Origin of the sequence: Chitinibacter fontanus, assembly GCF_013423785.1 — a bacterium.
GTDB classification, from domain to species: domain Bacteria; phylum Pseudomonadota; class Gammaproteobacteria; order Burkholderiales; family Chitinibacteraceae; genus Chitinibacter; species Chitinibacter fontanus.
This window is the reverse complement of record NZ_CP058952.1, coordinates 1,844,043-1,900,414: the sequence shown is the minus strand read 5'-3', so window position 1 is coordinate 1,900,414 and position 56,372 is coordinate 1,844,043. Positions and strand designations below refer to the sequence as shown.

Genomic DNA, 56,372 nt, shown 5'->3' with positions numbered 1-56,372 from the left:
AGGCGGTAACGACAAAGCTGCTAAACCTGTTAAAGGCGAAGGCGGTAACGACAAAGCTGCTAAACCTGTTAAAGGCGAAGGCGGTAACGACAAAGCTGCTAAACCTGTTAAAGGCGAAGGCGGCAACGACAAAGCGGCTAAACCTGTTAAAGGCGAAGGCGGTAACGACAAAGCTGCTAAACCTGTTAAAGGCGAAGGCGGCAACGACAAAGCGGCTAAACCTGTTAAAGGCGAAGGCGGCAACGACAAAGCTGCTAAACCTGTTAAAGGCGAAGGCGGTAACGACAAAGCGGTTAAACCACTAAAAGGTGAAGGTGGTAACGATAAAGCTGTTGCCCCTAGCAAATAATCTAGGCAGCTCATTGCTGAACTAAACCATCAAGGGTGACGATTAGTCACCCTTTTCTTTTGGAGTTTGACCATGAAAATGACTGCCTTCTTGACCTCGATACTCAGCATCTTGTGTGGTATAGGCTCCGCACTTGCTGCACCAACGGTCTCGGTCCGCTACACACCAACCGACAATGAAGCTCTGAAACCATATTATGAGTTCATCAAAGAGCATGACTCACTAGCACCTGCAGCTGCTACGGCCAATCTATTCAAATGGCCACACAATTTGCTGCTAGAAACCAAGGAGTGCAATGAAGTCAACGCCATGTACTTCCCAGGGCAAAATAAGATTGTGATGTGTTATGAGATTTTTAAGGACATTGCAGAAAAAGTAGAGGCGCAGCTTGGGCACCATGATCAAAAATATCGCAATGAAATCAAACATAACTCATTGGTATTTTTGTTCCGCCATGAATTAAGCCATGCCATCTTTGATATTTTCAAAATACCGCTGATTGGCAATGAAGAAATCGCAGCAGATGCCAGTGCTTTTTACTTCACATTAAGCAACGGTGATCTAGAGACCGAACGTAAGATCTTGCTGGGTGCAAAATTTTACTTTATGCGAAAAAATGAAAATTTCGGCGATGATACCCGCTATCAATTCGGCACATTCTCGGATATTCATCCACTGTATGAGCAGCGCTATTTCAATATGTTGTGCTATGCCTATGCACGCTATCCAGAACAGGCCAGCTTCCTAGTGCAACAGGAGCTATTGCCACAAGGTCGCGCAGATTATTGCCCTCGCGAATGGCAACAATTGAGCTATGGGGTTGAGCGATTAATCCTGCCTTATTTCAAAAAACCTAAGGCTAGCAAACAATAAAATCACTACCGTGTAATTAGCTGATACGCGTATTGATGGAATTTGTTCACTGTTGATTCAATATTGAATTGCTAAACTAAGCAGCACCATCCCATGTCAAGGGCTTGGGATGGATGCACTTAGCCTCACATACCCCATCAAGTATAGTCATGGAGACAATATTGAAACTACTCAACAGAGCAATACCCATTATATTAATCAGCAGCCTGAGCATGCTTGCCCACGCCGAAACCAATATGCGCTGCGGCAACTACATTATTGGTGCGGGCAATACCCGCGATGAAATTGTCAGCCGCTGCGGCGAACCCGCTGATAAACGTACAAGTACGCTACCGAGCACCTATCGCAATCGCCACGGGGAAATCGTGGTTGACTCTAGCAAACCCGCGCAGGAAATCAGCGAATGGGTCTATAACTTTGGCTCTGACAAACTAATGATGCAGCTACGTTTTGTCGATGGACAATTGCAGGACGTTAAAACGCTGGGGTATGGCTATTAGAATTGCCCGTGAGCGCACTTATTGCCAATTAACCAATGATACGCCCACAGCAACGCCGCGATTTTTGAAATTGTAGCTTTGCAGTGAATCGCCATAGCCATCAAAAGCTTGCACATAGCCATGCAGCTGGCCCGCCAGCGGGAACGCCCATTCCAGCAACCAATACGACCGATTCGGCACGCTACTATTGAATTTCAGATTATTGCGCCACGTTAGCGAGAGCTGGTGCGAGCCAATTGGATAGAAAAGTTGGGTTTCCATTCGCCCGCTGTAATCAGAAATATCTGGATTATCATCATCAGCCGCATCTTCCGGCAGCCGCCACCACGGCTTGAGAATCATCGATAGATCGCCCGAACTCAGGCCCAAGCTGGCATAGAGCCGGTTCCACGAGCGAGATAGCGGAACAGTCTGCCCATTCGATTGATGTACCAAGCCGACGTTGAGCATGCGCAGGCGTAACCAGTCGGGGCCCAAAGCCAATGGCAGTGTCGCCCATACTTCGGGTTGGTAATCCGTTTCACGGAATGGCGCCGAAGCCGCCTGGTCGTACACCTGCCAATAGCTTTGCTGGGTGTAAGCCCCCCAGACGTCAATATCCGAGCCTAAAGCGTCTTGCCACAATTTGGTTTTGAATGAGAGCTGAAATTTGGCCTCAACGTTTTTAAAACTATTAGCCGAGCGCTTAGCGCAATTACGCGGGTTGGCCGAGCAAGGCTGACGATTAACATTTTCCCGCCAAGATAGAGGCATGAAATACACGGGTTGATGAGGCTGAATAGTGAACACACCATTTTGATCTGCTTTATCCAGCTCCCAGCGCCGCGATAGGGCATCGCCTGCACTGGCTACACTGGTTTGCACCTCGCTTGGCACAGGGGCTGGCACCACAGGTGTAGCAACTTGCGCCGTCATCGGCGTATCTGGCGAGTTGTCAGTGGCCGTTCCTTCTGACGCCAGCCGGTCGTAACACGCCAAGCGCTGGCTGCTATCCCCAATCTGTTTACAGACCGCTAAATCTGCAGCCTGTGCAGACCCTACCACCAAACCCGCTAAGCAGATAATTGCTTTCATTTTCCCGTCAACCCAAGCGCCACTGCATTTATGAATGCGGCAATATTACCATTCAACAATGACAGCGCTCGCACAGAATCAGCCCCCGCGCTTCATTTGCCACACCATCAGTGAACACGACCGAGCGAGCTTAATCCGCTTGAGCTATTGGCGTATTTTGCACGGTCAAGCCCGTTTCTTGCGCTAATTGATCGCGAAGGGCTTCGGCTCGCGCTAAATTGGCGGCAGTCGCCGGCCAACTCGCAAAGGCAAACCGCTCCACCTGCTCGCTATCACCCTTCACGCCACACACCATCAGCCAAATGGTGTCCTTGCGAAATAGATTTGGATCCTGCTCCAATCTCACCTCGGTGAAAGCGGTTACCGGCGCCGAGATCGTCCGTATCGGAATGCAGCCAAATAACATGGTACGACGCTCAAACAGGGCTACTGGCGCTTTGATAAAACGCTGCTCACTGGGCAAAGCCCAAAATAGCAACATACCAGCCCAGATCGAGTAATAAAACAAACCAAAGAAATGGTTTTCAAATTGATCGGACAGCAACAAAGGTTTGCCCCACCAAGCCAGCACCAGCAAAGCCAAACCGGTAAACCACCAGATCAAGCTCTGGGTTGTACGATGGACGATCATAAAAATCTCGATAGGTATCAGAATATTGCCTATGTAGGAATGAACCTACAAGGCAATACCCTAGGCAGCCCAGCCCAAGGCCGGGCCCATGTGAGGTTTAGTCTTGCAGTTTCCAAGCGATCGTTTCACCTGCGCGCAGCGGCACAACGACGCTATCGCCAAACTGATACTCATTTGGCACCGTCCAGCTTTCTTTCACTAGCGTCACTTTCTCGCTGCTCACTGGCAAGCCATAGAAAGTGGGGCCGTTGATGCTAGCGAAGGCTTCGAATTTGTCCAAAGCGCCCGCTGCGTCAAACGCTTCGGCGTACAGCGGCAAGGCGGCGTGCGCGGTGTACATCCCGGCGCAACCGCAGCTGGTTTCTTTGGTGTGCTTAGCGTGCGGCGCGCTATCGGTGCCGAGGAAGAATTTGCTCGAGCCTGAAGTCACGGCCTTGATCAGCGCTTGACGGTGAATCTCACGCTTCAGCACCGGCAAGCAGTACAAATGTGGGCGAATGCCACCGACCAGCATCGCATTGCGGTTCATCAGCAAGTGGTGCGCGGTAACGGTGGCGGCCACATTGGCGGGGCTGCCGCCACAAATTCAGCCGCGTCTTTGGTCGTAATGTGTTCAAACACCACTTTCAGATTCGGGAAACGCGCCAGCAACGGTTGCATAATGCGGTCGATAAACACCGCTTCGCGATCGAAAATATCAATCTCGTTATCGACCACTTCGCCGTGCACCAAGAATGGCAGACCAACTTCGGCCATTTTCTCGATGGTGGGCAATACTTTGTTGATGTCGGTACAGCCCGCATCCGAGTTGGTCGTCGCGCCCGCGGGATACAATTTCACGCCGTGCACGAAACCGCTGTTTTTCGCGGCAACAATATCCTCTGGGGTGGTATTGTCGGTCAAGTACAGCGTCATCAAGGGCTGGAACGAAACCCCAGCTGGTAGCGCGGCCAAAATACGCTCGCGATATTCGCCCGCCAATTTGGCATTGGTCACTGGCGGTTTTAAATTAGGCATCACAATCGCGCGGCCAAACTCACGCGCGGTGTGTGGCAATACGCTGGCCAAGCCCGCGCCATCACGCAGGTGCAAATGCCAATCATCTGGACGAGCAATCGTTAAAGTTTGGGTCATGTCAGCGCTTCCGAATTAAAAATAAAAATTTGTTCTCATCTAGCCAGTGTTCAACTAGCTCGTTGCCAGTTTGTTTACAAAACGCCGCGAAATCAGTCGGCGTCGCCGGATCGGTGCACGTCACTTGCAACAATTGCCCGCTTTCCAGTGCTGCGAGCGCTTTTTTGGTGCGCAAAATCGGCAATGGGCAATTTAGCCCCGATAAATCAGTGGCAAGGTTGGCTTCTGGACGGGTCGACATCGGACAGACTCTAGCGGTAGCTAAAAATTGAACAGCCGCTATTGTACCAAGGCTGTCAATGCTTGTTGCGCCAAGCGTGAAAAAGCCCTGCGCAATAACGGCGCAGGGCGGGGTTTGAGCTTGCTACGCTATTGGTAGTGTACGTGTGGGAATACACCACCGGCCGCAAGCGTATGCGATGCGAGTTTGTAGCAACGATCTGATTCAAAGCAGCTCATTGCATTTTTGCTATCAGCTTGTCGCGTAAAGACGGGTTTACCATCTTTGATCGTTTGCTCCACCTTGATGTCGACGATGGTCATTGGATCAACTTTAAGTGGGTTAGCTGATAGCACGACCAAATCGGCATTCTTGCCCACTTCGATAGAGCCTTTCGATTTGTTTTCAAAATACTGATAGGCCGCCCACAGGGTTTGGGTTTTTAAGCCGACCAGCGGCGATACGCGATGCTCAGGTCCGAGCACTTCACCGCTACGAGTCACGCGATTGACCGTTGCTGAATACACACGCATCGAATCAGGAAAAGCCACTGGCGCATCGTGGTGAGAGGTAAAAATCATATCGCGCGCCAAAGCCCAACCCGTTGGTGAAATATTGGCAGCACGCTCAACACCAAGCACTGAGTTTTTATGCCAATCACCCCAGTAGAAAGTATGCATCGGGAAGAACGATGGCATGATGCCTAGCTCTTTAAACGACTCAACCTGATCCAGGCGTGCGGTTTGCGCGTGAATCGCTATAGGGCGGCGATCAGCTTTGCCCAACTTAGCTTCAGCTTGTTTCACCGCGCCGATCAATTGATCAATCGCCGCATCGCCATTCACGTGCGTCAGCAATTGCCAATTATTCTTAAACGCCATTTCGACATAGCGCAGCGCATCGGCATCTTTCATGCTTGGGTAACCAGCATAGCCTTGTTTTTGGCCTTCCGGCGGCACAAAGTAAGGTTGAGTCAGCCACGCCGTTTTGCCTTGTGGGGAGCCATCTAAATTGAGCTTCGCACCACCGACACGGAAACCATTATGATAGGTCTTGCTTAAATACGGCGCTTTGATGACATCGGTAGCGGTTTGAATATCGGGGTAGGCCACTACATCGAGCTTCAGCTTGTTCTTTTGCGCCAAACCATACATGGTTTTTACGCTGGACGACGATGCGCGGCCTTCTTGTGCCGTGGTATAGCCAAAGCGTGAATAAATATCGATGCCGGCATTAAAGATAATTTCATTATCTTTCGGGCTCAGTTTGGCAAACATCGGGAACAATAAGCCAAAAAAGGCGGTTTCTTCCATCACACCATTCGGCTGCTGGCTGCCCTCTTCACGACGGAATTTGCCGCCCGCAGGATCTTTAGTTTGGCTATTCACGCCCATTAATTCGAAGGCTTTGCTGTTCATCACACCCAAGTGGCCCGATTGATGAATAATCAAAATCGGCACATCTTTTGAAACTGCATCGAGATCTTGCCGCGTTGGATGACGCCCTTCACGCAGCTGCGAATCATCGTAGCCAAAACCCAAAATCACGCCCAGTTTTTTATTCTCAGGTTTCGCAACCCAATCGCGCAGCGTTTGCTGTAAAGAGGCAATATCACTGACCTGTCCATCAGGTGCAGCCAACAAATTGGCTGATAGCGCTTGAATGCCGGCATTAAATACGTGGCCGTGCGCATCCATAAAACCTGGGATCAGCGTTTTGCCCTGCAAATCAACCACTTTAGTTTTTTTGCCTTGGTATTTCATCACCTCGTCGCGCGCGCCGACGGCCACAATTTTACCGTCTTTGACGGCCACTGCTTCGGCATACGCCTGCAATTCATTGACCGTGACAATATCGCCACCGCTATAAATCGTATCGGCAAAATCAGCTCCGGCCAACGCCATCGAAGTCATCAAACCCATTGCAACTGTCAGTGTGGGTAACTTCATCATCAAAAATCCCGTGGCAATATCTAGATTAAACAATCTTAACGTTTACAAAACAAATAAGAATACAAGCATTAAAAATGAAAGCTTTTGTATTAAAAGTGCGCAATTAGGGCACGCGTCACGCCCAGCGATCGCCAATGCAATTTATCCTCACACTCAGGAAACTTTCTTGTATCGCCCAACTCATATCGTGCGCGGCCATTTGGCCTGATTCTGTGATGAGTGCAGCAAGATGTTTAAGAAATTGTTAGCGTCGGTTGGTGTTGGTGGAGCCACGGTAGATACCGTGTTGGATAACGCAACGGTGTTGCCCGGTGGCACGCTCAGTGGCTATGTGTTGATCAAAGGCGGCAGCGTTGATCAGGACATCGAATACGTCGATCTAATTTTGATGGCTGAGGCCGAACAGGAAGCGGGCGATAGTGAAGTGCGCGTCGCACTGCCGCTTGGCAAATTCCGTGCGTCCAACCACATCGTCGCCAAAGCAGGCCAAGAGCAACGCCTGCCGTTCACATTACAATTGCCACTAGAAACGCCAGTGAATAACGGCATTGCACTCTCTACCCCGGGGTATCCGTACCAACCCCAAGTGCGTGCTGCCGTTTGGGTACATACTGATCTAGCGATTGCTTCGGCACTGGATGCGAAAGACCGCGATTTTCTTGATGTACATCCGCTACCAGCCATGCAACGGCTGATTGCCGCCATGGGTAATCTAGGATATGCGCACGTCAGCGCGGATGTTGAAGTCGGCACAGTAAGGGTCAATGACGTTTACAGTTCGATTGGCTGCTATCAGGAATTTGAATTCCGCCCAAGTCAAGGCGGCTTTAGTCGGGTGCAAGAAGTTGAAATTACCTGTATCGCGCGACCAGAAGGCATTCATGTGCTAGTTGAAGTTGATCGCCGTTTCAGTGGCGACAGCTACCGTGCGCTGTTTATGGGCAATGATTGGCAGCACGTCGATTGGGAAAGCCAATTGCGTCAGATTATCGGCTAAGGATCAATCGCATGAGTATCAAATCCAAGCTGTTCTACAGCGCGCTGGAGCTATTGCTCAAATGGGTGCTGAAGAAAAAAGGCGGCCATTCAGGAACGCACTTTGGCAGTTACGGCCAACAGCGCCACGATGGGCACTCACAATTTGGCAGCAAAAAATATTACGGTAAAAAGCCGTATTACAAAAAAAAAAGCTGGTTTGATTAAGCACATGGGTCTGCATGCAGACCCATTTTTTCTGGGCTATGCTAAGGCAATTTGACCTCTGCAAGCGCCAATATGCCCAAAGTTCAGCGTCGTACCGTTGATTTATCCGCCTATCCTGAGCTCGTGGTGATTTACCTTGGTTTACGGGTCAATACTTGGACTGGGCTCAAAACATTGCTAGGCCTTGGTTCCAAAATCGCCAACGCAGTAGAAAATCAACCCAACGGTTTATTACGCCATGAGAATCTGATTTTTTCACTGTTTCCACCCCATATCGGCATGCGGCAATACTGGCGTGATTTTGACTCACTGGAACGCTGGGCGCGATCCGATCCACATCGCCAGTGGTGGCAGCAATTTTTACGCAACAGCGGCGGCACTGGTTTCTGGCATGAAAGTTATAGTATGCAAGGCGGCATGGAAGCCGTGTACGACGATATCCCCAATGACATCGGCTTTCTGGCTTTTGCCCCACAACGTGAAGCACGTGGCAAGATGTATAGTGCCAGAGATCGCATACAGCAAGGCGGCGAGGGGCATACATCCGGCCCCATCCAAGAAAACGAGCTTTACCCAAGCGACGATTAAGCCTGCCTTTCTGCATCGGGGCTGCCCGTAATTGGGCCACCTGCTCAAAGCGTGCTCTTAAGCCGACTGGCGCGCATGTGCATCTGCAGCAAAAAATCATGGCTCAGTGCCGCGCCACTGTGCATAATCAATTGACCTGTTTGCTGCGGAGTATTTCATGCTGATCGCCCAACCTCAGATTGCCCCTTTTTTTCCGCCATGCCGCACCTTGATGGGCCCCGGCCCCTCCGATGTTTATCCATCGGTACTGGCCGCTGGCGCTAAACCAACGCTCGGCCATCTCGACCCGCTGTTTGTCGGCATGATGGATGAAGTTAAAACCTTGCTGCAATATGCCTTCCAAACCAGCAATGAAATGACGCTAGCGGTCTCGGCGCCCGGCTCAGCGGGGATGGAGGCGTGTTTTGTAAATCTGGTCGAGCCCGGCGAAAAAGTCATCGTCTGCCGTAATGGTGTATTTGGCGAACGGATGCGACAAAACGTCGAGCGTGTCGGTGCAGTGGCCATACTGGTTGACAATGAATGGGGCAAACCCGTTGACGTATCGGCCGTCGAAGCCGCACTCAAGGCCAACCCGGATGCGAAGTTCCTCGCTTTTGTCCACGCCGAAACCTCCACCGGCGCGCGCTCGGATGCGCAGGCTTTGTGTGCGCTAGCCAAAAAGTCAGGCTGCTTGACCATTGTCGATGCGGTCACCTCGCTCGGTGGCATCGAGCTGCGCGTCGATGAATGGGGTATTGATGCGATTTATTCGGGCAGCCAGAAATGTCTGTCTTGCGTCCCCGGCCTATCTCCATTGTCATTTTCGCCTGCTGCGGTCGAAAAACTGAAAGCGCGCAAAACGCCAGTACAAAGCTGGTTTCTCGATCAAACCTTGGTGATGGCCTACTGGGGTAATGCTGCGGGCGCGAAACGTAGCTATCACCACACCGCACCAGTGAATGCGCTGTATGCGCTGCATGAGTCATTGCGCCTACTGGCCGAAGAAGGCTTGGAAAACGCTTGGGCGCGCCACGCGGCGATGCACACCTTATTGCGCGACGGCTTGGAACAGCTCGGCATTCAGTTTGTCGTTGATCCTCAATATCGACTACCGCAACTGAACACCGTACATATCCCTACTGGTGTTGACGATGCGGTAGTAAGGGCCAAATTGCTCAATGACTACAATCTAGAAATCGGTGCCGGCTTGGGAGCGCTAGCGGGGAAAGCCTGGCGCATCGGCTTGATGGGCTACGGCGCACGGCGCGAAAATGTGGCGCTGGTCTTGCATGCCTTGCGCGACGCACTGAATGCTTAAATATACGTATAACCAGCCAACTCAATTTGAATATGACTTGGCTGGCTATACCCACCGGAGGTGTGAGATGCAATTTGGCTACACAATTATTTATGTTTCAGACGTAGCCGCTTCTTTAGGCTTTTTTGAGCGTGCTTTTGGTTTTTCGCTGCGCTTTTTACACGAATCAGGCCAATACGGAGAACTGGAAACGGGCGCAACGACACTGGCTTTTGCCCAGCAAGACTTGGCACACAGCCACTTTGCAGGTGGCGTACTGACCGCACAGAGTGCCACTCAGCCACTCGGGGTCGAAATTGCACTGGTCACCACAGCAATCACGGAGGCACATCAGCAAGCCATCGCACATGGTGCCAGCGAGCTGGCGGCCCCAGCGTGAAGCCTTGGGGGCAAACGGTATCCTATCTGCGTTGCCCCGATGGTACTTTGGTGGAGCTATGTACGCCGATGAATGGCTAACTGCGAGGTCACCCCATTGGGCGCAGGGGAACTCATTGGGGTGAGGGTCAGACCATAATGCTGACGGATTTTCTTAAGCACGCCACGTTTTTCCAAGCGCGCCAATGCGGCATTCAGTACCTCGGTATCTGCCTCAGTGACACTTTTTTTACTCAGCATAAAACGCACCGGCTCGCTCAAAATTTGGGTAGGCAAGGCCGTCACCGCGATGCGCTGCTGTTTGGCCTCGTAATAAATAGCCCCGGTATCTCCCATTAACAACTGGGCACGCCCTGCCCCAAGCATTTTCATGCCCTGACTGAATGTTTCAAATGGCGAGAGCAAGCGCGCTTCATTCAGCCAGAAATAATGTTTTTTATAATCTTCCCCATACCAGCCCGCATTCGGGATAAGCAGCGAAATTTTGCGGTTTAAAATCGGGGCAAAGCCATCGAGCGAATAATATTTTTCGGCATTGTTAATCAGGGCAAACAAGCTGACTGATTCATCACGATAAGGGGCGGTAAACCAGCTAAACTCACGGCGCTCAGGCGTTTCTGACGCGGCCAGCATCAGGTCAATCTGGCCTTCCATAAACATGACTTGGCGGCGCTTGCGGGGTAATTCAGGGCCAATCTGTAGCGTACAGCGCGCTTCGGCAAATACGGCTTTGAGAATCTCAATATCGACCCCGGCTGCCTGCCCCTTACTATCGGTATATGCGTAGGGTGGCCATTGCTCAATTGCCATTTTGATGGGTTTCGTGCAGGCCAAACTAGCCGCACTGCAATACACCGCACTCAAAGTAAAGCCGATGACCGCCAATTGTTTCATGCCGAAGCCTCTAGCTACGCAGATCAAGTATTTTCGTTCTACGCCATTGCCTGCAGCATTACAAGCAGCGGGTATGCTAGCTGGCAACACTGTGGCTGAACGGCGTGCGGCACGCTCGGTTGGCTACCCGCCACTAGCCACAAATCCACCTAATACTGACACCTTTATTAATTATTTTTGACTCTGCATTTCATCAATCTCACCATGGAAGCTCAAAAATAGATTAACAGGGTGAGATCAAAATGTTGCAACGTTTCTTCATGGGCTGTATTGCCCTTTGCTTAAGCGCACTCGTCAGTGCGAATAATCCACAAATCCAAGCGGCCTACCAAGCAGCCGCCAAAGCGGCCCAAAATGGCCCAGCAGAGGTTAGCTTGATCGATCAAGCCAAACTCAAGCTGCCGAAAGGCTATGCGTTTATCCCCAAAGCCGAAGCACAAGCGTTGATGACCGCGATGGGTAATAGCGCGGGTGATGACATGCTGGGCATGATCATGCCGGAAGACGAGAATCAAAATTGGTTTATTGATGTGAGCTTTGAAAAGGCCGGTTATATCAAAGACGACGACGCAAAAGACTGGAATGCCGACGAGCTATTGACCAGCCTGAAAGAAGGCACCGAGGAAACCAACAAAATGCGCAAAGAGCGCGGGATTCCCGAGTTTGAAGTCATTGGGTGGGTAGAAAAACCCAACTACGAGGCAAGTAGCCATCGTCTGGTTTGGTCGGCCAATACCAAAGACAAGGGCGCGGCAGCCAATGAGGAGCAAGGTGTTAATTACAATACATACGCCTTGGGCCGCGATGGCTACATCAGCATGAATCTTGTTACTGGCATGAATTCGGTCGAGCAAGAAAAACCGGTCGCTAAACAGCTGCTGGCTGCGCTGGAATTTAACGACGGTAAAAAATATAGCGACTTTAACGAAAGCACCGACAAAGTTGCAGAATATGGCCTCGCGGCTCTGGTGGGCGGTGTTGCGGCGAAAAAACTCGGCTTATTGGCGATTATCGGCGCGTTTCTCGCCAAATCAGCCAAATTGATTGGAATTGCAGCGGTTGGTGGCTTTGCTGCTTTACGCAAATTTTTTGGCGGCAAAGATAAAGACCAGGCATGAAATTACTGCTGTTACTTTTTACCTCGGTTAAATTTGCCAAATTACTCACTACCGGCGGGACGATGCTGCTGTCGGTGGTGCTGTATGCGTTTGTATTTGGCTGGCCATACGCGGTGGGTTTTGTCGCCTTATTGCTGGGGCATGAAATGGGACATTATCTGGCCGCGCAGCGCCGTGGGCTCAATGTGGGCGCACCGACATTTATTCCATTTGTCGGGGCGTGGATCGAGCTGAAAGAGCAACCAATGGATGTAGAAACCGAGGCCTATATCGCGCTAGCGGGCCCGCTGGCTGGTACGGTGGCCGCGCTGGCGTGCTATTTCTATGCCCGGCACGGCGGGGGCAATTTGTATTTTGCCCTCGCCTACGCGGGCTTTATGCTCAATCTGTTTAATATGATCCCCATTTCACCCTTTGATGGCGGGCGAGTTACCGCGATTTTGTCACCCCGGCTTTGGCTGCTGGGTGTGCCGATTTTAGCGGCACTGTTTTACTTTCGCCCCAGCCCGATGCTGATCTTGGTGGCTTTTTTGGCGCTACCGCAGTTGGCAAAGGCGTGGCATTTTGACGCCACGGCGCCAGAAAACCAGCACTACTACACCGCACGCTTAGAAGATCGGATTGGCTATGGCTTTACCTATTTAGCCCTCGCGGGATTTCTCGCGGTGATGACGCATGATGTGCATGAGATGGTCGGGCATTTAGCGCGCTAAGCACGCTAAATAAAAAGCCCCAGTAAAACACTGGGGCTTTTTATTGCAGTACGACTAATTAAATTGGCGCAGATAAAGTAACGCGGTTCATCACTGGAACAGGTAATGGCGCGGATTGGCTTTGCGCTTTGATATAGGCCTCAAAAGCATCGACATCCTGACCGCCACCCAGAATATTCGTCCCCTTAGTCAGCACCGTAAACGCATCCCCACCGGCTGCCAGATAGTTATTCACTGTAATCCGGTAGTTCTGCACCAGATTAATCGGTGTGCCATTCAGTTTGACCGATGCGCGATTCACCCGTGAGCCCGCCGCTTTCGCGCGATCGTAGTTATAACTAAAACCATTCGACACCAGCAAGATGCGGTCAAACGGCTGATTATTGCTGTAGCCCGTAAACTGCTGCTCAAGCAGCTCGATCAAGTCAGCGCCAGTGACTGTCATCGACACCAAGGTATTACCAAATGGCTGCACAGTAAACAGCTGGCCATAGGTGACATTACCGCTAGCATCCGGCTGCAAATCAGCGCGTACACCGCCCGGGTTCATAAACGCGATCGTGGCATTGCCTTTATCCGCCGCCTTGGTCGCAGCCAATTGAGAATCGGCAATCACATCCCCCAAAGTACTCTCACCCGCGCCATTGGTTTGCTTGAGCAAAGCGGCGGCTACTTGTCCCACGATGCGATTTTCCAGCGGTTTGACCAATGCATCGTATTTATTGATGATGCCAGTTTGAATACTATCTTTCGCAACGTCGTTACTTACCACGATATTTTTGGCGGTTGATTTCACAATGTCGCGGGTTTTCGGATCAATCGTCAGATCAATCTCGGAAATCACCCGACCATATTGATTCGCGCTAGTCACCAGCTTGCCATTGATCTGGCAGTTGTAGGCTTGATGCGTGTGGCCGGACACCACGGCATCGACCGCGGGATCAAGGCGTTTCACGATATCAACAATTGCGCCGGACACCCCTTTACACTCGTTCAAGCCGCCGGTCTGCGTACCGCCTTCATGCACCAGCACCACAATCGACTCAATTCCTTGCTGTTTGAGCTCGGGTACGAGGGCATTGACGGTATCGGCTTCATCTTTAAAGCTCAAACCCGCAACACCGCTAGGGGTTACGATTTCTGGGGTATTTTTTAGCGTCATGCCGATAAAGGCTACTTTGACACCGCCAAACGTTTTGACTTGATAGGCAGGGAAAATCGTTTTTTTGCTCGCGGTATCAACCACATTGGCTGCCAAGAATTTGAATTTGGCGCCAGCAAAGGTGGAGCCACCTTTACAACCATCGCTAGGGTGGCAGCCACCATTTTGCATGCGCAGCAATTCGTCACGGCCGTCGTCAAACTCATGGTTGCCTACCGCATTGAGCTCCAAGCCCAGCTCGTTCATCGCCTCAATCGTTGGTTCGTCATGAAATAGTGCCGACAACATCGGGCTAGCACCGATCAAATCTCCGGCTGAAACCACGATATTGTTGGGGTTTTTCGCTTTCAGCAATTTAATCCACGTGGCCATATATTCACTGCCACCTGCCGCCACTTTAATGGTTTTGCTCGCATCATTTGGATCAGGGATCGTTACTGTGCCACCCGGTTTCAAATTACCGTGAAAATCATTAATCGCCAGCATTTTCACTTCAATCGGAGCACTACTCACGGGTGCGCTGGTGGCAGTAGGCGTAGCACTCGGTGCTGGAGTCGTCATGGATGGGTTAGTCAGCGTGGTAGTACCGCCACCATTACCACCACCGCAAGCACTAAGCAGGCTCCCCAAGGCCAACAAGGCCACAACAGATTGTTTTAACTGCATTGCAATTCCCCTCAAATAAATGAGGAGCAGCATAGGCAGACTCAATGACGATGCAATTGCTGTTTAATGAACAAATCATGAATACAGGAAAACACTTACTCACCATATACGTGGCGATGTATATCAACAAATCCTAATAATCTATTAAGTTTGCTGACAATACCCTAGATAATCAGGCATTCAACAGCGTGATTTCATGCGTGCTACGCTGCCGGTATTTTGCTATGAGCGCCAGCGTAATCAAAACAAACAGCAGGTTGGAGCTAGCCGAAAAAACCAAGGCCCAACCGCGCCCATTCTCCAACACCTGCACCAATGCATACAAGCTGGCAATCACCGATGACGCGGTCCAAATCGCCCAAGAGCTCAAGGCAATATTGGCACTCGATTTATTGCGATACAGGGTTTTCCATTGCGGAATATAGGCCAGTAAGGACAAAACCCCCACGCCGGCTTGCAATACGGTCGCACCTTCTAAAATTAGTTTATTAATTGCCATTACCCTTCCTTCCGCCATACCAAACTCACTATTGAGTAGAGCCAAATTACAGCGCAGAAGTTCAGGCTTTTAACCATGCCAAAACAAATATTACGCCGGAATAAAATGCCAACTGGCGCCAGCGCTGGCACACTGACTAGCGGAATGTTTACAAAAACAACAGCCCGGGCAAATTGGCTTCGCTAGGCTTTAATTTAAGCTAAGCTGGGAAGAAGAATTCGACCATATAGGGCGATCATGTTAAGTAAACCATTCACCGACCTTCAGCAGTGGATCAATTATTTTGCCGAGCAAGCTACGCCGATTTTGGCGCACACGCATGTTGAAATGCGGGGCTTTCATGCGCGCATCGACGAAATTGGTTTGCATGAAATCACAGGTTTGATTCGACATGACCCCTTACTTACCCTGAATATCCTGCGCTACCAAGAAGAACATCGCCATACTCGGCAAACCACCGACGTCACCACCATTGATCGCGTATTGCTAATGATTGGGGTGGTCGGCTTTTTCCGACTATTCGGCAGCTTGCCTTGTCTGGAAACCCAATCGGACGCGCAAAAGATCATGATTTACGGCGCGCACCGCACCTGCGCTCGATCTTATCTCGCCTCGCTAATCGCTGAAATGTTCAGCAATTACCGCCGTGATATCGAGCCCAAGGAAGTGATCACCGCCGCGCTGTTACACGACACTGCTGAAATCTTGCTCTGGCTGGCTTCCCCACGTCAGATGATGATGATTCAGGAAACCTTACGCTCCAACCCCAGCATGCGCAGCCAAGATGTTCAGATCAAAATTCTGGGCTGTAAAATCAATCATATCCAGCAAGGCCTAGTCGAAAAATGGCACTTGCCACGCACCTTGTTGCATCTGATTGATGATCACTACGCCGATGAGCCACGGGTGAAAATTGTGCACCTTGCAGCCTCGATTGCACGCCACTTAGAAAAAGGCTGGGATAATCCCTACTTCTGGCAGGATGTGCATGAATGCGCTTTGCTCTTTAATATCGAGCCGTATCTGGTTTACCAGCAAATCCGCGATGTTGCACTCACTGCGGCACGCAATTGGGGCTGGTATGAAGAGCAGCCCGCGGCCGCACTACTCATTCGTTAGCCAAATAACTTGGGGTATATTTACCTCGCTATTCTAATCATTAACTTAACAGCCCATACCCCAATGAGTATTCAATTTAACGGTGTTAACCTCTACACCATCGCCCAAGCACGCGAACTCGACCCCAAAGCGCATGCGCGCATTTTGAATCTGGGTGGCGATTGGCTCATTTTACTCGGCAAAAAAATGGCATTCACCGACGATGCTGATTTGCTCGGCATCATCTATGAAGCAGGCCAAACCGGCCCCGTCGCCTTCAACAGCAAAACCGCCGCCGCTGACTACATTGACCCACACACGCAGAGCTTTGCGAGTGTGTCGTGCTGATCATCAGCAATCACGTAGGGCGTATTTGACGCGGAGCGGCAATACGCCGAAGGTGAGGCACATCGTGCGGCGTAGTGCCTACGGCAACTACACCTACTTGTTGCTTCAAATTTGAATGATTGGGCTCAACGAAATATGGCGAAAGAGATTTATTTTTTTGGCAGAGATGATAAATACTATCAGTTATCAAATTTCTCAGGGGTTGGTTTTGAGTTGAATGGAAATAAATGGCGAACAATGGAGCATTATTTTCAAGCCATGAAATTTATTGGAACACCTCAATTTGATAGAATCTTACGCTGCGGATCACCAAAGCAAGCCAAAGATCTAGGGCAATCTCGAGAAACCCCGATTAGGCGAGACTGGGAGAGTGTAAAAGAAGAAATCATGCTAACTGGGTTAAGAGAAAAATTTTCAAACCCAGAACTCAAGGAATTATTACTAAGTACTGGAAAGAAAATATTAATCGAAAATTCCCCATATGATTCTTACTGGGGTATAGGTCAGAATGGTAAAGGTAAAAATCGCCTTGGTGTTCTTTTGATGCAATTAAGAACTGAATTTAAAAATGAATGAAAATTTAGTCATGCAGGTGCGCAACGCTACGCGTTTCGCACCCTACAAATGGCGAAACAACAAAAAGCCACCTTCCGGTGGCTTTTTGGCATTCAGATTGCTCGATGAGCGGCTGAATATTAATGGTATTGCTGAGCGATCTGCTGGCTGGCGACTTTGGCGGTCGTTTGCAGTACGCGATGCAATGCCATATCACGCGCTTGTGGCGCAGGTTGCCAGTCGGTGACTGGCTTACGCTGGTCGCCACGGCAGATTACGATTTGAAACCAGCCTTCCATCTCGCTAGTGCGAGTAGATGGACGAGCTTCGATATTAAAGTCAAAAGTTGTTGAGGCCATGATGGCTGCTCCCTTAACAGGGCGCTTTGTTTTTCTAGATTTTATAATCAATTGGATGAAACTACGCGCCTACACACCATCCCACGCTGGATGGAAAAGCACCAATAGAAGAGCACCGGGTTCACTAAGGAACTAAACTTGGACTGCGATCCAAGTGGGAATCAAATGATGTTGTTATCGAACATCATTGCGGCAGATTCATTACAGATAAGCTGAGGTGGCTTGCTGGAGGGAACTGCTGTTAGCAACACATCACGGTCTTGGGTTAACGCACCGTGGTTTTTATGTGCTCAATCAAATTAGTGCCGCGACTGTACGACAGATAAAAATTACTGTCAAATCATATATTTGTTAAAAGTACCTAATTTGACCAACGGTACAGCCCGCTTGAGCTAGCGAACCGCGCGGCACAATAGCAGCTTCCAACCCTCACCCCACGAGGCCACAGCATGATGCAGGAAATCGAACAACTTCCTAAGGCGGCACAACAATTACGCCGCAAAGCAGATACTCACAAGGGTATGTTTGGCTCGGTCGCCGTGCTGGGCGGAGCCGGGGGTATGACGGGGGCGGCCTTGCTGGCTGCGCGTACTGCGTTATTACTAGGGGCGGGTAAAGTTTGGGTTGGCTTGCTGGATGCCCGTATTAGCGTTGATTTTCAATATCCTGAGCTAATGCTATGCAAGGCCGAGCAGATATTTAGCCCATTACAAGCCACCCACCTTCTTGCAGGAATGGGCATGGGAACTTCGGCGCAAGCTTTGCAGATACTTGGCCACTGTTTAGCCAGCGAGTTGCCATTATTGCTTGATGCCGATGCCTTAAATCTTATTGCTGCGCACCCACAATTACAGCAACAGCTGCGTCAGCGCCCAAGCCCCACGCTGCTCACGCCACATCCTAGTGAAGCCGCACGTTTACTGGGCACCAGCACCGCCGCAGTTCAGCAGGACAGGCCCGCAGCGGCCCATGCACTGGCTGAACGCTATCAATGTCACATTGCACTCAAAGGCCATGGCACGCTGGTAATGAGCACCGATGGGCAATTAAGTCGCAATTGTTCGGGCAATGCAGCGCTCAGCAGTGCAGGGCAAGGCGATACGCTAGCGGGCATAATTATGAGCTTGTGCGCCCAAGGTTTAGAGCTGGCTAGCGCCGCTCGCGTAGGAGTATTTCTGCACGGCCAAGCGGCAGATCATTGGCTTAGCACGCATCCAGCCGGTCTAGGCTTAAGTGCGTCAGAAACGATTTATCTGGCACGCAACGCCCTCAATCACAGCTTGGCTCAAACTGAATGAGGATGTCATAAAACCGCAACACAGCAAGCGGTTAAATAGGCGCAGAATGGCAGCAGAAACAATATAAACAGTTTTTCAATAAGGAACTTTCATGCCAAGCAAATCTACGCTTCCAGCCTCTGCCCCAGCAAACACTAACGAAACTGCGACCACCAAGCCTGCTGCCGCTAAACGCACCAGTAGTACCCAAGCGGCAGCAAATCGCAAACCTGCAACTAATACTGCAGCCGCCGCCCCAAGCAAAGCTCCTGCGCGCAGCCGCCGTACCACCAGTAGCACCGCTAAGCCCGCGGCCAGCCCCCAAGCCCCAACTGTTGCCGCAAAAGCGGCGAGCGTAGTAAAAACAGCACCAGCACCCGCACAGGAAACTGCAATCAACAGCAGCGAAAAACCAGTTAAAAAAGCCGAAAAAGTCGAAAAAGTTGAAAAAACCAGCAAAAAGAGTAGTAAAAAAACCAAGCTGATTCGCGACAGTTTCACCTTTCCGGCAGCCGATTACGCACTCATTGCGGCCACCAAGCAGCGTGTGGTCGCCGCAGGCGTTGAGGTGAAAAAAAGTGAATTGATCCGTGCAGGTCTTACCGCGCTGGCGGCGATGAATGATGCACAGCTACTGGCCTTGCTCGGCGGGCTGGAAAAAATCAAAACTGGCCGCCCTAGCAAATAAGCCAGCCAACAATGCCCTCTCTGCTGTGCAGCCATGCCCAGAGAGGGAGCTTATTCCGCGGCTAACCAGCCAATTTGCCCATGACAAGCTTCATTAAGCTGCACGATCAGCGCATCGGCGACATCTGCGGTGACCGCAAAGTTAAACAGCACCTGACTGGCATGCGTCACCTCGATGTATTGCGCAGTATAGCTCGCCAGAGCCCGCCGGACATGACCCTCCAAGGCATACGGTACACAACAGCGCAAGCTACTCATCTTTAGCAATGGGATTTTTTCTGCCAGCAGCAGCGCCTGCGCGACCGAATCGGTATATGCCCTGACCAGACCGCCGGCCCCCAGCTTCACACCACCAAAATAGCGCACCACCGTAGCGAGTACCCCTTCCAGATCCTGATGCCGCAGCACATCCAGCATGGGCCGACCGGCAGTACCAGAAGGTTCGCCATCATCAACGGCGGCCGACTGACCGCCCGCTAGCAGCGCCCAACAGACATGCGCAGCCGTCGGGTGTTCCGCTTTAAGCTGATTCACTATTTGCTGGGCGGCCGCACGATCGCTCATCGGCTGCACACAGGCGATAAAGCGGCTCTTTTTGATGATTAATTCAAAATGAGTGGGTGATTTCAGGCTAAAAGGCATGATGGCAGAACAAAAATTACAGCCAGACAAAGTAGGGCATGTACGTGATTTGAGCAACCCATTTTTGGCACCGCAATCGAAACACTCTGGATCGAAAAGCATCATGCGCCATAAAAAAATCATAAAAATTAGGTACTTAATTTTTTGGCTATCAGCACAATTAGTAAATGCAATTTGCCGCAATGATTAGTTCGACCTAATGTAAAGCCATCCCACCGTTAATCACCGAATGAGGAATCGCCATGTCTAACGAAGCAAAATGCCCATTCGCGGGCGCAGCTAACAAACGCACGCAAAACGGTAGCCCATCGAATACCGATTGGTGGCCCAATCAACTTAATCTCGCTATCTTGCATCAGCATTCGAGCAAATCCGACCCAATGGGTGCTGATTTTGACTACGCGACCGAATTTAAAACCCTGGATCTGGATGCCGTCGTGGCCGACCTGAAAGCCCTGATGACTGATTCGCAAGATTGGTGGCCCGCCGATTGGGGCCACTATGGCGGGCTGATGATCCGCATGGCCTGGCACTCAGCCGGCACTTATCGCATTCATGATGGCCGCGGCGGCGCCGGCACCGGCAACCAGCGCTTTGCGCCACTCAATAGCTGGCCGGATAACGGCAATCTGGATAAAGCCCGCCGCCTGCTGTGGCCAATCAAACAAAAATACGGGCGCAAATTATCATGGGCCGATCTGATGATCTTGGCCGGGAATGTGGCGCTGGAATCAATGGGCTTTAAAACCTTTGGCTTTGCCGGTGGCCGCGCCGATATCTGGGCGCCGGAAGAAGATATTTATTGGGGATGGAAAAAGCCTGGCTTGCCACCAGCGATCAGCCCAATAGCCGCTACTCGGGCGAGCGCCAACTCGAAAACCCGCTCGCCGCGGTGCAGATGGGCCTGATTTATGTGAACCCTGAAGGCCCAGATGGCAAGCCCGACCCCGTGGCCTCGGGCCGCGATGTGCGCGAAACCTTTGGCCGCATGGCGATGAATGATGAAGAAACCGTGGCACTGGTGGCCGGTGGCCACACCTTTGGTAAAGCCCACGGCGCGGGTGACCCGAAACTAGTGGGCCCTGAGCCCGAAGCTGCACCGCTGGAAGCACAAGGCTTGGGCTGGATTAATCAGCTGGGCAGCGGCAAAGGTATTCATACCACGACCAGTGGCATTGAAGGCGCGTGGAAACCGAACCCAACCACCTGGGATAACGGCTACTTTGACATGCTGTTTGGTTACGAGTGGGAGCTGACCAAGAGCCCCGCCGGCGCGCATCAATGGACGCCGAAAAACTGTAAACCGGAACATCTGATCCCCGACGCGCATGATCCAAGCATCAAGCATCCACCGATGATGACCACGGCAGATTTGTCGCTGCGCTTTGATCCGGCCTACGAAAAAATCTCGCGCCGTTTCCACCAAGACCCAGCCGCCTTTGCCGATGCTTTTGCCCGCGCGTGGTTCAAACTCACTCACCGCGATCTGGGCCCGCGCAGCCGTTACCTGGGTAAACTGGTACCGCAAGAAGAGCTGATCTGGCAAGACCCTGTGCCCGCCGTGAGCCATCCACTGGTCGATGCCGCCGATATTGCCGCGCTGAAAGCCCAAGTGCTGGCCAGCGGCCTGAGCATCAGCCAACTGGTGAACACCGCATGGGCTGCCGCCGCTACCTTCCGCGGCAGCGATAAGCGTGGTGGCGCGAACGGCGCACGGATTCGCCTCGCCCCGCAAAAAGACTGGGCCGTGAATAACCCGCCAGAGCTGGCGCAAGTGTTGGCACTGCTGGAAGACATCCGCAGCCGCTTTAACGCCGCGCAAAGCAGTGGCAAGCAGATCTCGCTGGCCGATTTAATCGTGCTGGCAGGCTCAGCTGCCGTAGAAGCTGCCGCAGCCAAAGCAGGCATCACCATCAGCATACCATTCACCCCGGGCCGGACCGACGCTAGCGCCGAGCAGACTGATGTGGAGTCTTTTGCGGTGCTAGAACCTCGCGCCGATGGATTCCGTAATTTCACCCAGCCAGGGCTAGAAAACGTCGCCGCCGAATTGCTGATAGATAAAGCGCAATTGCTCACGCTCAGCGCGCCGGAGATGACGGTATTGGTAGGCGGTATGCGAGTGCTGAGCGCCAACACCGGTGGCAGCCAACATGGTGTATTCACCGCGCGCCCCGGTGTATTGAGCACGGATTTCTTTGTTAACCTGCTCGATATGCGCACCCAATGGCAACCAAGCGCCACCACCTGCGTACTGGAAGGCAAAGATCGCCGCACCGGCGCGCTGAAATGGACTGGCACTGTGGTTGATCTGGTGTTTGGCTCAAATTCGCAGCTACGCGCCCTCGCCGAAGTCTATGCCGCCGCCGACGCGCAGGAAAAATTCGTGCACGATTTCGTGGCGGCTTGGGTCAAAGTCATGGAGCTAGATCGATTCGATCTGCAATAAGCAAGTTAATTAGCCGTATTTAAAAACCAGCCTGAGCGGCCTTGCGCCGCATCAGGCTTTTTTATGGCATCAACCCAACATTTCAAACCGAATACAAAAGACAGCAAAAAGTCAGTTAAAATAAAGGAAACGTCTATGGATTTACAGGCCATGTCCTTTACGACTCACTGCCGCACCCTGGTTTTACTCCTGCTGTTTAGCGCATACGGCCATGCCAGCGTACAAACGGAATCCGAAACCAGAGCTTTAGTTGAAAATGAACTTCGCTATTTGATCAGCAAAAAAGACTTTGCCGGCTTGGAAAAATTTTATACCCCGCTGCTTTCACCCAAAGAGCGCACCCCCAGCGGCATTTGGAAACTCTCGGTGGTCGCTGGCGGGATCGATAGCCTGCTTTATTACAGCCCCGACCCCGGCTATTGGCAAAACCAAGCGGATTTTGTCACTGAATGGCGTAAAGCCTACCCCAAATCCACCGCGGCGATGCTCTACGCCTCCACTATGTACAACACTCAAGCCTGGCAATTGCGCGGGAATGGCATGGCCAACACTGTTACAGAAGCTAAGTGGCCTGCGATCAAGCAATTGGCCAACCGGGCAAGAAAAGAACTAGAAGCTGCTGGTGAACAAGGCAAGCGTGACCCAACGTGGTATAGCCAATTCATTGCGGTTAGTCGCTTGGCCAATGATGGTGGCGAGCAAATGCGTAATCAAATGATTAGCGAAGGAATTGCTCGGCATCCCGGCTATTACCCGATTTATTTTGAGACGATTTTTAGCCTAACGCCCAAATGGGGTGGCAGCTACGAAGCAATCGATGAGTTCATTCAAGCGGCGGTGAAAAACCCGAAAAACAAAGATGGTTTAAGCCTGTATGCACGGACTTATTGGTATCTGGATCAGGCACAAACCCACGGTGAGCTATTCAAACTGAGTAAAGCCGAATGGAAAATCATGAAGCCAGCGTTTGCCGATCTGGTGAAACGCTATCCCGATAGCTGGAATATGTCTGCCTTTGCTTATTTTGCCTGCTTAGCGCAAGACTATCCGCAAGCGGGGCTTTTACTTAAGCAATTAGGCTCGCAACTTCAGCTCGGCAGCTGGAGCAGTAAAGATGGCGCAGAAAGCAGCTACAACGTTTGCAAAGCGGGTATTGAGGCGGAGCAAATGGACCCCGCCGAAAGAGCGCGGCAAAACGAAGAAGCTCAGCGAGACAGCAAGCGCTTGCTCGAAGAAATACTTGAGGCTACTAAGCGAAAACAACTGAAACTTTAACCAAAGTAAAACCCCAGCATTGCCAACTACTGCATTAATTGAGATGCATCTGCTGGCGCTGCGGCGCGCTGGTTTTTTTGTCGGCCACTTTGGGCTGCTTGCCGGCGTAATCGCTATTAATCAGCGCCTCGGCCTCATCCGCCCCCATACCCTGCCCCTGTAACCACTGGCAAACTAGCCTAGCCAAGCGGTCCAGCGCAATACGGTGTGTCGCGTCGGTGTGAGCGTAAATCCAATCCGAAAAAGCCATAAAGCGCGCAAACGGCGCATCGCCCAACATCACCGGCAGCGTATGAGCAAACCGCCCCGAATTCGCCACCAAGTCCCAATAGCGCGCAAAACGCACCAGCCGCTGCATCGTCGTGAAGTCGATATCGCGATTAGCCAAAATCGTATACGGCGGGAATGGGTCGTACTTCATTGCAAATTCGTCGGTATGGCGAATAATGGGCGTGCCGCGCAGCCGTTTCAAAATGCCGAATTGAATCTCATGCGGGCGCAAGGCATACAAATGATCAAAGCCTGCGCCAAAGCTCTCGACCGTTTCACCCGGCAAACCGGCAATCAAATCCACATGCATATGCGCGTGGCTGTGCTCAACCAGCCAGCGGATATTATCGGCGGCTTTGTCGTTATTCTGCTTGCGGCTGACTAGCGTTTGCACCTCGGGGTTAAAACTCTGGATGCCGATTTCAAACTGCAACGCGCCGGGCGGGAATTTCAAAATGCTTTCGCGCAGCGCCTCGGGCAAATGATCGGGCACCACTTCAAAATGCGCAAACACCGGGTCGTCAGGATGTGCGGCGATCTTGTCGAGAAAAAACTGCATAATCCGCAAACTGGTCTTGATATTCAAATTAAAGGTACGATCGACAAACTTAAACAAGCGCGCACCGCGCTGATACAGCGTTTCCATTTCAGCCAGAAAACGTTCCAACTCGAACGGCCACGCGGTTTTATCCAGCGCTGACAGACAGAATTCGCACTTAAACGGACAGCCGCGCGAGGCTTCGACGTACAGCGTGCGGTTTTTAATATCATCGTCGGTATAGAGCTGATACGGCAGCTGCAAATCATCGAGCTTGGCCTGCACACCGACGTGGATTTTCATCAGTGGCTGCGGGCCGTTCAAAATCTGCCGGCACAGATCGGGCAGCGTCACCTCGCCCCAGCCGGTGATTACGAAATCGGCTTCTTTGACAATCGCCTGCTCGGCAGTCTCGTACGAAACTTCTGGTCCACCGAGGATAATTTTGACTTCAGGCGCAACGCGTTTGAGCAAGGCCACAAGACGTGCGGTTTCCTCGACATTCCAGATGTAGACGCCAAAGCCAATGATTTTGGGCTTTTTCGCCAACAGACGCTCGGCAAACTCGGTCGTTTTGCCGCCGATGACGAACTCCATGATTTCAGTCTGCGGCTGCAAATCACCCATATTGGCCTGCAAATAACGCAGCCCCAGCGAGGCATGCGTGTAACGGGCGTTCAGCGTAGACAAAATAATCGACATGACAAAACCAGCAGTGAGGATTGCGAAGCAAAACGCTATTTTACGGGTTTATGCTGGCGAAGGGGCTGGCGATTGCTCAAAGGCGGGGGGCGGCTGCGGCACCAGCAAATTCACCACCAGCAAAACGGCATTGATGCCAAGCAGAGATGACTCAACTAAACTCGGTGACTAGCCGCAGACGGCCAAGAGCGGAAGTAACACTGTGTTTTTCATGCCCTATCTTAGCGTCAACTGCTCTTCTTATAGCTAACGCTAATGACATCGGTAGATGGGTTAGCTTATATCCGATTAAGATTAGCCCTCAATGGGTAAGCATACTTAATAGTAATGACGAGGGCACCATGAACATAATTCCGGGAATTGGTATTGGTAAAATAAAATACGGCATGTATGAACATGAAGTTATCGACTTACTTGGTAAACCTGATCGTGTTGATGAAAGTGAATATGTAGAAGGCATGGGAAATTGGTATAGGGAGCTTTGGTATACCCCCGAAAACCTTACATTTACGTTTAAAAAAGATGATCAAAATCGTCTTGGCACCATCACAGTAATGGGCGGCGAGCATACTTTATTTAGCAAGAAAATATTTGGAAAAAAAATCAGGGCTGTTTCAAAGCTTATCGTTCAAGAAACGAACGAAATAGCAAGGTATGAAGACTGGTCCTCGGAAGAACTTCCGGAGCATGAATGTCTGCTTCATAACGGATTGGGAATAATGTTCTGGTTTGATTTTAAGGAATTAACAGAATTACAATGTAGTTATCTTTTTAAATTAGATAGTGAAACTATCATCTGGCCAGTGTCGTCATAACAAATCGCTCAAACATCGCACACTACGCGTGCTGGACAGTTTTTAAATTGTATAGATGGTTTAATGTTAACCACGGGTCAGTTTCAGCCCCCAAAAAAATCAGTAAACTATGCCCAATAAAAAACACCGCTAGCTTGAGCTTGCGGCGTTTTTTTATTGGGGCGCTGAAAACAAATTATTCAGCTTTCAGATCGGCAACCATTTCAGCCAACTCACCGCTGGCATACAGCTCTTTCATAATGTCGCTGCCACCGACGAACTCGCCCTTGATGTAGAGCTGAGGAATCGTTGGCCAGTTGGCGAATTCTTTAATACCTTGACGAATTTCTGGGTCAGCCAGCACATTTACCGCGGCGAAATTTACGCCCAGGTTTTTCAGCACTTGCACCGCGCCCGCAGAGAAACCACATTGTGGGAAAGTAGGGGTGCCTTTCATGTACAAAATCACCGGATTTTCGGTCACTTGTTGGCGGATAGTGTCTTGAATACTCATGGTAATGGCTCGCAAAGCTTGAATGATTTACTCGGGTATTGTAAAGCGGCGGCAGCGGTTGCGGCAAGCAAAATTGCGGGCTTCAAGATCAGGAAAACGGCGCTAAAATCATATACAAAGATAGAAATCGGGGGCGAAAATGATTCATTGCGTACAGCACGGCGAATTTCAATACAAATGGCAGCACAATGTATTGGTTGTTACCTACACCGGCAGTTGGAACGTGCAAGCCGTGCATGCACTACATCAAACGGTGGCCGCAAACTGGCAAGCTAGGCCAGAGCAGCGCTGGGCCATGCTCACCGACGCCAGCCACTGGGAAGGCGGCACCCAGAAGTGCTCGATGCATGGTGGGTATTTTTTGAAGATGCAGTCGCGCACGGTATGTGCGCCGTGACGGATATCTTGCCATCACACTTTCATGCCTTACTGGTCCAATCATTAGCCGAGCGCGCAAGTCGTTTGGTTACGTATCAGCGCAGCGAAAATATTCAAGCAGCAAAACTCTGGCTTGCCCAACAAGGCTTTGATATTACCCAGCATTAACGCGTCAATATTATCCGCACCGCCCGCCACTCACCCGATCGTTTTGCCCCAAATCTTGCCAGGTTTGCACATCACTAAACCCGGCCTGTAAGAGCAACTCACGGCAGGCCGCCCCCTGATCCCAGCCATGCTCGAGCAATAGCCACCCGCCTGGCTGCAAATAGCTTGGAGCGGCGGCGATAATCGTACGCAAATGGTGCAGCCCATCGTGGCCATCGGTCAGTGCACCAGTGGGCTCAAAGCGTAAATCGCCTTGATTTAAATGCTCATCATCAGCATGGATATAGGGTGGATTGGATACGATGAGATCAAATACCTCACCGGCCACCGCACTAAACCAGTTTGACTCAACAAAGCGCACAGATGCACCCAAAGCCTGTGCATTGTTGCTGGCCACAGCGAGCGCATCCGCAGATAGGTCAAGGGCACTGACTGATAAATCAGGGCGTTCAAGTTTCAGCGTGATGGGGATACAGCCAGAACCAGTACCTAGGTCAATTACTTTGCCATTTTGTGGCGCACGCTCCAGCGCCAATTCAACCAGCAATTCAGTATCGGGTCGCGGGATTAATACAGCGGGGCTGACAGCAAATTCGCGACCATAAAACTCGCGGCTACCCAATAAATACGCCACCGGCTCACCCTCACGCCGCCGCGCAGCCAAAGCAGCAAACGTGGAGTGCTGCTCATCAGTCGCAGTTTCATCATCATGCGCGATCAACCACGCCCGATTTTTTTGCAGCACATGCAACAGCAAAACTTGCGCGTCAAAGCGTTCGATTTGGCTGTATTGAATTAGGTCGCGGTAGGTTGGCAAAGGCAATCTCGGTATAAATTAATGGGGTATCTTGCTGAAAACAATATCTAGCAATTACTACAAGGCCATACATCAATCATCGCGCGTTAGCACTTCAAGCAATTCAATCTCAAACAGTAAATTGGAATTGGGTTTGATGTGCGCGCCGATCTGGCGCTCGCCGTAGGCCAGATGCGCTGGCACAAACAGTTTGCGTTTGCCGCCTACCTTCATACCCATAATGCCTTGATCCCAGCCTTTGATCACGCGGCCGGTACCGATCACACATTGAAATGGGCGACCTTTGGATACGGATGAATCAAATACCGTACCGTCTTCTAGCGTGCCGGTGTAATGCGTGGTAATCAACGCACCGCGCACGGCTTCTTTGCCATCGCCAATGGCGATATCTTCAATAATTAGTTCTGTACTCATGGCGACACTCAATTCGATTGGTCAATTGGATAGCGGAAAGTTGGGGCTGCGTGATTTTAACGCGGATCGGGGATAGTCAACATCACGCTGGCACCACCGAGCGCGCTGTGGCCTAGAGTAATGTGCCCCTGATAGGCTTGTACAATATCGGCCACTACACTCAAGCCAATACCATGCCCGGCAACCCGCTCATCCAAGCGGATGCCACGCTGCAGCGGGGCCTGGGTATCAACAAAGCCGGAGCCATCATCAGCGATGGTGATAATGAGTTCGCGCCGACTTGCCTGCAAGTGCAATTCAACGCGGGTTTTGGCCCATTTACCTGCGTTATCGAGCACATTACCCATCATCTCAAACGCATCGCCCTCATCAATGGACCATTGCAGCAAGTCATCGCAATACAGCGCAAACTGTAAATTGCGCTGCGCATGTACTTTTTGCATGCTGGCAATCAGACGTTCCGCGATTGGCTTTAAAGCTAAAACTGGCGCCAAGCTAGCCTGCCCACGCAAGGCCGCACGGCCAAGCTGATGCTGCACAATATGATCCATCCGGGTAACTTGCTCAGCCAAAGTCTGACGGTAAGCAATCGGGTCGGCGTTATCTTGTTCGGCCCGCAAAATAGCCAGCGGGGTTTTCAGGCTATGCGCCAGATCACCCAGCGCTTCACGATAGCGCTGCTGACGCGCGTGTTCTTGCTCGACCAAGCGGTTTAAACGAGTCGCGAGCGGCGCAATTTCGCGTGGGTAAACGCCATTGACCTGTTTTTGGCTACCATTTTCAATGGCCGCCAGCTCGGCTTCCAAGCGCCGCAATGGCCATAGCCCCCAACGCAACAGCAACACTTGCGCCAATAGCAGGCAGAGTGCCGCAGCGGCTAGCCAGCCCCAGAGCGCGCGCTGAAACTGAGCCAATTGCGCCGCAAAGCGCTGCGTATCTTCCAACACCATAAATCGCAAATTCTGGCTTTGCTGACCAATATTCCAGCGTACTTGGTATTCCGTCGATAAATAATCGCGCCCCGCTAGCCGCAAGGTGCGATGCTGCCATACGCCGGTTTGCAGACTGGAAAGCGGTAGCTGCGGCAGGCTTTGTGCCGAAGGTGAGCGCCACAACTCGCGCTGCGTAGGATTATCAATTTGGGCATACAGGCCAGAATGGGGAACCGACAGCAAAGGCTCGGCGATACTGCTTGGCAGCGCTAAACGCCCCTTGGCATCAAGCTCAGTAATCGCAATCAGCATATAGATTGCGCTATGCAGGCGCTCGAAATGGCTGTTACGCAGATGCTCGGAGTAAACCCCCTGCACCGCAAGCCCAGCCAAACAAAAAAAAGTTAGCAAGACCGCACTGGCGCCCCAGTGCAAACGCGCGCGGATCGATAAATTACGCCAGCCCCTCACTCGGCCTCCGTATTCCAGCGATATCCCCGGCCACGCAGGGTTTCAATTAGCCCTAGCGTTGCATCGGGGTCCAGCTTGCGACGCAAACGCCCCATTAGCACTTCGATCACATTACTATCGCGGTCATCATCGTGCGGATACAGGTAATCACTCAATGCCTGCTTGCTCACGATTTGCGGACGGTGCTGTACCAGATATTCCAGCAGACGATATTCATACGCCGTCAGCTCAACAGGGCCAGCTGCATTACGCACTTGCTGGCGCTGCAAATCAATCTGGATTGGCCCTAAATTAAGCCCAGTCGGCTGGGCTTTCAATGCACGCCGCAGCAGGGCCATAACCCGTGCCGCCAGCTCGGGAAATTCGAATGGTTTGGTGAGGTAATCGTCTGCACCGGCCTCCAGGCCAGCCACTTTATCCTGCCAATCCGAGCGCGCGGTGAGAATCAAAATCGGCATGTCGTGACCAGCAGCACGTACCCGGCGGATCAGCTCAACACCATTCAATTTGGGTAAGCCCAAATCGACAATCAGCAAATCAAACGGGTACTCACAGGCTTGATATAAGCCGTCGGCACCATCGCTGGCGGTGTCAATCCGATACCCTGCCGCAATCAGCTGGCGGGCCAGCGACTCGCGCAGCGCGGTTTCGTCTTCAATCAGGAGCAGACGCATAGTGGGCTTCTTGCGCGTGTAAACCTAGCGAACAGCGCCAGTGGCTTCATCGACAAAGACCGCCCGTACATCACCGCCGGGCGTTAGTACTTTAACGCGCCAAACCGATTTACCGGCATCGATGAATTTTTCCACGTTGAGCACCTTGCCACCGTTGGTTTTCTTTTGCGCCAAATCCGACGCTTCGTCCCGACTCACCGCGGCATACACCGAAGCTGTGCTTAAACACAGCGCTAAAATCATTACTTTGATCAACGATTTCATCAGTTTTTCCTTTTCAAGCAAGGCATTGTACCTGCAAGTAGAGCGACAACAAGGCGACCAGACTCACAAGGTCATTATTTCCAATCCTCATCGAGCTCGACCAGTAATTTTACCGGAATCCGTGCCCCCGGATTGCCAGGGTAACGATTCATATTGGCGCTATACACTTGTGAGCGATATTCGTACTCTACACGGTAATCACGTACCCGCTGACTATAGTCGTTCACCTGCCGGCACCGTTGTACCTCGCGCTGGCTGGTATCATACACAGGGCCAAGGCTGTTACGTTCGCCCAGCTGGTTACCCACCATTGCGCCAATCAATGTCCCCGCCACTGTGGCCACCTCTTTACCACGTCCTTTCCCAATTTGATGCCCGAGCACACCGCCCGCCACACCACCCACAATCGTACCCACGGTGCCATTGCCATCATAACGCGGGATATTTTCAGTTACCCATTCACTGCGGCACTCCTGCCGGGGTTGGCTCACCGTTTCATATTGCGGGGTCACACTGCGAACAATGGCGTAATCACGCTGCTTCCAGTGCGGAGCATGACCGCGCTCACCCCAATCATCGTCATACGCGAAGGCATGATGACTGAAAACGATGCCAAGCATAGCTATTGTCAGTATTGAACGCATAATATCGACTCCACACGGTTATTCACGCTACTAGCATGCCCGAGCAGTTCTGAATCAAAGCTGAATCACATATTCGTGCCACTGCGTCAGGAACTTACCGCGCAGATCGAGCTCTTATTCTGCAATCATTACGGAGTATCAAGGCGATGACATCTGCAGTAACGCGACATCATTCGAAACGCTGGGTAATCGTGCCCACTTTCTTGCTCGCAGGCTTATTGACTGCGTGCGAGCAAGCCAATCAGATCACCCAACAAGCAGCTTCTTCAGTGGTGGCACTGGTGGGCTCGGAAGTAAAAAAACAAACCGATGGTGTGATCGATCAAGTCACACAGGAGGCCAATCAGGTTTTACAGCCCTTGGGGCTTGATGCCAGCCAGATTGCCAGCTCGGTCAAAGCACAAACCGTACAGTTGGCCCAACAAGTGCTTAAATCGAATGGTGATTGGGCACAGTTGGTGCAATATAAAGGCCGCTTTCCCGCTGATATTGGCTTATTCACCGAAGTTAGCCCGATTATGCCGGAACTAAAAGGACTGCTAGGCGATCAGCTCGGCACCTTGTTAGGCCTGATGAGCACGCCAAGCTCAATACAATTTGATCGTGTTTTGTACGTGCTGGGCAATAAACCCCAAGCAACTAATGCAGATAGCGCATGGCTATCTATCGACGCAGAAAACCGTAAATTGGAAGTCGGCCTAATCCGCAATGGGACGGTCAAAGTCTATCAAAGCAAAGGTGAACCGATTTATCGACCGGCCGAGGTAGCCCAATTGATCGAGAAACATAGCAAGGGTATTGCGAAGTAAGTCAATTAATACCTTAGTCACCAGGCAATACCCTGCATTATTTTCGATAAGCGATAAACAGCGGGCGAAATAAAAAGCCTTGCACCAAATCGACGCCCAGCGCGCATGCCCGCGCTAGCTGGGCTTCGTTTTCTACCCCTTCCAGTACAGTTTGCTTCCCCGTTTCGCGCGCGTAAGCAATCAGGCTGAGCAAAGCCGATTGCTGCTTGGGGCAGTCGAGCTGATTAAACCAGCTGCGATCAAATTTCAGGCAATCAACCTGGATCAACAAGGGTAAAGACAACATTGAATGTGGCGCACCAATATCATCCAACGCCAGCGGAATGCCCTGCTGTGCCAGCACTTCGGCCATTTGCATGCTCTGGCGCGCGTCGCCAATGTCACTGTTTTCGATGATTTCAATCACTACATCCCCGCGCCGTCTTAGCAATTGCACCAGTGGATTGGCCTGACCAGGCTCATCAACCACCTGATATGCATCGGGGTCTAAATTGACAAACAAAGGCGCGTCGGGCGCGTGAGCCATCTGTAGTTGTTTCATCTGATATTCGGTCTGAAACAGCGTCAGCGGGCTATCGTGCAGCGCCCAAAAGACCCAATCGGTGCGTAAAGTCTGGCCAGCCCGATCGTAAAAGCGCGCCAGCGCTTCATAGGCCACAATGTCACCCGTGTGCGGGTTGATCAAGGGCTGGTATTCAACCCCGAAGCGTTGCTGGTCCAACATATCCAGCAAGACGCTGGCCGAGAGATGATACATAAAGTAACAAACAAGAATGGTTCTCGTTATTGTAGCAATAAGCGCCCTGCAACCCCATCAATTTTCACGGCTAAATGCAGCTCTGCACACAATATGACTAATGGGTATCACCTTAAAACCCATTAAATACATGATTAAATTGAGTATACCCCAATAGGTATTAGCGTTTCGGCCATTGCCATGCCGGGCGATCTAGACTAGTTTGCTCACACAGCTGAGTGGCTCCCAGCTCTTTGGCCAGTTGCAAGACTTGCGCTTCGCGCACCCGACTTAAGGCGGTGACCAAACGCGCCGCGTGGCTAACCACAATAATCTGGCTATGCAGCCCCGCACTGGTAATCAGGCGGGCTAAGGCGGGCAATAGATCAGGATGCAAGCTGGTTTCGGGCTCATTCAGCACCAGCAATTCGGGCGGACGCGGGCTCAATAGCGCCGCCACCAACAATAAATAGCGCAAAGTGCCGTCGGATAACTCTGCCGCGGCCAATGGTCGCAGCAGGCCGTTTTGCCACATTTGCACGCTAAAACGTCCATGATCGACGACGATCTCCACCCTTGCGCCCGGAAAAGCATCATCGACCGCCGCATCCAGCTCATCACCACGCCCCAGCTCACGAATGGTTTGTAAAGCCGCCGCCAAGTCGGCACCATCGTGTGCCAGCACTGGTGTGTAAGTACCAATCTGCGCCTGCCGCGCAGGCGCTTGCGCATCGCTGCGCAGGCAATCATAAAACCGCCACGCGCGCATCCGCTCGCGCAGCGCCAGCACTTCAGGCGCACGCAGAGGGTCGGCACAATGGCTAAACAGGCTATCGTAATCAGGTACATGGCGGCTCAACATCTGCCATTCACGGCCAGCACGCACTTTGCACAGGCTGCGGTCACGATCAGCCAGCAAGGTCGATTCGCGCAGTACAGCCCCCGCCCAAATGCACTCGCGCTTAATGTGCGGATCGCCACCAAATAGCGAAGTGGAGTCTGGCGTTGGCAGCCCCAGATCAATGGCGTAGCCAAAATCATCGGCGGCAAAACCCAGCTTCAGCGCCACCGACTCTTGTCGTTTTGTACCCTGAATAGGCATATCGCCACGCTTCATTGCGCGACTAATGGTTTCCGGCCCAGCCCACAAGGTCGACGAAAAACCACCTTCCTGCGCCAAACTGGCGACCATCCGGCCTTGGGCGCTTTCGGCCAATAAGCGCAAGGCGCGATATAAGCTCGACTTACCGCTGCCATTAGCACCAGTAATCACATTGAGCTGCCCCAATGGAATAATCAGCTCGCGCAAGGAGCGGTAATTGGCAATGGCGAGTGTATTTAGCATGATGGGTATCTACTCCAAAGACAAACAGGTCAATATCTGTAGATCAATACCTACATCAAAAACACCGTCGCCAATCCAAGAAAAATAAAGAACCCCAAGCTATCAGTCAGCGCGGTAATCATCACTGACGAGCCATACGCCGGATCACGGCCAAGCTTTTGCATGGTGAGCGGCACAAACAACCCGACCAAGGCGGCGACCAGCATATTGAGCATCATCGCGGCCGTCATCACCAAACCTAAATCCCATTTGCCATATAAAGCCCAAGCAATCACGCCAAGCACACCGCCCCAAACCAGACCATTAATTACGGCAATGCCCAGCTCCTTAATCAGCAGCATTCGAGTATTTGACGTGGTAATTTGCCCCAAGGCCAAACCACGAATAATCAGCGTTGTGGTTTGCGTACCGGTGTTACCGCCAATACCCGACACAATCGGCATCAGCGCGGCCAGCGCTACCAGATGGGAAATCGTATCCTCAAATACGCCAATCACGCGGCTGGCCACAAAGGCAGTGCAAATATTGATCGCCAACCACGGCCAGCGATTTTTTACCGCCTTGCCCACGCTGGAAAATAGGTCTTCGTCTTTCAAACCGGCCAGCGACAGGACTTCGGCCTCGGATTCTTCCCGAATCACGTCAACCATTTGATCGACGGTGATGCGGCCAATCACTTTGTGGTTGGAATCGACTACCGGCGCGGAAACCAAGTCATAACGCTCGAACGCTTGCGCCGCTTCGCCCGCATCGTCAAAGGGCTGGAAAATCACCACATCGTCGGCCATTACATCCCCGACGTATTGCTCTGGATCACTTACCAGCAGTTTATTAAGAGGCAATACCCCCTTGATGATTTCTTCATCATCCACGACAAACAGCTTATCGGTGTGCGTTGGCAACTCGTCAAAACGGCGTAAATAGCGCAACACGACTTCGAGCCGCACATCGGCGCGGATCGTCACCATCTCGAAATCCATCAGCGCACCGACTTGATCATCGGTATACGACATCGCCGATTGCACTTCGGCGCGATCTTCCGCATCCAGCGTGCCCAAGACTTCGCTTTGTACTTCCTGTGGCAAATCAGGCACCAGATCGGCCAGCTCGTCGGTATCGAGCTGCCCAGCGGCGGCGACCATTTCGTGCGGCGCCATATCGGCCAGTAGAGATTCACGCACCGCATCCGACACTTCAAGCAGAATTTCGCCGTCGTCTTCCGCGTCAACCAGCCCCCAGATCGTCAAGCGATCGGCCGGCGGCAGGGCTTCCAGAATGTGTGCAATGTCGGCCGGGTGTAGCGCCGCCAGCTTCATCTGTAATTCGGTCAGGTTCTGTCGATGGACCAGCTGCTCAACCAGATCGTGCTTGGCCATTTCCTGCTTATGCACCATGCCTTCGACGAGCTTATGGCGCTCGAGCAAGCGGATCACTTGTTGCAGACTTTCCTGCAGGCTTTCTTGTGGTTTGCGGCTGATAACGGTCATAACGGTGGCCTTGCGGGTGACGATGTCTAGGCTTCTTGTGAAAGCGCTAGCGAACAAACTGCATGGGGTTGCTGGGTGCGGCGCAGTTTAGCACGCAGCAGTGTAATACATGATGCATTGCAGCGTGCCTTGCCGCGATTGCGACTTTTCGACCAATCCGCGCTACGCCAATGTAACTTGCAATCTTTTTGTCATCTAGCACGCCTATGATCAAAGCTTTGTGCTGCGTTGCTAGCACATACTGCACAGATTTCTTTAAAGGATTGCACCATGAAACGCTGCCTGCTGCTTGCCAGTGCGCTGTTGAGTATGAGCCCACTTATGGCGGCAGAACCGACGCCACTGGTACTGAATTTACTCGGTCGCTATAGCACCAATGTGTTTGATAAAAGCGCCGCAGAGATTCCGGCCTTTGACCCGCAATCGAAACGCGGTTTTGTGGTAAATGCGCAAAAAGGTGTGGTTGAAGTCCTCGATTTAAGTCAGCCCAACCAACCCGTCTCAGTGGGTGAGCTATCCGCCACCGCCATTTTGCCCAAGGCCGTGGTCAATAGCGTGGCCGTTAAAAATGGCATCGTCGCCATTGCCATCGAAGCGCCAGTTAAAACCGATCTTGGCAAAGTGGCATTTTTCCGCGCCGCTGATTTAAGCCAGATCAGCAGCGTGAATGTGGGCGCGCAGCCCGATATGCTCACCTTCACGCCCGATGGCAAAACCGTAGTGGTTGCCAATGAAGGCGAGCCAAGTGCGGATTATCAGATTGATCCGGAAGGCTCGGTGAGCATTATCAATATTCAAAATATCAAAAAACCAAGCGTACGTACTGCCGACTTCCGCGCCTTTAATGGGCAGGAAAAACAATTGCGCCAAGCTGGTGTACGCATTGACGGCCCCTACGCCAGCGCAGCGCAAGACCTTGAACCCGAATACATTGCGATCGCCCCTGATAGCAAAACAGCATGGGTAACTTTGCAAGAAAATAATGCGCTGGCCAAGGTAGACCTGCAGCGAGGGAAAATCGCCGCAGTGCTGCCTTTGGGGCTAAAAGATCATGGCCTTGCAGGCAATGGCTTGGATGTCAGCGATAAAGACAAAAAAATCAATATCCGCACCTGGCCCGGCGTGAAAGGCATGTATCAACCTGACAGCATTGCCAGCTATAGCGTTGACGGCAATACCTACCTAGTTATGGCCAATGAAGGCGATTCGCGTGCCTGGGGTGAAGACGATAAAGCCTATTGGGCCGGTGATGCCAGCAAAGGTTTTGTTGAAGAAATTCGCGTGAAGAATTTAGTACACAAAGACGGCTTTGCCGGGCAAAAAGAGCTGCCGCCGCAATTGGCCAAATTGGCCAAAGGTGCGGTACTCAACCCTGCCGTGTTTGCCTATTGCGGGGCAACCGAGCTGAGTGCCGGCGATTGCGCCAGCGACGAGCAGCTAGGCCGCTTAACCATTGCCTGGACTCAGGGCTACCAAGTCGGGCTCGATGGGCTGCCAAAACTCAATGCCGACGGCAAACTGGTTTACGACCAGTTGGTGGCGTTTGGCGGGCGCTCATTCTCGATACGCGATGCTAATGGCAAATTAATCTGGGATTCAGGCGATCAGTTCGAACAGCTATTAGCCAAATTGGAGCCAAAGTACTTCAATACCAGCCACAGCAAAACCGCCTTTGATGATCGCAGCGATAATAAAGGCCCAGAGCCGGAAGGGGTTGCAGTGGGCAAAATTGGTGAGCGTCAGTATGCCTTCATTGGCCTGGAGCGGATGAGCGGCATTATGGCCTACGACATCAGCAATCCGCAGGCGCCAGTTTTTGCTGGCTACACCAGTACCCGCAATTTTGACGCGAAAGAAAACAAAGATGCGGGCGACCTTGGCCCGGAAGGCTTAAGTTTTGTCAGCGCCAAAGACTCACCGACTGGCGAGCCATTGCTGATTGTGGGTAATGAAGTCAGCGGCACCACCAGCATTTTCAGCATTATTCAGTAAGCAATACCGGTCGGCTAGCTACTCTTCAAGGTAGTTAGCCACCGCAATTACGATAATTTCACCACCCCCAACAGTATCAGTGGAAAAGCCGCCACTATCGCCAGCTCTGAAACTACGGGGAGATGAAACACTGGATAAATCTGCTTGGAGCTAATCCAACCAAAAATCAGCGCAGCAAATGCCAATAGCACGACACAGCCACCTAATAGCCGTCTGGGCGCTTTACTGGGTGTTGGTGCGATGACAGGCTGCCGACGCACTGGAGTGGGGCTGCTTTCAATGATCCGCAATGGTGGAATGCGAGGTGTCGACATGAGGCACACTCCTAATTGATCTGATATTGATATGCTAAATAAATGCCGCCCCAAAGCTGTGAATAAGTTGCCGCAGGCAAACCGTAAAAATAAACACAGCCACCAATATATCCCGCTGTGCAACTTGTAATTGGCGCAAGTCAGGCGCTATAAGGGCATATGAATGCTCAGTTCCCCCGAGTTGTCTTGCCTGCCGTATAATCGGCGCGCATTCTTCATCGTTTTTCAAGGCGTACGTTCATGCTCAATGCCTTCGTTCTCTCTGCTGGCCGTTTGATTCAAGTTCCTGCCCTGGTGCCGGAAGACTTATCACGACCGGAAGTGCTGTGGGTCGATATGGTGGACCCCACCGATGAGGAACGGGAGCTGGTACAACGGGTATTTCACCTAGAGCTGCCCGAAGACGAAGAACTCAAAGATTTGGAAGAATCCGCCCGCTGTTATGTGGATGACAATGGTGTCCACATCAGCTCGTTTTTCCTCACCCATGCCGAAGACGAACACCAAAACGTGACGGTGTCCTTCTTATTAAATGAAGGCCGGTTGCTAACTATTCGCCAGGAAGAACTGGCGGTGTTTAGGTTATTCCGGCTGCGTGCACGGGTTCAACCCGGTTTTGTCGCGAGCGCACAGGAAATTTTGCTGGCGATTTACGATGCGGCAGTTGAATATGATGCGGATGTACTGGAAGAAATTTACGCCAAACTCGATGGCGTAAGTCGCCGCGTACTCGATCACAGCGCCGAGATGACCGACGAGCTAATGGGCCAGGCGCTGGCCGAGCTGGCCGGGCATGAGGACATCAACGGTAAAGTGCGGCTAGATCTAATGGATACCCGCCGGGCGCTATCGTTCCTATTGCGCAGCCGCCAACTGGCCGCCGCGCAGGAAAACGATCTGCGCGAGATTTTGCGCGATCTGGAATCGCTCAATAACCACAGCGCGTTTTTGTTCGACAAGATTAACTTCTTGATGGATGCAGTGATGGGTTTGATTAATCTGGCGCAGAATAAGATTATTAAAATCTTCTCGATCGCCAGTGTAGTTTTCCTGCCACCGACGCTCGTAGCCTCGATTTACGGCATGAACTTTGCGCACATGCCCGAGTTATCAGAAAACTGGGGCTATCCTGCGGCCTTGATTTTAATGGTTTTATCGGGGATTGCCCCATACTGGTTCTTCAAACGTAAGGGTTGGCTGTAATTAAGCACCAATGGTCGTTTCAAGTGGCAATTTGGTGCACAATGCGCTATTGCTCAGACTGGCATATTGCAAAACGACCCAGTAATGACAGCGCCAACTCTTAACGCCTCCGAACGGATAGCTGAAATCCAGCGCCGCATTTATAGCGAGCCCGCTGCGGTTTTGCATTTAAGCCAAGCGCTATTGGTCGATAGTTTGCGTGCGCAAGATATTGCGACCCAAGTCCAAGCCAGCATTTTTATCTCCATTACTCGCAACCAGCTTGGCGAGCGGCATGACGATTGCACATTGCTGCTGTCGGCTTTGGAGTTGTGCGAGAAAAACGATCTGAAACTACTGGCGCTACAGGTGATGGAGCGCTTGGGGCGTGATCGCTACACCGGTGGCTTATATGCCGAATCACTGGCCTATTGGAAACAATGCATCATTGCCTGCCGCGCGCTGCGCCATTGCGGACATGCACATGTGTTAGCACTGATTGGTTTAGGCCATGTCTGTAGCGCATACAACCAGCACCTGCAAGCAGTTGAATTCCATCGCGCCGCGCTGCACTTGCTGAAACTTCATCCTGAACCGCTACTCCACATCAAAGCCAAGCTCAGTTTGGGCTGGGATTTATACAATGCAGGTCAAAGCGATGATGCTTCGCTGATTTTGCAAGAAACCGCCGAGCTGAGCCGACAATACCATTTTGGCCATTACGTCACCGAATCCTTGCTGCATCTGGGCACTATTGCACTCAAAAATCACGATTTGGCACAAGCCGAAGCCTATTTCGAGCAGTGCTTAGATTCCATGCAGGAAACGCCATCACACTGGGCCGAGTGTAATTTACTAGGGATGCTGGCTGAAGTGCGCTTTTTGCAGGGCTCACCGCAAATGGCCCGCGAGATGATTGAGCGCGGCATCAGGCTGGCGCATCAAGATGGCATGCGTCACATCGAAGCCAAGCTGAGCGCGCAAGCGGCGGGTTACTGCGCAGCGCTGAATGATTTGAATGGCATTGAATACTTTGGTCGCCAGCTTGATTTGCTGCATGAGAACAACACAACGTCTTGGAGCATTCCCGCGATCGATCTCAGTAATATCCGGCAATACCTGCCGAACACTTAGCCGGTATTGCACTACAGCCCTTACTGATATTAAGCAAGAAAGAAATACGCCATGGCGGTATATTAAAATCTTACGCCGATCTTGAATTTGTACCGACTGGCGCCATATCTTATTCAATCACTTATTTGAAGCTGGAGCCGCCATGAGCGTGCCGCACCTCACTACCGCCCTCACCGGTCCATTACTTGAATTAGAGCGCAAAATTCTGGCAGCCCAGCCCGAAATTGAGCATTGGTTGCGTAATCAGTGGCAAGAACACACGCCGCCATTTTACGGCTCGGTTGATTTGCGCAACGCCGGCTACAAGTTGGCCCCGGTGGATATGAATCTATTTCCGGGTGGGTTTAACAATCTGAACCCAGACTTCCACCCCTTGGCGGTTCAGGCCGCCATGATGGCCTTGGAAGGTTACTGTCCAGATGCGCGCCGCATTTTGTTGATCCCGGAAAATCACACCCGTAATCTGTTTTATCTACAAAACGTCGCCGCATTAGCTAAAATTTTGCGCCAAGCCGGGATGGTGGTACGCATTGGCAGTATGAATCCTGAAATTAGCGCGCCGACCGAATTAGACTTACCGGATGGCAGCAAAATGCTGCAAGAGCCAGTGATTCGTACCGGCAACCGAGTCGGTCTGGCCGATTTCGACCCCTGCGTGATTTTGTTGAACAACGATTTATCTGGCGGGATTCCGGACCTGCTGAAAAACATCGAGCAAACCCTATTACCTCCATTACACGCTGGCTGGGCTGTGCGTCGCAAAACCGAGCATTTTGCGGCATATGATCGCGTTGTGGCCGAGTTTGCCCAGATCGTCGACATCGACCCTTGGCTAATCAACCCCTATTTTGAACATGTCGATGGGCTAGATTTTCATGCGCGCGAAGGCGAAGAAAAGCTGGCCGCCACCATTGACACCATGATCAGCAAAATTGCGGCCAAGTACGCTGAGTACGGCATCGATCAAACCCCATTTGTGATCGTCAAAGCCAATGCCGGCACCTATGGCATGGGCATTATGAGCGTGAAATCGGGCGAAGAGTTGGTGGGGCTGAACCGCAAGCAACGCAATAAAATGTCGGTGATTAAAGAAGGCCTAGAAGTTCACGATGTAATCGTGCAAGAAGGCGTACCCACGTTTGAAACCATCGACGATGGCGTTGCTGAACCGGTCGTTTACATGCTCGATCGCTTTGTGATTGGCGGCTTTTACCGCGTACACACTGGCCGTGGTATCGACGAAAACCTGAATGCGCCCGGTATGCACTTCAAACCATTGGCCTTTGCGACTTCCTTATCAACACCCGACTGTGATGGCTCACCCGATTGTGAAGCCAATCGTTTTTATGCCTACGGCGTTGTGGCACGCTTAGCGCTGCTCGCGGGCTCACTCGAGCTGGAAGAAGGAAGCCTGTAATGCACATCCTGTTTGTCGCCGACCCACTCGATAGCTTTAAGATTTACAAAGACTCGACCTACGCGATGATGCGCGAAGCGAATGCGCGCGGGCATCAGGTTTGGGTGTGTTTGGCCGGTGATTTACGGCTAAAAGACGGTGTGGTCGAGGCTACAGCGCAGCAGATTGGCTTTACGGATTCACAGGTCAATCATGATTGGTATCACGTCCAACAAGCACGCACCATCGCCTTGCGCGATATTGATGCAGTGGTGATGCGCAAAGATCCTCCGTTTGATCAGCAATATTTATACGCCACGCAATTATTTAGTCTCGCCGAGGCGCAAGGTGCGAAGGTATTTAATCGTGGTCAGGCGCTGCGCGACTTTAATGAAAAACTGGCGATTTTCCAGTTTGCACAATATATCGCCCCGACGATGGTCAGCCAGAATATGGCCGATATTCGCGCCTTTGTCAGCGAACATGGCGATGTGATTGTCAAACCGCTCGATGGGATGGGTGGGGCGGGTATCTTCCGCATCACCAATACGGATGCTAACTTGGGCAGCATACTGGAGATGCTTAGCCATAATGGCGAACGGTTGGTAATGGCGCAAAAATATCTACCCGCAATTAAAGATGGTGATAAACGCGTATTGCTAATCGACGGCGTACCGGTGGATTGGTGCTTGGCACGGATTCCGCAAAATGGCGAAACGCGTGGCAATCTGGCGGCAGGCGGTGCGGGCGTGGCGCGCCCATTGTCAGCACGCGATCGCGAAATTGCCGAGGCGCTGGGCCCGCAATTGGCGGCGCAGGGCTTGCTGCTGGTTGGGCTCGACATCATTGGCGAGAATCTAACCGAAGTGAACGTCACCAGCCCCACGTGTTTTCAGGAAATCACCGCCCAATCGGGCATCAATGTCGCCGCGTTGTTTATCGACGCGCTCGAAAGAAAATGCGCGTGAAGCACAACTTTTCTCGCCTGCTAAGCCGTGGCCTGCTACTTGCCACGGCTTTTTTGCTGACAGCCTGCGGCAAAAACGAGCTGTACCAACAAGAAAGTTATGTATTTGGCACTCGGGTGCAAATCAGTATTTATGGGCTAGATGAAGCAGTAGCCGCCAAACATGCAGCGGCGGTGCTGGCCGAACTTGATCGCTTGCACCGCAAACTGCATGCTTGGCAGCCCTCGGAGATCACCCGACTCAATACCGCCTTTAAAAATGGTGAAACCACTGAGGTCGATCTGGAATTGCTGGCGATGTTAAACGCGGCGAAAAACTACGCGCAGCAAAGCGATCAGTTGTTCAACCCTGCCGTTGGGGGCCTGGTGACATTGTGGGGCTTTCATCGCGACACCTTTGCCCCTGTTATTGCCGATCAACAGAAGATTGCTGCGCTGCTAGCTGCGCAGCCAACAATGAATAATCTAGTGATCGACGGCGCCAATGTCAGCAGCAACAACCCTGCAGTTGAAATTGATCTGGGTGGCTTTGCCAAAGGCTGGGCGCTGGATCATTCGGCGAAATACCTACGCCAGCAACGCGTGCTAAATGCTTTAATCAATATTGGTGGCAATGTCTTGGCGCTCGGAAAAAAAGACCAAGAACCTTGGACGGTGGGTTTACAACATCCACGCCAACCCGAGGCGATGGCCACTATTGCCCTCAAAGATGGCGAATCGATCGGTACTTCGGGTGATTATCAACGTTATTTTATGCTGGGCAATAAACGCTACAGCCATTTGATCGACCCTCGCACAGGACAACCGGCTCAAGGTGTACAAGCGGTGAGCATTATTGCCCCACCCAGTCAGAACGCCGGCCTGATCTCGGATGTGGCAACCAAACCAATGTTCATTGGTGGCGTAGCCAGTAGTTGGATGTATGCACAGCGCTTTGGCGTAAAAGATGTCTTGGTCATTAACGAGCAGGGAGATGCGTTTATTTCTGCTAGCTTGCAAGCCCGCATTAAATGGCTAAAAAAACCGACGCACTTATATCGTTTGCGTTAATGCGCGGACCTTGGGCGAAGTCAATTTTACCTTCACAGCTTACCGCTAAGATCACCAACAGGCGCACCGACTGTTGCACTCCAGTGATTTGGCATTTTTCATGCTGCTGAAATAGCAAAAACTTTATATGATGCTTCATTGGATTTAAAAACCTAATGCTCACAAGGCAGTAGGACTTGCAAAAGGACGTATTTCGGCATGGTAGGGATAATCATTGTGACCCATTATTCGATGGGAGAGGCTTTGATGACATGTGCACAGCACATTATGGGACGCCCTTTGCCGAACCTAGGGCAACTTGCGGTCAGCAAAGCTGACGAACCCGATGAAGTCTTGCGCCGTGCACAAGCCTTGATCGACGAGCTAGACGATGGCTCAGGCGTGCTATTGCTAACCGATATTTATGGCGGCACGCCATCTAACGTTGCCAATCGACTCATCAGTGCCGGCAAGGTAGAAGCGGTCGCTGGGGTTAACTTGCCAATGTTGGTACGCGCACTATCCTACAGCCACCAGTCTTTGGATATCGCGGTCAGTAAAGCGATCACTGGTGGCCTAGAAGGCGTTTTGTATATGTTACCAAGCAGTCAGCCGTAATAAGGAACGAGTAGAATGCCGCAGCAAGAAGTAGAAATCATCAATAAATTGGGTTTGCACGCCAGAGCATCGAGCAAATTTACGCAATTGGCGAGCCAATTCCAATGCGAAGTTTGGGTAAGCCGCAATCAGAAACGTGTGAATGCCAAATCCATCATGGGCGTGATGATGCTAGCGGCAGGAAAAGGCAGCAAAATCATCATCGATACCAGTAATGCACCGGATGAGCAAAAAGCACTCGATGCACTGATCGCTTTAGTTGCCGATAAATTTGGCGAAGGCGAATAATAAAAATAGGTGATCGTCGCCAATAGAGCGCACGACACCTGCACCAGCAGCACAATGCAGTTGGGCCTTGTGTCAGGAGGGATTTGATGAGTATTAGCCTACATGGTTTAGGCGTGGGTGGCGGTATCGCCATTGGTCATGCCCATTTGGTATCGCAAGCCGATATCGAAATACTGCATTATCAGATCCCTGCCGATGGCCTTGCTGCCGAATTACAACGCTTCGATGAGGCAATCCGCAGCACTCGCAAAGAGCTGGAAATGCTGTGGGGCAGTATTCCCGATAATGCCCCGCAGAATTGGGTGCGTTCTTGAGCTTGCACATTATGCTGCTCAATGATCACACGCTATCAAAAGAACCCCGCCACATTATCGAACAGCAACGCTGCAATGCTGAATGGGCGGTGAAACAGCAGCTCGATGTTCTGCTGGCACAATTTGATGAGATTGAAGAAGAATATTTGCGCGAGCGGCGCACCGATGTTATTCAAGTTACCGAGCGAATTTTCAAAGCTCTGGCAGGGCATGAACATGGCAACCATGCCCCTAGCTGCGATGGCGACGATTGTATTCTCGTCGCACACGATCTTTCACCTGCCGATATGGTGCTCTTCAAAGACACCAGTTACAAAGCCTTTATTACCGATGTCGGCGGTCTTACCTCGCACACAGCCATTCTGGCACGTTCGCTCGATTTACCTTCGGTTTTGGCACTACGCAATGCCCGGGAAATCATCCGCGAGCAAGAGCTGATTATTGTTGATGGCATTAAGGGCTGCGTGATTGTTGCCCCAGATGATGCGATTTTGGCTGAGTATCAATTCCGCCAAAATGAGTGGCTGATTAAACAGGCCAAGCTGCAAGATATTCGTACCCAAGCGGCTGTAACACTCGATGGCACCCAGGTTGAACTGACTGCGAATATTGAATTGCCCGACGATTGTGATCTAGCACTAGAAAATAGCGCCAGCGGCATTGGCTTGTTCCGTTCCGAATTTTTATTTTTGAAAGAAGATGATCTGCCGACAGAAGAGGAGCAATTTCTCGCTTATCGTGAGGTTGCACAAGCCATGCAAGGCAAGCCGGTGGTGATTCGGACAATTGACTTGGGCAAAGATAAAATTCCGTCTTGGCAAATCGAGCGAGCTGCGCCAAACCCAGCGCTGGGTTTAACAGGTATCCGCTTATGCATGGCTGAGCCGCAAATGTTCCGTACCCAGCTACGCGCACTTCTTCGAGCATCTGCATTTGGCAAAATCAAATTGCTGATCCCAATGTTGTCAGCACTGAATGAGGTTAAACAAACCCGTTTGCATTTAGACGACATCAAAGCTCAATTGCGTGAAGAAGGCATTGCATTTGATGAGAATATCGAACTAGGCGGCATGATTGAAGTGCCCGCCGCTGCCATGGCCGTGGGTGCATTTCTTAATCATTTGGATTTTATCTCGATTGGTACCAACGATTTGATTCAGTATTCTTTGGCAGTCGATCGCAATGATGATGCAGTCAGTCATTTGTATGACCCACTTAACCCTGGGGTCCTACATTTTCTAAAACACATCATTAATACAGCCGACAAAATGGGAAAACCAGTGTCGATGTGCGGCGAAATGGCAGGTGATCCAAGCTTGACGCGCCTGCTATTGGGTTTAGGTTTGCGCCGCTTCTCAATGCTGCCGATTCAGCTCTTGAAGGTGAAACAGCAATTGCTCACTGCAGAGCTAAGCCGAATCAAACCATTGGTGAGCAAGATGCTCAAAGCCGATGATGAAGAGCAGTTAAGAGTTTTGCTCCAGCAGCTAAATAGCTAACTGGATTGTTTTATTACCCAGAACCGCAAAGACAACTTTGCTAAACGACCTAGAAGACTTCTTTCCTCCTGAGCCTTGCGGCAGGGAGCACATTATTCGCTGCCTGCAAGAAGCACGGCGGCTGTTTGTCGTGCATTGCGAATCGAGCATCGTTCTAGCTCAATCTGCCCTGCAGGCAGCCGACACTCTGAAGGCAACCGATTTAGAAATCGAGGCCCTGCTACTAATCGGGCAATCGCAGCAAATCATCCAACATACTGATACCGCAGTACACAGCTTTACCCTAGCACTTGAGAAAAGCAAGCTAGTACATGATACCCGGCAACAAAGCCAGTGCCATGAAGGGCTAGCGCTGTGCTACCAAAGTCAGCGTCAAACACAAAAAGCCTTGCATTCGTGGCTCAACTCCCTTGAGTTGGCAACGCAAGAAAACCAGATTGAGCGCTATATTCATTGCTATCTTGGCATTGGTGATCTGTACTTCCAGCGTGATCACTTTGAGCAAGCATTTTATTTTCAATCGCAGGCAGTGGAATGGGCGCAGCTACATCAAGATATTGATCTGCAATCGCGAACGCAGCTTCATCTGGCGGCGACATTGATTCGGATTCAAGACTATGCGCTGGCCGAGCGTTTATTGCTAAAAACTGAAGACACCCTGATTTTGCCGATCCGCTTGTCGTGGCTCGCCGAAATCAACCACTATCTGGGGCAAATTAGTTTAGCAAAGCATGACTGGATTCGTGCGCAGGCGTATTTTCAGGCCGCGTATGACCTTAATCTGAATACCAGCTCACGCTGGGGGCAAACGCAATGCTTGATTAGCTTGGGCCAACTAGCCTGCCAACAAGCAGAGCATGAAAAAGCCATTGTGCACCTCCAGCAAGCGCTTGAGCTGGCCGAAGCATTAGAAAATGAGCATCTGCAGCAGCAAATTCACCGGGCACTTTCCAGTAATTACGAGGCCTGCGGTGATTTTATTCGTGCCACGATGCATCACATTGGGTTTCATAATTACTACCTGCAGCTACAAAAACAAAACACTCGCGATCAATTGGATGCTATTTCTACCCGCCGGCTCAACCAAGCGGAAATCAAGCTTCAGTTATTGCGTAGCGAATTGGAAGTAAAACAACTCATGCAGCAACGTAGCCTAGAGCATGAACGCATGCAACAGCTCGAAAATGCAGCCTATCATGACGCACTTACCGGCGTGCTCAATCGCCATGCACTAGACGAACAACTGCCATTGCTACTGCAGCAAATTCGCCAGGAAAAAAACAAACTGTGCCTGATCATGATTGATTTTGATCATTTCAAACAGGTCAATGATCTGCATTCACACCAAATTGGCGATGAAGTACTCAAACAAGGCTCGAAAATCTTATTGCAGCTAACACGCGAAACCGATTTGCTGGCGCGCTTTGGCGGTGAGGAATTCGTGCTCGTTCTGCCGCGCAACGATGCCAGCATAGCACTGAGGATTGCCGAACGGATGCGCCAAGAAATAGCCCGCCATGACTGGGATAAAGTCTCCACAGGCTTACAGGTCACCATCAGTTTGGGCTGCGCGCAATGGCAACCCGCAATGTCGATTGATGAACTCATGGCGGCTGCCGATCAGGCGCTGTATCAAGCGAAGCACCAAGGTCGTAATCAGGTCTGCTTATATCAGGGGCCCGAGCAATGAGCACCATTATTAGTGAACAAGCCTACTTCGAGGCTGAATATGCCAGCACCTTAGCATTGCTGGCCCAAAATCTTCAGCAAGCCCAACAGGCTGCGCAGCAATTATGTAAATGGGCTCGGCAATCAAAAAACCTCGAATGGCTCGGCCTAAGCCTGCGGGTACTAGCAAAGTGCCAAAAAGCACTGGGGCAACCAAATGAGGCCATTGCCAGCCTGCAAGCCAGTATTCGGCATTACAAACGCCACAAACTCATGCCGCAAGCGATGCAGAGTTATGACGAATTAGCCAATCTACTACACGAACAGCTAGCCTATTACCCCGCGCTGGATGCGTGGTTGCAATCACTTGAAGTTGCAACGGTGCTGCAAGCTTCCTACGGCTGTATTCGCGCTTATTTAGGGATTGGCAAAGTGCATTTTGCCTTTGGCGACTACCGCAAAGCCATGCATTTTCATCAAATTGCGCATAATTTGAGCCAGCCCTTGCAAGATAAGGCACTGGAATGTGAACTCAACCTCAATCTAGCCGCCGATGCCTACCGCTTGGGCAAATATCAAGAAGCACTCAGCGCACTGGAGCAAATTTCCGCCCATTTACCCGCTGGGCAAAAACAGCCGGAATGGGAAGCGGAAGTTCTTACCTACAATGGCTTGATTCAAATGCACTTTGAGCATTTTTCGGAAGCACAAGAGCTGCTAAGCCAGGCTTATCTATTATTTAGAAAACATCATCTGATTGCCGGGCAAGGTCAGGTCATGCTGGCGCTAGCAACCTGCTTTGCAGCACTGCAGCAAGCCGATCTGGCCGAAGAATGCCTGCAAGAAGCAGCTCGGCTTAGTGATGAGCATCAGTTGCTGCCACTCGCGATTGAATCACATACCCAATTAGCCAAGCTTTATCTGGATACGGGGCAATATCAAGCAGCGCTCAGCCATCGCAAACGCCTGCATGAGCTGGTCGCTGGCCAGCATGACCAGCGAGGGTTCCCAATGCAACTATCAAATCAAACCAAAGCCCGCTTGCGCCGGATCGAGCGGGAACTAGAAACACGTAAATCAATATTACGTCTGCAATCCTACGTCGCTTGATGGCTCTAAATTGCCTACCATCAGGCGCGCCAACAGGCTGGTCAAGGCAATAAGGTATAATCAAGGTTTTGCTGCTCGCATCAACCACCCGCCATGACCGTAAATACTCTGTCTTTATCTGAACCACTACGTGATTATTTCTTGCAAATGGCACTGCGTGAGCCTGATATTTTGCGGCAATTGCGCGAAGAAACCAGCGAGCATCGCGTAGCAAAGATGTCTCTCGCCCCCGAGCAAGGCGCTTTGCTGATCTTCCTATTACGGCTGATTGGCGCAAAACGCTATATCGAAGTTGGTACTTTTCTTGGTTACAGCTCAATCGCTGCCGCCATTGCAATGGGCGAAGATAGCCAAGTCATTGCCTGCGATGTCTGTGAAGAATTTACCATCCAAGCGCAAAGCTGGTGGAAACGTGCAGGTATTGAGCAACAAACCAAGCTGTATCTCGATCGCGCGGTGGAAACGCTGCCACGCTTGCTCGAAAAAGGAGCGGCGGGTCAATTCGATTGCATGCTGATCGATGCAGATAAGCCCAATTACCCCAATTATTATGAATACGCGCTACAACTAGTGCGCCCGCGTGGCTTAATCATTCTGGATAATATGTTTCTCAATGGTCGTGTCGCCACGCCACAGGCGAGCCATCCACGCAGCGTTGCCATCTTGCATGAATTTAACCGCCAACTTCGTGATGATCAACGGGTTGAGCATTGTATCTTACCGGCAGGAGATGGGATGACCATCTTATTTAAACGCTAAGGGTATACCCTTGCAAAGCTTAACCATACTACCTTACAAGCACATACCCACAACAACCAAAGGGATCTAGCCTACTATGCGCACACCACCGATTGGTGCTGGCAAATAGTAGATCAAGAGCTAAACTGAAAGCCATTGCTCCCCAGATACCCTAGTTATGTTCCCTTTAACACAGCCGTTTAGCAGCACTGTGCAATTTGCCCAAATGGTGGCGCAGATTGAATCGCTGTTGCATAACGAACGTGCCCAAGCCCAAACCCTACTTGACCAGCTACTAAGCCAAACTCGGGCGGAACATGATGCGGTTGGCGTGATTACAGCCATCGAATTACAGTCACAAATTACCTACGGGGATGCCAGCCTTGACCTGCAGTACGAAGGCTTGCAAATGGCGCAAACTCATCGCCTATTTGCAGCAGAAGCACGGCTACTAAACCTGATTGGTCGTGCACTTTACGCCAGCGCCCGTTACCAAGAAGCCATGCAAATTTGGGCTCGTTGCCTAGAAGCAGCGGAGCTTTCCCAGCAATATATCGCTTGGGTGAAAGCCAAAATGGGCTTGGGGCAAATTTACGATGCACTTGGCGATCATCAATCTGCAGTTCAGATGCATCAAGAAGCCATTGCCCGCTGCGGCAGCTTGGAAGATGACTGGTTGCTATTGCAAGCACACATCAATCTAGGGGTGAATTTATTCAAACTTCGTCGCCACGACGAAGCACTGGCCGCGTATAACTTCGCGCTCGATACCGCCAGAACGCTAAAACATGCTGACGATGAAGCCGAAGCATTAATGCGAATCGGCGAGTTATATGTGGCAAAACAATCTTTTTCATTAGCGATGGCATCGCTCGATGCCGCACGGGTCATCGCAGAACGCACAGGTTATCGCTGGGCTTTAGCGCAAACCATCTTACTGCGTGCAGAATGCCTATTGCGAATGGGCCGCCCCAAGGAGGCTTTGCAGCAATCTCATCAAGGGCTTGATATCGCCAAACAGGCCGGTGCCTTGCATGTCCGTATGAAGTTGCACTATCTGCTGAGTGAAATTTGCGAAACACTTGAAGACTTTGCTACGGCGTTGCAAATGCAGCGCCAAGCGCAACGGCTAGAGCAACAAATCCAACAAGCCAGCCAGCGCGATCCGCTACAGCAAGTGGCACAAATTGCAGGTTTACAACCCAATGCCGAGCAAACGCTGCTAAATCTGGCGAGCTCTTGTTCACTAGAGCAAGGCTCGCTGCCCAGCATCAGCCTTACTCTTTGCCAAACAGCATGCCAAATCCTGCAGCTTGCACAAGCCAGCTTCTGGCAATGGGCAGATGATGGTAAGCGTTTAATCTGCCTGATGCGCGGCAATGCTGTCGGTGAGCGCTTGAGTACAGGGCCAGATTTACAGCGCGAACAACTACCTGAGCTTTTCACTTACCTGCAAACAGGGGAAATGGTGGTTGCCCACTCGGCGACTCAGCATTTATATACCTGGCGCTGGAGCGAACTGACGTTGCAAGCGCAAAATATCCACGCCTTGATTTTGGTGCCAGTACGCTTGAACGATCAAACCATTGCGGTACTCGCCTGTGAGCATCTGGCTAAACAGCGCAATTGGCAACGCGCTGAATTGCAGCACGCGAATCAATTGGGGCTACTTGCCAGCCGCGCGCTAGCTCAGCATCAACAGCAGTTCTACCAACAGGAAATCGCGGCGCTCAATACTAAGCTGCAAGGCCAAAATGATGAGTTGGAACTCCGCGTGGCAGAACGAACCCAAGCCTTGCAAGATGCGAGCCAGAAACTGGTGCACGCCGAAAAACTAGCCGCGCTAGGATTTCTGGTCGCCGGGTTTGCACATAAGCTCAACACACCATTGGGCAGCATCCTCACTGCGGCAAGCACCTTTAGCGAACATAGTCTCGAGCTTGGGCATAATTTAGCCGCTGGTAGCGTGAAGAAAAGCCAACTGGAGCAATACATTCAGGATAGTCTGCACAGTGCTGCAATTATTCAGCGCAATGCACACCGCGCCAGCGAGATGATTCGCGATCTGCGCCAACTTGCCGACGATGATAGCTCAGCGCTCCCAGAGCGCTGTCAGCTTAAAACTCTGATCGAGCCTATCATTGAACGCTGGCAAACCAGTGACACACTCCGGCGCATCCAGATCAGCAACCTCATTGATCCTCAACTCGAGATCAGCAGTTATCGTGCCGCAATAGAGCAGATTATTGGCCAATTACTCGAAAATAGTTTGCGCCATGCATTCGGCCCCGGCCAGCATGGGCAAATTACGCTTCGCAGCCAAATCAACACGCCGGATCAGGTGCAACTGGTATATCAGGACAACGGCAAAGGCATTGCGCATGAACTGCAGCCAAAAATTTTTGAGCCTTTCTACACCACGCAATTTGGCCAAGGACATAGTGGCCTTGGCATGTATCAGGTCTATTCACTGATTCACGGCAAGCTTGGCGGCGACATCAGCTTACGCAGTGAGATTGGGCAAGGCGTTGAAATCACACTAACTTTACCAATCCGTGCGTCATTTGCTGGCTAATCAAACGAGTCTGCTGGCTAAAAACCTTAATACTTATCAGGTTATTTTTCCTAATTTGAAGCATTTAATCCGATAAAAAACAAGCATTTAGCTGCCGCAAAGCGGCCAAATCTGCGACAATACGCGATTAGCCCGTTTTGTTGTTGCCATGAATTCTGCTCACGCCTCAGTCAAGCCCATTTACGAACTACCCGCCGGTGTAACACCGCGCAAGCCTGCACCTTTCCTGCCGATGAGCCGCAAGGAAATGGATCAGCTCGGCTGGGATGAGTGCGACATCATCATTGTGACGGGCGACGCGTATATCGATCACCCGAGTTTTGGCATGGCGCTGCTCGGGCGTTTACTCGAGGCGCAAGGCTTTCGCGTCGGCATCATCAGCCAGCCGGATTGGACTTCGGCCGAAGATTTCAAGCAACTGGGCAAACCGCGACTGTATTTCGGCGTCACCGCCGGCAATATGGATTCGATGATCAACCGCTACACCGCGGATAAAAAGCCGCGTTCGGACGATGCGTATACTGCCGGTGGCATGGCGGGCAAACGCCCTGATCGCGCGCTGAATGTATATTGCCAACGCTGCCGCGAAGCGTATCCGGGCGTACAGATTATGGCCGGTGGTATTGAGGCCAGCTTGCGCCGCATTGCGCAGTACGATTACTGGAGCGACAAAATCCGCCAGTCGGCGCTGATTTATTCCAAAGCCGATTTACTGCTGTTTGGTAATGCCGAGCGCGCGCTGGTTGAAGTGACGCAACGCGTGGCGGCCGGTGAAAAAATGAGCGAAATCCGCGATGTGCGCGGCACGGCTTTTTTGGCGCCGCATGGCTGGATGCCCGAAGGTTGGGTTGAGCTAGACTCATCTGTCGTTGATATTCCGGGCAAAATTGATCCGCATATCAACCCGTATGCCGATGAAAGCGAACGCCAGCAAGCTAATCAGAGCGATACCCCTGCTGATGGCGTGCAGGCCATCAAAATTGTTTCACGTGAAGCGCGCCTGGCCGCGCGCCGCGAAGTACGTGGCCGCACGGTGATTCGGATTCCATCGTTTGAAACCGTCACCTACGATCCGGTTAGCTACGCGCACGCCAGCCGCACGCTGCATTTGGAATCCAACCCCGGCAACGCACGGGCGTTAGTGCAGCAACACGGCGAGCGCGATGTGTGGATGAACCCACCGCCGATTCCGCTTGAAACCGCGGAGATGGATTATGCGTTTGACCAGTATTTCGCACGCAATCCGCACCCAAGCTACGGCGAACAGGTGATTCCGGCGTGGGACATGATCCGTTTCTCGATCAATATCATGCGCGGCTGTTTTGGCGGCTGTACCTTCTGTTCGATCACCGAGCACGAAGGCCGGATTATCCAAAGCCGTTCGGAAGGCTCGATCCTGCGCGAGATCGAAGAAATCCGCGACAAGACCGAAGGCTTTACCGGCCACATTTCTGACCTTGGCGGGCCAACCGCGAATATGTATCGCCTCGCGTGCAAAGACCCAAAAATCGAACGCTCTTGTCGCCGTTTAAGCTGCGTGTATCCGGGCATTTGTGAAAACCTGAATACCGACCACAGCAGTCTGATTCAGCTCTACCGCAAGGCGCGCAAAATTGATGGCGTGAAAAAAATCACCATCGGCTCAGGATTGCGTTACGACTTGGCCGTCGAATCACCTGAATACGTCAAAGAGCTGGTTACGCACCACGTGTCGGGCTATTTGAAAATCGCTCCGGAGCACACCGAAGAAGGCCCATTGTCGAAGATGATGAAGCCCGGCATCGGCACCTTCGAGCGGTTTAAAGATATGTTTGATCACTACAGCAAGCTCGCGGGCAAAAAGCAGTATTTGATCCCCTACTTCATCGCCGCACACCCGGGCACTAGCGACGAAGACATGCTGAACTTGGCGCTGTGGCTGAAGAAAAATAACTTCCGCCCCGACCAAGTGCAAGCGTTTACGCCAACGCCGATGGCAATGGCCACTACGATGTGGCATACCAAACGCAATCCGCTCAAACGCATCGCGCGCAGCTCGGAAAAAGTCGACATTATCAAAGACGAAAAACGCCGCCGGATTCACAAAGCGTTCTTGCGCTATCACGACCCGAAAAACTGGCCAATCTTGCGCGAAGCACTGATCAGCATGGGCCGCGCCGATTTAATCGGCACCGGGCCCAAACAATTGATTCCGCCCGAATCGGCGGCTGAAAAAACCATGCAAGCACCGAAGGGCAACGCGCGCGGCGGCGGCGGGCCGGGCTCAGTCGGCAAGATACCTAACCGGGGTAAGTCCCCACAGGGCAGCACCAGAAATGCAACTGGCGCAATACCACGTGGTAAGCCTACTGGCCATACAGGCAGTGCGAAACCGCTGGGCAGTAAACCCGTAGGCGCTCGAAGTCACAGCGGGAAAGCCACAGCAATGACTAAAAAGCCACGCTAAATAAAAAAGCCCCGTCTGATACGGGGCTTTTTTGTGGCACGCAGAAACAACTTAATTGCGGCTTGGATTGATTTTGAAGATCCGTACAATTGGCGCGCTACTATTTGGGCCGAACCAGCGAGTAAAGATGGCTTGTGCCTCACCGGTGTTTTCCATATCAACCAAAGCATTATTAATGGCGGTTTGCAGCGTCTTTTCGCCCTTAGGGATGCCGACCGAGTACACTTCCAGCGCAAGTGCAAAATCGCTCAAGGCATATTTGCTGCGTTGCGGCTCAGGTAGTTTATTGAGTGCCAAGGCCAATACGGGTGCATCATCGACCACACCTTCTACAATATCCGCGTTCAGCGCCTTAATAGTTTCCGGTACATCATCAAACTCGGCCACCTTGGTTTTTGGGAAGCTCTGACGCAATATTTTGGCACCGGTCGAGGCATTAACCGCAGAAAGATAGGCACCAGCCAAATCTTTATCCGATTTAAAACGGCCTTTCTTGGCCAGAATTCGCGTGTCGGTCACAAAATAACCCACACTGAAATCAATTTCTTTTTCCCGCTCTGGCGTGCGGGATAACACTGCCACCACAATATCGGCCTTGCCTTGCTTTAACCATGGCAAGCGATCATTCGATTCCAATGTTTTGAAAATGGGTTTTACATTCAGGCGCTTGGCGATGCCAAGCGCAAACTCAATGTCATACCCTTTTAGCGCGCGGGTTTGTGGATCAAGCTGCGAAAAAGGCGGCGATGAATCACGCACACCAATTACAATCGAGCCATTACGCTGGATCGATTCCAGCGACGCGGCCGCGGCCATGGTGGCTGTACTCAGTAGGGCCACCGCAATCATGGTACGCAACATCCTCTTCCCCTTTCAGGCGTCATATAGTTTTACTTTAGCTGCTCTAAGACGGCCTGCACGGCAATTTGCACCGTACTCAACCGTGTAGCGCTGGCAGTGTAGGCGAAATAATGACATTAGCCTGTTAGGGAAAAAGCTCAGCCCAGCCATCAGCTGGGCCAAATATATGGACTACAGCACCAGCGTTTCGGGCTGCGCCAAGACGTAAGTTTGCAGATGGGCGCGGTAACGACAGAAATCCGCGTCAATATTAGGGGCTTTGATGACGTCATTGCACATGAACGTTGGTAGCGGTGTCATGCCTAAAAACTGGTTGGCTTTGTGTACTGGGAAGTACACA

Annotated in this window: 58 protein-coding genes and 2 pseudogenes (2 of these 60 cut by a window edge); 36 read left to right on the top strand and 24 right to left on the bottom strand. The window is 51.5% G+C overall.

Going from position 1 to position 56,372, the window contains the following annotated elements; genetic code table 11:
- The 3 genes from HZU75_RS08840 to HZU75_RS08830 all read left to right on the top strand — a co-directional run.
- Positions 1-349, top strand: partial view of a hypothetical protein gene (locus tag HZU75_RS08840; protein ID WP_180305738.1) — the 3' portion only. 125 nt of this gene lie to the left of the window's left edge; 349 of the gene's 474 nt are visible here — the last part of the coding sequence; its start codon lies off the left edge, out of view; the stop codon is at positions 347-349.
- Between the two features lie 72 nt (positions 350-421).
- A complete protein-coding gene (locus HZU75_RS08835) occupies positions 422-1,222 on the top strand; it encodes a DUF4344 domain-containing metallopeptidase (RefSeq protein WP_180305737.1) in 801 nt (266 codons plus the stop codon).
- Between the two features lie 212 nt (positions 1,223-1,434).
- A complete protein-coding gene (locus HZU75_RS08830) occupies positions 1,435-1,722 on the top strand; it encodes a DUF2845 domain-containing protein (RefSeq protein ID WP_180305736.1) in 288 nt (95 codons plus the stop codon).
- A gap of 18 nt (positions 1,723-1,740) precedes the next feature.
- Here the strand turns inward: HZU75_RS08830 and HZU75_RS08825 are convergent, their stop codons facing one another.
- The 5 genes and pseudogenes from HZU75_RS08825 to HZU75_RS08805 all read right to left on the bottom strand — a co-directional run bounded on the left by HZU75_RS08825 (position 1,741) and on the right by HZU75_RS08805 (position 6,733).
- Positions 1,741-2,796, bottom strand: a complete 1,056-nt coding sequence (locus HZU75_RS08825; RefSeq protein ID WP_180305735.1) for a phospholipase A — start codon at positions 2,794-2,796, stop codon at positions 1,741-1,743.
- Positions 2,797-2,926: 130 nt separating this feature from the next.
- Positions 2,927-3,427 carry a hypothetical protein gene (locus HZU75_RS08820; RefSeq protein ID WP_180305734.1) on the bottom strand — a complete coding sequence of 167 codons (501 nt, stop codon included), beginning with the start codon at positions 3,425-3,427 and terminating at the stop codon, positions 2,927-2,929.
- 97 nt (positions 3,428-3,524) lie between these two features.
- Positions 3,525-4,561: pseudogene (gene pyrC / locus HZU75_RS08815) on the bottom strand (dihydroorotase).
- A gap of 1 nt (position 4,562) precedes the next feature.
- The gene (locus tag HZU75_RS08810) at positions 4,563-4,802 is read right to left on the bottom strand and encodes a sulfurtransferase TusA family protein (RefSeq protein ID WP_180305733.1); all 240 of its coding nucleotides are present in this window, start codon (positions 4,800-4,802) and stop codon (positions 4,563-4,565) included.
- A 128-nt stretch (positions 4,803-4,930) separates the two neighbouring features.
- Entirely contained in the window at positions 4,931-6,733 is a 1,803-nt protein-coding gene (locus HZU75_RS08805; RefSeq protein ID WP_228028008.1) for an amidohydrolase, read from the bottom strand.
- 229 nt (positions 6,734-6,962) lie between these two features.
- Between HZU75_RS08805 and HZU75_RS08800 the strand changes: the two genes are divergently transcribed.
- The 5 genes from HZU75_RS08800 to HZU75_RS08780 all read left to right on the top strand — a co-directional run bounded on the left by HZU75_RS08800 (position 6,963) and on the right by HZU75_RS08780 (position 10,203).
- Complete coding sequence (locus HZU75_RS08800; RefSeq protein WP_180305732.1) at positions 6,963-7,730, top strand: sporulation protein; 768 nt, start codon at positions 6,963-6,965, stop codon at positions 7,728-7,730.
- An 11-nt stretch (positions 7,731-7,741) separates the two neighbouring features.
- Positions 7,742-7,936, top strand: coding sequence for a hypothetical protein (locus tag HZU75_RS08795; RefSeq protein ID WP_180305731.1), 195 nt, complete (start codon positions 7,742-7,744; stop codon positions 7,934-7,936).
- A gap of 72 nt (positions 7,937-8,008) precedes the next feature.
- Positions 8,009-8,524, top strand: coding sequence for a phenylacetaldoxime dehydratase family protein (locus HZU75_RS08790; RefSeq protein ID WP_180305730.1), 516 nt, complete (start codon positions 8,009-8,011; stop codon positions 8,522-8,524).
- Positions 8,525-8,681: 157 nt separating this feature from the next.
- Positions 8,682-9,824, top strand: a complete 1,143-nt coding sequence (locus HZU75_RS08785; RefSeq protein WP_180305729.1) for a pyridoxal-phosphate-dependent aminotransferase family protein — start codon at positions 8,682-8,684, stop codon at positions 9,822-9,824.
- Positions 9,817-10,203 (top strand): VOC family protein, encoded by a 387-nt coding sequence (locus HZU75_RS08780; RefSeq protein WP_228028007.1) that lies wholly within the window; start codon positions 9,817-9,819, stop codon positions 10,201-10,203. Before HZU75_RS08785 ends, HZU75_RS08780 begins: the two co-directional genes overlap by 8 nt.
- A gap of 56 nt (positions 10,204-10,259) precedes the next feature.
- Here HZU75_RS08780 and HZU75_RS08775 read toward each other — a convergent pair whose 3' ends face one another.
- Complete coding sequence (locus tag HZU75_RS08775; protein ID WP_180305728.1) at positions 10,260-11,096, bottom strand: substrate-binding periplasmic protein; 837 nt, start codon at positions 11,094-11,096, stop codon at positions 10,260-10,262.
- Between the two features lie 242 nt (positions 11,097-11,338).
- Here HZU75_RS08775 and HZU75_RS08770 point away from each other — a divergent pair, with 242 nt between their 5' ends.
- Together HZU75_RS08770 and HZU75_RS08765 are read left to right on the top strand one after the other, a co-directional pair.
- Positions 11,339-12,214, top strand: a complete 876-nt coding sequence (locus tag HZU75_RS08770; RefSeq protein WP_180305727.1) for a DUF2167 domain-containing protein — start codon at positions 11,339-11,341, stop codon at positions 12,212-12,214.
- On the top strand, positions 12,211-12,927 hold the full coding sequence (locus tag HZU75_RS08765; RefSeq protein ID WP_180305726.1) for a site-2 protease family protein: 717 nt from the start codon (positions 12,211-12,213) through the stop codon (positions 12,925-12,927). The genes HZU75_RS08770 and HZU75_RS08765 overlap by 4 nt, the downstream gene beginning before the upstream one ends.
- Positions 12,928-12,985: 58 nt before the next feature.
- On the opposite strand, the gene HZU75_RS08760 is transcribed toward HZU75_RS08765, so the two are convergent.
- Together HZU75_RS08760 and HZU75_RS08755 are read right to left on the bottom strand one after the other, a co-directional pair.
- A complete protein-coding gene (locus HZU75_RS08760) occupies positions 12,986-14,755 on the bottom strand; it encodes a bifunctional metallophosphatase/5'-nucleotidase (RefSeq protein WP_180305725.1) in 1,770 nt (589 codons plus the stop codon).
- Positions 14,756-14,927: 172 nt separating this feature from the next.
- On the bottom strand, positions 14,928-15,254 hold the full coding sequence (locus HZU75_RS08755; protein ID WP_180305724.1) for a PQ-loop domain-containing transporter: 327 nt from the start codon (positions 15,252-15,254) through the stop codon (positions 14,928-14,930).
- Positions 15,255-15,491: 237 nt separating this feature from the next.
- Here HZU75_RS08755 and HZU75_RS08750 point away from each other — a divergent pair, with 237 nt between their 5' ends.
- The 3 genes from HZU75_RS08750 (at position 15,492) to ybiA (ending at position 17,276) form a co-directional block, all read left to right on the top strand.
- Positions 15,492-16,373, top strand: coding sequence for an HDOD domain-containing protein (locus HZU75_RS08750; protein ID WP_180305723.1), 882 nt, complete (start codon positions 15,492-15,494; stop codon positions 16,371-16,373).
- A gap of 63 nt (positions 16,374-16,436) precedes the next feature.
- Positions 16,437-16,700 carry a hypothetical protein gene (locus tag HZU75_RS08745; RefSeq protein WP_180305722.1) on the top strand — a complete coding sequence of 88 codons (264 nt, stop codon included), beginning with the start codon at positions 16,437-16,439 and terminating at the stop codon, positions 16,698-16,700.
- A gap of 135 nt (positions 16,701-16,835) precedes the next feature.
- On the top strand, positions 16,836-17,276 hold the full coding sequence (gene ybiA, locus HZU75_RS08740) for a riboflavin biosynthesis intermediates N-glycosidase (RefSeq protein WP_180305721.1): 441 nt from the start codon (positions 16,836-16,838) through the stop codon (positions 17,274-17,276).
- Between the two features lie 119 nt (positions 17,277-17,395).
- Here ybiA and HZU75_RS08735 read toward each other — a convergent pair whose 3' ends face one another.
- Positions 17,396-17,614: a hypothetical protein gene (locus HZU75_RS08735; protein WP_157670193.1), complete on the bottom strand. Its 219-nt coding sequence runs from the start codon at positions 17,612-17,614 to the stop codon at positions 17,396-17,398.
- Positions 17,615-18,063: 449 nt separating this feature from the next.
- Between HZU75_RS08735 and HZU75_RS08730 the strand changes: the two genes are divergently transcribed.
- Together HZU75_RS08730 and HZU75_RS08725 are read left to right on the top strand one after the other, a co-directional pair.
- Positions 18,064-18,912, top strand: coding sequence for an NAD(P)H-hydrate dehydratase (locus HZU75_RS08730; protein WP_180305720.1), 849 nt, complete (start codon positions 18,064-18,066; stop codon positions 18,910-18,912).
- Positions 18,913-19,003: 91 nt separating this feature from the next.
- Complete coding sequence (locus tag HZU75_RS08725) at positions 19,004-19,579, top strand: hypothetical protein (protein ID WP_180305719.1); 576 nt, start codon at positions 19,004-19,006, stop codon at positions 19,577-19,579.
- Between the two features lie 50 nt (positions 19,580-19,629).
- On the opposite strand, the gene HZU75_RS08720 is transcribed toward HZU75_RS08725, so the two are convergent.
- Positions 19,630-20,220 carry an IMPACT family protein gene (locus HZU75_RS08720; RefSeq protein ID WP_180305718.1) on the bottom strand — a complete coding sequence of 197 codons (591 nt, stop codon included), beginning with the start codon at positions 20,218-20,220 and terminating at the stop codon, positions 19,630-19,632.
- Between HZU75_RS08720 and HZU75_RS08715 the strand changes: the two genes are divergently transcribed.
- The 4 genes from HZU75_RS08715 (at position 20,219) to HZU75_RS08705 (ending at position 23,944) form a co-directional block, all read left to right on the top strand.
- Positions 20,219-20,410 carry a hypothetical protein gene (locus HZU75_RS08715; RefSeq protein WP_180305717.1) on the top strand — a complete coding sequence of 64 codons (192 nt, stop codon included), beginning with the start codon at positions 20,219-20,221 and terminating at the stop codon, positions 20,408-20,410. The two genes, HZU75_RS08720 and HZU75_RS08715, sit on opposite strands and share 2 nt — an antisense overlap.
- 52 nt (positions 20,411-20,462) lie before the next feature.
- Positions 20,463-21,128: a peroxidase family protein gene (locus HZU75_RS17650; protein ID WP_308419407.1), complete on the top strand. Its 666-nt coding sequence runs from the start codon at positions 20,463-20,465 to the stop codon at positions 21,126-21,128.
- Positions 21,029-22,669, top strand: a complete 1,641-nt coding sequence (katG, locus tag HZU75_RS08710) for a catalase/peroxidase HPI (RefSeq protein ID WP_308419406.1) — start codon at positions 21,029-21,031, stop codon at positions 22,667-22,669. The genes HZU75_RS17650 and katG overlap by 100 nt, the downstream gene beginning before the upstream one ends.
- A gap of 150 nt (positions 22,670-22,819) precedes the next feature.
- Positions 22,820-23,944 (top strand): DUF4034 domain-containing protein, encoded by a 1,125-nt coding sequence (locus tag HZU75_RS08705; protein WP_180305716.1) that lies wholly within the window; start codon positions 22,820-22,822, stop codon positions 23,942-23,944.
- Positions 23,945-23,978: 34 nt separating this feature from the next.
- Here HZU75_RS08705 and HZU75_RS08700 read toward each other — a convergent pair whose 3' ends face one another.
- A complete protein-coding gene (locus HZU75_RS08700; protein ID WP_180305715.1) occupies positions 23,979-25,454 on the bottom strand; it encodes a B12-binding domain-containing radical SAM protein in 1,476 nt (491 codons plus the stop codon).
- A gap of 341 nt (positions 25,455-25,795) precedes the next feature.
- On the opposite strand from HZU75_RS08700, the gene HZU75_RS08695 reads away from it, so the two are divergent.
- Positions 25,796-26,269, top strand: a complete 474-nt coding sequence (locus HZU75_RS08695; RefSeq protein ID WP_180305714.1) for a hypothetical protein — start codon at positions 25,796-25,798, stop codon at positions 26,267-26,269.
- A gap of 175 nt (positions 26,270-26,444) precedes the next feature.
- Here HZU75_RS08695 and grxD read toward each other — a convergent pair whose 3' ends face one another.
- Complete coding sequence (gene grxD / locus HZU75_RS08690) at positions 26,445-26,762, bottom strand: Grx4 family monothiol glutaredoxin (protein WP_180305713.1); 318 nt, start codon at positions 26,760-26,762, stop codon at positions 26,445-26,447.
- Between the two features lie 139 nt (positions 26,763-26,901).
- Between grxD and HZU75_RS08685 the strand changes: the two genes are divergently transcribed.
- Positions 26,902-27,159 carry a hypothetical protein gene (locus HZU75_RS08685; protein ID WP_180305712.1) on the top strand — a complete coding sequence of 86 codons (258 nt, stop codon included), beginning with the start codon at positions 26,902-26,904 and terminating at the stop codon, positions 27,157-27,159.
- A gap of 159 nt (positions 27,160-27,318) precedes the next feature.
- Here the strand turns inward: HZU75_RS08685 and prmC are convergent, their stop codons facing one another.
- From prmC to HZU75_RS08655, 6 genes are all read right to left on the bottom strand, one after another.
- A complete protein-coding gene (gene prmC / locus HZU75_RS08680) occupies positions 27,319-28,125 on the bottom strand; it encodes a peptide chain release factor N(5)-glutamine methyltransferase (RefSeq protein WP_180305711.1) in 807 nt (268 codons plus the stop codon).
- A 72-nt stretch (positions 28,126-28,197) separates the two neighbouring features.
- A complete protein-coding gene (locus tag HZU75_RS08675; protein WP_180305710.1) occupies positions 28,198-28,539 on the bottom strand; it encodes an FKBP-type peptidyl-prolyl cis-trans isomerase in 342 nt (113 codons plus the stop codon).
- Between the two features lie 56 nt (positions 28,540-28,595).
- Positions 28,596-29,942: an ATP-binding protein gene (locus HZU75_RS08670; protein WP_180305709.1), complete on the bottom strand. Its 1,347-nt coding sequence runs from the start codon at positions 29,940-29,942 to the stop codon at positions 28,596-28,598.
- Complete coding sequence (locus HZU75_RS08665; RefSeq protein WP_180305708.1) at positions 29,939-30,616, bottom strand: response regulator transcription factor; 678 nt, start codon at positions 30,614-30,616, stop codon at positions 29,939-29,941. The genes HZU75_RS08670 and HZU75_RS08665 overlap by 4 nt, the downstream gene beginning before the upstream one ends.
- Positions 30,617-30,640: 24 nt before the next feature.
- Complete coding sequence (locus HZU75_RS08660; protein WP_180305707.1) at positions 30,641-30,880, bottom strand: PepSY domain-containing protein; 240 nt, start codon at positions 30,878-30,880, stop codon at positions 30,641-30,643.
- A gap of 74 nt (positions 30,881-30,954) precedes the next feature.
- Positions 30,955-31,500, bottom strand: a complete 546-nt coding sequence (locus tag HZU75_RS08655) for a glycine zipper 2TM domain-containing protein (protein ID WP_180305706.1) — start codon at positions 31,498-31,500, stop codon at positions 30,955-30,957.
- Positions 31,501-31,670: 170 nt separating this feature from the next.
- On the opposite strand from HZU75_RS08655, the gene HZU75_RS08650 reads away from it, so the two are divergent.
- Positions 31,671-32,333 carry an Ivy family c-type lysozyme inhibitor gene (locus tag HZU75_RS08650; RefSeq protein ID WP_180305705.1) on the top strand — a complete coding sequence of 221 codons (663 nt, stop codon included), beginning with the start codon at positions 31,671-31,673 and terminating at the stop codon, positions 32,331-32,333.
- A gap of 37 nt (positions 32,334-32,370) precedes the next feature.
- Here the strand turns inward: HZU75_RS08650 and HZU75_RS08645 are convergent, their stop codons facing one another.
- From HZU75_RS08645 to mgtE, 3 genes are all read right to left on the bottom strand, one after another.
- Complete coding sequence (locus HZU75_RS08645; protein WP_228028006.1) at positions 32,371-33,090, bottom strand: EAL domain-containing protein; 720 nt, start codon at positions 33,088-33,090, stop codon at positions 32,371-32,373.
- Positions 33,091-33,250: 160 nt separating this feature from the next.
- Complete coding sequence (locus HZU75_RS08640; protein ID WP_180305704.1) at positions 33,251-34,414, bottom strand: AAA family ATPase; 1,164 nt, start codon at positions 34,412-34,414, stop codon at positions 33,251-33,253.
- 50 nt (positions 34,415-34,464) lie between these two features.
- A complete protein-coding gene (gene mgtE, locus HZU75_RS08635) occupies positions 34,465-35,901 on the bottom strand; it encodes a magnesium transporter (protein ID WP_180305703.1) in 1,437 nt (478 codons plus the stop codon).
- A 270-nt stretch (positions 35,902-36,171) separates the two neighbouring features.
- Between mgtE and HZU75_RS08630 the strand changes: the two genes are divergently transcribed.
- The gene (locus tag HZU75_RS08630; protein WP_180305702.1) at positions 36,172-37,893 is read left to right on the top strand and encodes a choice-of-anchor I family protein; all 1,722 of its coding nucleotides are present in this window, start codon (positions 36,172-36,174) and stop codon (positions 37,891-37,893) included.
- A gap of 47 nt (positions 37,894-37,940) precedes the next feature.
- Here HZU75_RS08630 and HZU75_RS08625 read toward each other — a convergent pair whose 3' ends face one another.
- Entirely contained in the window at positions 37,941-38,207 is a 267-nt protein-coding gene (locus HZU75_RS08625; protein WP_180305701.1) for a hypothetical protein, read from the bottom strand.
- Between the two features lie 240 nt (positions 38,208-38,447).
- Here HZU75_RS08625 and corA point away from each other — a divergent pair, with 240 nt between their 5' ends.
- The 13 genes and pseudogenes from corA (at position 38,448) to HZU75_RS08560 (ending at position 55,171) form a co-directional block, all read left to right on the top strand.
- Positions 38,448-39,410 (top strand): magnesium/cobalt transporter CorA, encoded by a 963-nt coding sequence (gene corA, locus HZU75_RS08620; protein WP_180305700.1) that lies wholly within the window; start codon positions 38,448-38,450, stop codon positions 39,408-39,410.
- 84 nt (positions 39,411-39,494) lie between these two features.
- Entirely contained in the window at positions 39,495-40,523 is a 1,029-nt protein-coding gene (locus HZU75_RS08615) for a tetratricopeptide repeat protein (RefSeq protein WP_180305699.1), read from the top strand.
- Positions 40,524-40,665: 142 nt separating this feature from the next.
- Positions 40,666-41,940 (top strand): glutamate--cysteine ligase, encoded by a 1,275-nt coding sequence (gshA, locus tag HZU75_RS08610; RefSeq protein WP_180305698.1) that lies wholly within the window; start codon positions 40,666-40,668, stop codon positions 41,938-41,940.
- The gene (gene gshB / locus HZU75_RS08605; protein ID WP_180305697.1) at positions 41,940-42,887 is read left to right on the top strand and encodes a glutathione synthase; all 948 of its coding nucleotides are present in this window, start codon (positions 41,940-41,942) and stop codon (positions 42,885-42,887) included. The genes gshA and gshB overlap by 1 nt, the downstream gene beginning before the upstream one ends.
- A complete protein-coding gene (locus HZU75_RS08600) occupies positions 42,878-43,936 on the top strand; it encodes an FAD:protein FMN transferase (RefSeq protein WP_180305696.1) in 1,059 nt (352 codons plus the stop codon). The genes gshB and HZU75_RS08600 overlap by 10 nt, the downstream gene beginning before the upstream one ends.
- A gap of 198 nt (positions 43,937-44,134) precedes the next feature.
- The gene (locus HZU75_RS08595) at positions 44,135-44,533 is read left to right on the top strand and encodes a PTS sugar transporter subunit IIA (RefSeq protein ID WP_180305695.1); all 399 of its coding nucleotides are present in this window, start codon (positions 44,135-44,137) and stop codon (positions 44,531-44,533) included.
- Between the two features lie 15 nt (positions 44,534-44,548).
- On the top strand, positions 44,549-44,821 hold the full coding sequence (locus tag HZU75_RS08590) for an HPr family phosphocarrier protein (RefSeq protein WP_180305694.1): 273 nt from the start codon (positions 44,549-44,551) through the stop codon (positions 44,819-44,821).
- 86 nt (positions 44,822-44,907) lie between these two features.
- A pseudogene (gene ptsP, locus HZU75_RS08585) lies at positions 44,908-46,634 on the top strand (phosphoenolpyruvate--protein phosphotransferase).
- Positions 46,635-46,671: 37 nt separating this feature from the next.
- On the top strand, positions 46,672-48,324 hold the full coding sequence (locus HZU75_RS08580) for a tetratricopeptide repeat-containing diguanylate cyclase (RefSeq protein WP_180305693.1): 1,653 nt from the start codon (positions 46,672-46,674) through the stop codon (positions 48,322-48,324).
- Entirely contained in the window at positions 48,321-49,412 is a 1,092-nt protein-coding gene (locus HZU75_RS08575) for a tetratricopeptide repeat protein (protein ID WP_180305692.1), read from the top strand. Before HZU75_RS08580 ends, HZU75_RS08575 begins: the two co-directional genes overlap by 4 nt.
- A gap of 93 nt (positions 49,413-49,505) precedes the next feature.
- Positions 49,506-50,171, top strand: coding sequence for an O-methyltransferase (locus HZU75_RS08570; RefSeq protein ID WP_180305691.1), 666 nt, complete (start codon positions 49,506-49,508; stop codon positions 50,169-50,171).
- A gap of 157 nt (positions 50,172-50,328) precedes the next feature.
- Entirely contained in the window at positions 50,329-52,725 is a 2,397-nt protein-coding gene (locus HZU75_RS08565; RefSeq protein ID WP_180305690.1) for a tetratricopeptide repeat-containing sensor histidine kinase, read from the top strand.
- A 148-nt stretch (positions 52,726-52,873) separates the two neighbouring features.
- Positions 52,874-55,171, top strand: a complete 2,298-nt coding sequence (locus HZU75_RS08560) for a YgiQ family radical SAM protein (RefSeq protein ID WP_180305689.1) — start codon at positions 52,874-52,876, stop codon at positions 55,169-55,171.
- A 51-nt stretch (positions 55,172-55,222) separates the two neighbouring features.
- On the opposite strand, the gene HZU75_RS08555 is transcribed toward HZU75_RS08560, so the two are convergent.
- Positions 55,223-56,032 (bottom strand): transporter substrate-binding domain-containing protein, encoded by an 810-nt coding sequence (locus HZU75_RS08555; RefSeq protein WP_180305688.1) that lies wholly within the window; start codon positions 56,030-56,032, stop codon positions 55,223-55,225.
- A 171-nt stretch (positions 56,033-56,203) separates the two neighbouring features.
- Positions 56,204-56,372 carry the 3' portion of an NAD(P)H-dependent oxidoreductase gene (locus HZU75_RS08550; RefSeq protein WP_180305687.1) on the bottom strand. Its footprint extends 437 nt past the window's final position, so only the last 169 of its 606 coding nucleotides appear in the window; its start codon lies off the right edge, out of view; the stop codon is at positions 56,204-56,206.

What these genes read in the sequence shown, in the direction of transcription:
- HZU75_RS08835 (WP_180305737.1), top strand. Translation starts at nt 422, where the DNA reads ATGAAAATGACTGCCTTCTTGACCTCGATACTCAGCATCTTGTGTGGT.
- HZU75_RS08830 (WP_180305736.1), top strand. Translation starts at nt 1,435, where the DNA reads ATGCTTGCCCACGCCGAAACCAATATGCGCTGCGGCAACTACATTATT.
- HZU75_RS08825 (WP_180305735.1), bottom strand. Translation starts at nt 2,796, where the DNA reads ATGAAAGCAATTATCTGCTTAGCGGGTTTGGTGGTAGGGTCTGCACAG.
- HZU75_RS08820 (WP_180305734.1), bottom strand. Translation starts at nt 3,427, where the DNA reads ATGATCGTCCATCGTACAACCCAGAGCTTGATCTGGTGGTTTACCGGT.
- HZU75_RS08810 (WP_180305733.1), bottom strand. Translation starts at nt 4,802, where the DNA reads ATGTCGACCCGTCCAGAAGCCAACCTTGCCACTGATTTATCGGGGCTA.
- HZU75_RS08805 (WP_228028008.1), bottom strand. Translation starts at nt 6,733, where the DNA reads ATGATGAAGTTACCCACACTGACAGTTGCAATGGGTTTGATGACTTCG.
- HZU75_RS08800 (WP_180305732.1), top strand. Translation starts at nt 6,963, where the DNA reads ATGTTTAAGAAATTGTTAGCGTCGGTTGGTGTTGGTGGAGCCACGGTA.
- HZU75_RS08795 (WP_180305731.1), top strand. Translation starts at nt 7,742, where the DNA reads ATGAGTATCAAATCCAAGCTGTTCTACAGCGCGCTGGAGCTATTGCTC.
- HZU75_RS08790 (WP_180305730.1), top strand. Translation starts at nt 8,009, where the DNA reads ATGCCCAAAGTTCAGCGTCGTACCGTTGATTTATCCGCCTATCCTGAG.
- HZU75_RS08785 (WP_180305729.1), top strand. Translation starts at nt 8,682, where the DNA reads ATGCTGATCGCCCAACCTCAGATTGCCCCTTTTTTTCCGCCATGCCGC.
- HZU75_RS08780 (WP_228028007.1), top strand. Translation starts at nt 9,817, where the DNA reads ATGCTTAAATATACGTATAACCAGCCAACTCAATTTGAATATGACTTG.
- HZU75_RS08775 (WP_180305728.1), bottom strand. Translation starts at nt 11,096, where the DNA reads ATGAAACAATTGGCGGTCATCGGCTTTACTTTGAGTGCGGTGTATTGC.
- HZU75_RS08770 (WP_180305727.1), top strand. Translation starts at nt 11,339, where the DNA reads ATGTTGCAACGTTTCTTCATGGGCTGTATTGCCCTTTGCTTAAGCGCA.
- HZU75_RS08765 (WP_180305726.1), top strand. Translation starts at nt 12,211, where the DNA reads ATGAAATTACTGCTGTTACTTTTTACCTCGGTTAAATTTGCCAAATTA.
- HZU75_RS08760 (WP_180305725.1), bottom strand. Translation starts at nt 14,755, where the DNA reads ATGCAGTTAAAACAATCTGTTGTGGCCTTGTTGGCCTTGGGGAGCCTG.
- HZU75_RS08755 (WP_180305724.1), bottom strand. Translation starts at nt 15,254, where the DNA reads ATGGCAATTAATAAACTAATTTTAGAAGGTGCGACCGTATTGCAAGCC.
- HZU75_RS08750 (WP_180305723.1), top strand. Translation starts at nt 15,492, where the DNA reads ATGTTAAGTAAACCATTCACCGACCTTCAGCAGTGGATCAATTATTTT.
- HZU75_RS08745 (WP_180305722.1), top strand. Translation starts at nt 16,437, where the DNA reads ATGAGTATTCAATTTAACGGTGTTAACCTCTACACCATCGCCCAAGCA.
- ybiA (WP_180305721.1), top strand. Translation starts at nt 16,836, where the DNA reads ATGGCGAAAGAGATTTATTTTTTTGGCAGAGATGATAAATACTATCAG.
- HZU75_RS08735 (WP_157670193.1), bottom strand. Translation starts at nt 17,614, where the DNA reads ATGGCCTCAACAACTTTTGACTTTAATATCGAAGCTCGTCCATCTACT.
- HZU75_RS08730 (WP_180305720.1), top strand. Translation starts at nt 18,064, where the DNA reads ATGATGCAGGAAATCGAACAACTTCCTAAGGCGGCACAACAATTACGC.
- HZU75_RS08725 (WP_180305719.1), top strand. Translation starts at nt 19,004, where the DNA reads ATGCCAAGCAAATCTACGCTTCCAGCCTCTGCCCCAGCAAACACTAAC.
- HZU75_RS08715 (WP_180305717.1), top strand. Translation starts at nt 20,219, where the DNA reads ATGATGGCAGAACAAAAATTACAGCCAGACAAAGTAGGGCATGTACGT.
- HZU75_RS08720 (WP_180305718.1), bottom strand. Translation starts at nt 20,220, where the DNA reads ATGCCTTTTAGCCTGAAATCACCCACTCATTTTGAATTAATCATCAAA.
- HZU75_RS17650 (WP_308419407.1), top strand. Translation starts at nt 20,463, where the DNA reads ATGTCTAACGAAGCAAAATGCCCATTCGCGGGCGCAGCTAACAAACGC.
- katG (WP_308419406.1), top strand. Translation starts at nt 21,029, where the DNA reads ATGGAAAAAGCCTGGCTTGCCACCAGCGATCAGCCCAATAGCCGCTAC.
- HZU75_RS08705 (WP_180305716.1), top strand. Translation starts at nt 22,820, where the DNA reads ATGTCCTTTACGACTCACTGCCGCACCCTGGTTTTACTCCTGCTGTTT.
- HZU75_RS08700 (WP_180305715.1), bottom strand. Translation starts at nt 25,454, where the DNA reads ATGTCGATTATTTTGTCTACGCTGAACGCCCGTTACACGCATGCCTCG.
- HZU75_RS08695 (WP_180305714.1), top strand. Translation starts at nt 25,796, where the DNA reads ATGAACATAATTCCGGGAATTGGTATTGGTAAAATAAAATACGGCATG.
- grxD (WP_180305713.1), bottom strand. Translation starts at nt 26,762, where the DNA reads ATGAGTATTCAAGACACTATCCGCCAACAAGTGACCGAAAATCCGGTG.
- HZU75_RS08685 (WP_180305712.1), top strand. Translation starts at nt 26,902, where the DNA reads ATGATTCATTGCGTACAGCACGGCGAATTTCAATACAAATGGCAGCAC.
- HZU75_RS08675 (WP_180305710.1), bottom strand. Translation starts at nt 28,539, where the DNA reads ATGAGTACAGAACTAATTATTGAAGATATCGCCATTGGCGATGGCAAA.
- HZU75_RS08665 (WP_180305708.1), bottom strand. Translation starts at nt 30,616, where the DNA reads ATGCGTCTGCTCCTGATTGAAGACGAAACCGCGCTGCGCGAGTCGCTG.
- HZU75_RS08660 (WP_180305707.1), bottom strand. Translation starts at nt 30,880, where the DNA reads ATGAAATCGTTGATCAAAGTAATGATTTTAGCGCTGTGTTTAAGCACA.
- HZU75_RS08655 (WP_180305706.1), bottom strand. Translation starts at nt 31,500, where the DNA reads ATGCTTGGCATCGTTTTCAGTCATCATGCCTTCGCGTATGACGATGAT.
- HZU75_RS08650 (WP_180305705.1), top strand. Translation starts at nt 31,671, where the DNA reads ATGACATCTGCAGTAACGCGACATCATTCGAAACGCTGGGTAATCGTG.
- HZU75_RS08645 (WP_228028006.1), bottom strand. Translation starts at nt 33,090, where the DNA reads ATGTATCATCTCTCGGCCAGCGTCTTGCTGGATATGTTGGACCAGCAA.
- HZU75_RS08640 (WP_180305704.1), bottom strand. Translation starts at nt 34,414, where the DNA reads ATGCTAAATACACTCGCCATTGCCAATTACCGCTCCTTGCGCGAGCTG.
- mgtE (WP_180305703.1), bottom strand. Translation starts at nt 35,901, where the DNA reads ATGACCGTTATCAGCCGCAAACCACAAGAAAGCCTGCAGGAAAGTCTG.
- HZU75_RS08630 (WP_180305702.1), top strand. Translation starts at nt 36,172, where the DNA reads ATGAAACGCTGCCTGCTGCTTGCCAGTGCGCTGTTGAGTATGAGCCCA.
- HZU75_RS08625 (WP_180305701.1), bottom strand. Translation starts at nt 38,207, where the DNA reads ATGTCGACACCTCGCATTCCACCATTGCGGATCATTGAAAGCAGCCCC.
- corA (WP_180305700.1), top strand. Translation starts at nt 38,448, where the DNA reads ATGCTCAATGCCTTCGTTCTCTCTGCTGGCCGTTTGATTCAAGTTCCT.
- HZU75_RS08615 (WP_180305699.1), top strand. Translation starts at nt 39,495, where the DNA reads ATGACAGCGCCAACTCTTAACGCCTCCGAACGGATAGCTGAAATCCAG.
- gshA (WP_180305698.1), top strand. Translation starts at nt 40,666, where the DNA reads ATGAGCGTGCCGCACCTCACTACCGCCCTCACCGGTCCATTACTTGAA.
- gshB (WP_180305697.1), top strand. Translation starts at nt 41,940, where the DNA reads ATGCACATCCTGTTTGTCGCCGACCCACTCGATAGCTTTAAGATTTAC.
- HZU75_RS08600 (WP_180305696.1), top strand. Translation starts at nt 42,878, where the DNA reads ATGCGCGTGAAGCACAACTTTTCTCGCCTGCTAAGCCGTGGCCTGCTA.
- HZU75_RS08595 (WP_180305695.1), top strand. Translation starts at nt 44,135, where the DNA reads ATGGTAGGGATAATCATTGTGACCCATTATTCGATGGGAGAGGCTTTG.
- HZU75_RS08590 (WP_180305694.1), top strand. Translation starts at nt 44,549, where the DNA reads ATGCCGCAGCAAGAAGTAGAAATCATCAATAAATTGGGTTTGCACGCC.
- HZU75_RS08575 (WP_180305692.1), top strand. Translation starts at nt 48,321, where the DNA reads ATGAGCACCATTATTAGTGAACAAGCCTACTTCGAGGCTGAATATGCC.
- HZU75_RS08570 (WP_180305691.1), top strand. Translation starts at nt 49,506, where the DNA reads ATGACCGTAAATACTCTGTCTTTATCTGAACCACTACGTGATTATTTC.
- HZU75_RS08565 (WP_180305690.1), top strand. Translation starts at nt 50,329, where the DNA reads ATGTTCCCTTTAACACAGCCGTTTAGCAGCACTGTGCAATTTGCCCAA.
- HZU75_RS08560 (WP_180305689.1), top strand. Translation starts at nt 52,874, where the DNA reads ATGAATTCTGCTCACGCCTCAGTCAAGCCCATTTACGAACTACCCGCC.
- HZU75_RS08555 (WP_180305688.1), bottom strand. Translation starts at nt 56,032, where the DNA reads ATGTTGCGTACCATGATTGCGGTGGCCCTACTGAGTACAGCCACCATG.